Below are 57247 nucleotides of genomic sequence, written 5' to 3'. Positions count from 1 at the left end.
AGACATCCTTGTAGCGGCTGCGCAAGGCCATGATCTCGCTCATGTCGACCTCGTTGAAGGTCGTCAGCATGGCAGCTGTATTCTGCGCATCCTTCAGCCGCCGCGCGATGGTCTGGCGCAGTTTCGTCATCGTAACGCGCTCTTCGCGCGGCGTGTCATCGGCTGAGGACGGCACGCGGGCTTGCACTGGCGGCGCTGCCGGTGCGGCGGCGGGCGCTTGCGCCAAGAAGTTCAAGACATCGCCCTTCAGCACCTGGCCACGTTTGCCAGATCCGTCGATCGCGCTCAAGGCCACGCCTTGGTCGGCAGCGATTTTCGCCGCGGCGGGTGAGGCCGGCATGGCGGGCGTTTCGCCATTGCTTTTCGCAGCAGGTGCGGGGGTGGGAGCGGCAGGTGCCGGAGCCGCGGCGAGCGCTGGCTTTGCCGCACCGGCCCCATCGGCGATCTCACCCAGAAGCGCACCGACGCCGACGGTCTCGCCGTCCTTCGCGATGATCTGCGACAGGGTGCCGGAGGCGGGCGCATTGACCTCCAATGTGACCTTGTCCGTCTCAAGTTCGCAGAGCGGCTCGTCGGCGTTGACGGGATCGCCTTGCTTCTTGAACCAGCGCCCGATCGTCGCCTCGGTAACGGATTCGCCTAAAGTCGGAACACGGATCTCTGTCATTTTCATCACGCCCGCCGCAGATCTTTAAAGTAAAGAGCGCGGTCTTCTTGAAGAAATCATAAGACGCCTATCCGGTCAGGCCGAGAAAGCGTCGTCCACGAAAGCTTTGAGTTGCGCCAGATGTTTCGACATGAGTCCCGACGCGGTCGCGGCCGATGCCGGGCGGCCGGCATAGCGGGCGCGTTTCACTTTGCTGCCGCATTGCCCGAGCACCCATTCGAGATAGGGTTCGACGAAGGACCAGGCGCCCATGTTCTTCGGCTCCTCCTGGCACCAGACGATATCGGCCTTTTTGAAGCGCGACAGCGCATTGACCAGCGCCTTCAGCGGGAACGGATAAAGCTGCTCGACGCGCATCAGATAGATGTCTTCGATGCCGCGCTTTTCGCGCTCTTCCAAAAGATCGTAATAGACCTTGCCGGTGCAGAGCACGACGCGGCGGATCTTATCGTCCTTGACGAGCTTCACCGTTTCGGTGCGATGCGTTTCCGCCTGATCCCATAAGATGCGGTGGAAAGTGGCATCCGCGCTCATCGCCTGCAGCGAGGATACGGCGCGCTTGTGGCGCAGCAGCGACTTCGGCGTCATCAGGATCAAAGGCTTGCGGAATTCGCGCTTCAATTGCCGCCGCAAAATGTGAAAATAGTTGGCGGGCGTCGTGCAATTGGCGACCTGCATATTGTCCTCGGCGCACATCTGCAGATAGCGCTCGAGCCTGGCCGAGGAATGCTCCGGCCCCTGGCCTTCGTAGCCATGCGGCAGCAGGCAGACGAGGCCCGACATGCGCAGCCATTTGCGTTCGCCTGACGAGATGAACTGATCGAACACGACCTGCGCGCCATTGGCGAAATCGCCGAATTGCGCTTCCCACATGACGAGCGCATTGGGCTCGGCGAGCGAATAGCCATATTCGAACCCGAGCACGGCTTCTTCCGACAGCATCGAATTGATGACTTCATAGCGCGCCTGTCCGTCGCGCACATTGTTGAGCGGCACGTAACGCGCTTCGGTCTCCTGATCGATCAGCACGCTATGGCGCTGCGAGAAGGTGCCGCGCTCGCTGTCCTGCCCGGAAAGGCGCACAGGATGGCCTTCGTCGACGAGGCTTGCGATCGCCAGGGCTTCGCCCATGGCCCAATCCACGCCTTCGCCGGTCTCGATCATGGCGCGGCGATTTTCGACGAGCCTTTGAATCGTCTTGTGCAGATGGAAGCCCGCGGGCACTTCGGTGATCCGGCGGCCAAGGTCCTTGAGCTTTTCGAGGTCGAGGCCGGTGCGGCCCCGGCGGTCGTCGTCGCTGTCGAGCGCAGGCTTCAGACCAGCCCAGCGGCCGTCGAGCCAGTCGGCCTTGTTCGGCTTATAGGCTTGGCCAGCCTCATATTCGGCTTCCAGCCTCTGGCGCCAATCGGCCCTACGCTTTTCGACTTCGCCTTCGGTCACGACGCCTTCGGCGACGAGCCTTTCGGTGTAGATTTCGAGCGTCGTCTTATGCGCGCGGATGATTTTATACATCAGCGGTTGGGTGAAGCCCGGCTCGTCGCCTTCGTTATGACCGAAGCGGCGATAGCAAAACATGTCGATGACGACCGGCTTATGGAATTTCTGCCGGAACTCGACCGCGATCTTCGCGGCATAGACAACCGCCTCGGGATCGTCGCCGTTGACGTGGATGATCGGCGCTTCGATCATTTTCGCCGTGTCGGACGGGTAAGGCGAGGAGCGCGAGAAGCGTGGGTTGGTGGTGAAGCCGATCTGATTATTGATGATGAAATGGATCGAGCCGCCGGTGTTGTGGCCCTTGAGGCCGGAGAGGCCAAAACATTCCGCGATGACACCTTGGCCGGCGAAGGCCGCGTCGCCATGGATCAAGAGCGGCATCACCTTGTCGCGCTCGACGAGATCGTTCAATTGATCCTGCTTGGCGCGGGCCTTGCCGAGCACGACGGGATCGACGATTTCGAGATGCGACGGGTTTGCCGTCAGCGACAGATGCACGTGATTATTGTCGAACTCGCGATCCGACGACGCGCCCAGATGATATTTGACGTCGCCCGAGCCTTCGACATCTTCGGGCGTCAGCGAGCCGCCTTTGAATTCATGGAAGATGCCGCGATGCGGCTTGGCCATCACCTGGCTCAGGACATTCAGCCGGCCGCGATGCGCCATGCCCAAGATGATTTCGCGCACGCCGAGCGCGCCGCCGCGCTTGATGATCTGTTCGAGCGCCGGAACCATGGCTTCGCCGCCGTCGAGGCCGAAGCGTTTGGTGCCGGTGAATTTGACGTCGAGATATTTCTCGAAGCCTTCCGCCTCGACAAGCTTGTTCAAGATCGCGCGCTTGCCTTCGCGCGTGAAGCTGATCTCCTTGCCGTGGCCTTCGATGCGCTCCTGCATCCAGGCTTTTTCGGAGGGATCGGACATATGCATGAATTCATAGCCGATCGTGCCGCAATAGGTGCGCTGCAGGAGAGGCAGAATTTCGCGGATCGTCGCATATTCGAGGCCGAGTACATTATCGAGGAAGATCCGGCGATCGTAATCGGCTTCGGTGAAACCGTAATTCGACGGATGCAGTTCCTCGTGATCTTTTGAGGCGGCGAGCCCGAGCGGATCGAGATTGGCATGCAGATGACCGCGTATCCGATAGGCGCGGATCATCATCAGCGCCCGCACAGAATCGCGCGTGGCGCGTTCGATATCGGAGGGCGATGTGGGCTTCGCCTCGGTGGCGGCCTTCGCCTTCAATTTGTCGGTGAGGATCTTTTCCGTGACGGTCCAATTGCCGTCGAGGGCGGACACGAGTTCGCCATTCGCAGCCACCGGCCAGTTGGGAATTTTCCAGGCGGGCGCATGGGCGCTTTTTTCGACGGCGGCGCGGTCGTCGTTCAGCCCGTCGAAGAAACTCCGCCATTCCGCATCGACGGAGAGAGGATCGCGGCGATAGGATTCGTGCAGCTGCTCGACATAGGCCGCATTGCCGCCATAGAGAAAAGAGGTGAGGGCAAATGTGTCGTTTTGCGGCGAGCGGGCAAGCCCGGCTCCGCCGGACGCACCATTCGTTCCATTCGTATCTTGCCGTGCCATTCGATCCTCCGGCCAAACTTCGGCGTGCCGACGCCTATAAGATCCCCGTCATAGTTTGCCCCCGATACGCTTAACTCACCCTTGCAGACCGGCCGGATCGTGGAGCTTTTGAGAAGCTCCACGATCTTCACTGATCTATCTTTTCAAAACATCGACCAAGGTTTTGCCCAGCCGCGCGGGCGAGGGCGAAACCCTGATGCCGGCGCGTTCCATGGCGGCAATCTTGTCTTCGGCTCCGCCTTTGCCGCCGGCGATGATCGCACCCGCATGACCCATGCGCCGTCCGGGCGGCGCGGTGCGTCCTGCGATGAAGCCGACCATCGGTTTCTTGCGTCCGCGCTTCGCCTCATCGGCCAGGAATTGCGCGGCGTCTTCCTCGGCCGCGCCGCCGATCTCGCCGATCATGACGATCGATTGCGTCTTATCATCGGCCAAAAAGAGTTCGAGCATGTCGATGAATTCTGTACCCTTGACGGGGTCGCCGCCGATGCCGACCGCCGTCGTCTGGCCCAGTCCCTCGCGTGTCGTCTGGAAGACGGCTTCATAGGTAAGCGTTCCGGAGCGCGAGACAATGCCGACCGTGCCCTGCGAAAAGATGTTCCCGGGCATGATGCCGATCTTGCATTCGCCGGATGTCATCACGCCGGGGCAATTGGGTCCGATCAGACGCGATTTCGAGCCCGAAAGCGCCCGCTTCACCTTGATCATGTCGGCGACGGGAATGCCTTCCGTGATGCAGACGATGAGCGGGATCTCCGCATCGATCGCCTCGCAGATGGCATCCGCCGCGCCCGGCGGCGGCACATAGACGACGGAAGCGTCGGCGCCGGTCTTTTCGCGGGCTTCCGCGACCGTGTCGAAGATCGGCAAGCCCAGATGCGTCGCACCGCCTTTGCCCGGCGTCACGCCGCCGACCATCTTGGTGCCGTAGGCGATCGCCTGTTCGGAATGAAAGGTCCCGTTCTTGCCGGTGAAGCCCTGGCAGATGACCTTGGTCTCTTTGGTGATGAGGATCGACATCGTCTCAGCCCTTCTTTCCAACGGCGGCGACGATTTTCTGTGCGGCATCATCGAGGTCGTCGGCGGGGATCACGTCCAAGCCGGAATTATTGATGATCGCCTTGCCGAGTTCGACATTGGTGCCTTCGAGGCGCACGACAAGCGGCACTTTGAGGCCGACCTCCTTCACCGCGGCGATGACGCCTTCGGCGATCACGTCGCATTTCATGATGCCGCCGAAAATATTGACGAGAATGCCTTTGACGTTCGGATCGGCGGTGATGATCTTGAAAGCCGCCGTCACTTTCTCTTTCGTGGCGCCGCCGCCGACATCGAGAAAATTCGCAGGCTCGGCACCATAGAGCTTGATGATGTCCATGGTCGCCATGGCGAGGCCTGCACCATTGACCATGCAGCCGATCGTGCCTTCGAGCGCGACATAGCTGAGGTCATATTTCGAGGCTTCGATTTCCTTCTCGTCTTCTTCCGTCAAATCGCGCAAGGCGAGGATTTCGGGATGCCGGTAAAGCGCGTTGGTATCGAAGGACACCTTTGCGTCGAGGCAGCGGATCTGCCCGTCCTGCGACAGGATCAGGGGATTGATCTCGAGCATGGACATGTCGGTCGCGACGAAGGCCTGATAGAGTTGCGCGGTAAGCTTTTCGGCCTGTTTCGCCTGGTCGCCGGTCAGCGCCAGGGCCTTGGCGACGGCGCGGCCATGATGCGGCATGATGCCGGTCGCGGGATCGACCGAGAAGGTCACGATCTTCTCGGGTGCCGTATGCGCGACTTCCTCGATCTCGACGCCGCCTTCGGTCGAGACGACAAAAGCGACGCGGCTCGTCGCGCGGTCGACGAGGAGCGACAGATAGAATTCCTTCGCGATGGCCGAGCCATCTTCGATATAGATCCGATTGACCTGCTTGCCGGCGGCGCCGGTTTGAATCGTGACAAGCGTACGGCCGAGCATCTCGGCGACGAAGGTCTTGGCTTCGTCGATGGATTTGGCGAGGCGCACGCCGCCCTTATCGCCGGCTTCCGGCTCCTTGAACTTGCCCTTGCCGCGGCCGCCGGCATGAATTTGCGATTTGACCACCCAGATCGGGCCGCCGAGTTCCTTTGCCGCCGTTTCCGCGTCGGCCGCGCTCAGCACGGCCACACCGCGCGACACGGCGACACCGAAATCCTTCAAAATAGCCTTTGCCTGATACTCGTGAATATTCATCGCAAATTATCTTCCTTCGACCGGAGCCTTACCTTTTTTCGTCAACTCAGCTTGAGCTGGGATGCCGAATACCATGGTATACCAGGGGTCCAGTCCGGGGTCATTATTTGGCAAAAACAGGGTTGATGGTTTTGCAGGCGTCGACGAGCGTGCGGACGGCCGCGACGGATTTGTCGAACATAGGCCGCTCCGCCGCGTCGAGCTCGATCTCGACGACACGCTCGACCCCGTTGCAGCCGATCACGACAGGGACGCCGACATAGAGCTTGTCGACGCCATATTCGCCGTTGAGTTCGGCCGCGCAGGGCAGCACGCGGCGCTTATCCTTGAGATAGCTCTCGGCCATCATCACGGCCGAGGCGGCGGGCGCATAAAAGGCCGAGCCGGTCTTGAGCAGATTGACGATTTCACCGCCGCCCTTGCGGGTGCGGTCGACGATCGCGTCGAGCTTTGCCTGCGTCGTCCAGCCCATTTTCACGAGGTCCGGCAAAGGGATGCCCGCAACGGTCGAATAACGCAGCGACGGCACCATGTCGTCGCCATGGCCGCCCAGCACGAAGGCCGTGACATCTTCGATGGAGACCTTCAGCTCCTCGGCGAGAAAAAACCGAAACCGCGCCGAATCAAGCACGCCCGCCATGCCGACGATTTTCTTCGACGGCAGACCGGAGGCCTTTTGCAGAGCCCAAACCATGGCATCGAGCGGATTGGTGATGCAGATGACGAAGGCATCCGCCGCATGGCGCTTGATCCCGTCGGCGACGGCCTCGATGACCTTCAAATTAATGCCGAGAAGATCGTCCCGGCTCATGCCGGGCTTGCGCGGGACGCCTGCCGTGACGATCACGACATCGGCGCCGGCGATCGCGCTATAATCATTGGCGCCGGCGATATGCGCGTCGAAGCCCGCGATCGGCGCCGCTTCGGAGAGATCGAGGGCTTTGCCCTGCGGCGTGCCTTCGGCGATATCGAAGAGGACGACATCGCCGAGTTCCTTAAGGCCGATGAGATGGGCGAGCGTCCCGCCGATCTGACCGGCGCCGATCAACGCGATCTTTTTTCGCCCCATCGTGACGCCTCCACCCATTTCTTATGTTGCACCGCAGTAAAGCGTTCGATGCTTCCGTGCGCGCTTGCTTCGCTTTGTATGCCAGCTTCGGATGCGTTTCGAGAGCGACATAAGTATGAATTTCGGCGAAATCAGGCGTGGATCAGCATCAAATCTTTGAAAAGATGCGTAATACGAGTTTTAGGCTTCTGGTTACCAATTACAGTTTATGAAATTTGTAACAACAATTATTCAAATCCTGCCAGTGCTCAGAGCCCGGAAAACCGTCTTCGTCACGCGCCCCATGCGCTGTTCGAGAACCGCTCTTTGGACCTCCAAATCCAGTTTCATCGCAATGGGATCGATAAAGCGGTAGGCGGCGTCGAGAATCAGTGCCAAGGCGCGTTTTGGATCGATCGGATCGAAGCCTGGACCGCTCGCGCCTTCGTCGAGGATCCGGCGCATTTCCGAATCGCGCCGCCCATAATGGCGCCGGGCGATCGCGGCGCCCTGTGCCGAAGCCGCCGAAAAAAGTGCGAATATGGCGGGATCGGTCTCGATCTTGTCGCGATAGGCGCGGTGCAGGGCGAAGACGAGCCGTTCGAGCTTGTCGAAGGCGGGATCGGGCGCGTCACCTATCACATGCAAGGCCGCTTCGAGGGGTTTCAGCCATTGCGCGCTGATTTCCTCGATGAGCGCCGTCTTCGACGGGTAATAGCGATAGATGTTGGCGTGCGACATGCCGGCTTCGGCGGCGATGCTCAAGATCGTGGTGCGCTCGATGCCGTGGCGGCGGATATGGTCTGCGGCAATGTCGAGAATACGGACGTCAGTCGGAGTTTCTGCCGGTTGCGGATCGCGAAGGCGCAGAGGCTTTTTCAAGGTCCGGCTTTTTCAAGTTTCGACGAGGCCGCTCGTATCGCCCGATCCGATCGATGCGGCCATGCCGTGCGGCAAAGCAAGATAATCCTTTGAGCGCATTTCCATCAGGCGCGACGCGGTGCGCTTGAATTCGAACGCCTCACGCCCCTCGGTGCCGCGGAAAAGCCGGTCCGGCTCGGCAGCGGCAGAGGCGATCAATTTCACATGCTGATCGTAAAGCGCATCGATCAGGATCGTAAAGCGTGCGGCTTCATTGCGCTCGGAGGCTTCGATCACCGGAATCTCGTCCAGGACCAAAGTGTGGAAGGCGCGCGCGATCGCGAGATAATCCTGCGGACCCAAAGCCGCCTTGCACAAATCGGCGAAATTGAAACGCGCGACATTGGCGCGGGCCTCGGGCACGTGAAGCTGGCGCCCGAGCAGCGACAAATGACAGGGCTCGCCATGTTCGGCACCCGTCAAGGCTTTGAAAGCCTTGGTCAAAGCCTCGTGCGCCTTGGCATCGGCCGGAACGTAATAGACCGCCGCGTCCTGCAGTTTTTCGAGCCTGAAGTCGGTGCGCGCCGCGAGTTCGACGATATCCATCTTCTGCTGCAGAAGCTGGATGAAGGGCAAAAACAGGGTGCGGTTCAAACCGTCTTTGTAGAGCTCCGACGGCTCGACATTGGATGTCGCGACGACGACCGTGCCGCGCTGCAACAAGGCGTTGAAAAGCCGCCCGAGAATCATTGCGTCGGTAATGTCGGTGACGGCGAATTCGTCGAAACAAAGAAGCCAGGCTTCGTTAGACAGGGATTCGGCGACAGGTGCGATCGGATCGTCGCCCTTGACCTCGCCGCTCTTCTCCATCTGCCGCCAAGCGTGAATGCGGGCATGCACTTCGGCCATGAAGGCGTGAAAATGAACCCGTCTTTTGTGCGGGATTTCGACGGTCTCGAAAAAGAGATCCATCAGCATCGTCTTGCCGCGTCCGACCGAGCCCCAGATGTAAAGCCCATGCGGCGCGGCGCTTTGCTGTTTCGCTCCGAAAACCCGGCTGAGGGCACCGGCCTTGCGCGCAGGCTGATAGGCAGCAAGCGCCTCGGCGAGCTCACCCAACCGGTCCAAGACGGTGATCTGCGCGACGTCGCGTTCAAGATGGCCGCGAAACACTTCGGCTTCGTAGCGGTCTTGAAGGCTGGAAACGGGCATTTTGGTCGCGTGCGAAGCTGGCAAACCGGAGATCCGTTCCTGATTTGGGTCTCGAATCCAAAGCATCAGTGTAACCTGTGAATAATTCGACACGCCGCGACGGGGTCCGGGCCAAAGGCCTGAAAATGACGGCTATACGTTCTCAACTGCCGCCAAAGCCGCGGGTTTCGGCCAAAATCTGCCGCAAAATTCTGTGAAACAGTTTCTATCGACGAACCTGTGGCGCAAGCTGGTCTTTCGGCTGCCTGCGACATGCCCGCACAGCAAGAGGTCCGCGGCCTGAGGCGATCCGTTCATTTTCCGCCCTTCGAACAAGACGGAATTGAATTAAATTGCGCCGGCTCAGCTTGATTTGGCCTTTTTCTCGAAATTAAATCATTGGCTTGTCGCGCCGAATCGAGAAATATCGGGATGATGAAACCAGGACGTTTGCTGACTGCCCTCGGCATTTTGCCATTTGCTCTTGCTTCCTCCGAGTTCGCGGCTTCTGCGCCGGTGATGCAGGAACTGCCCGCCGCTTCACCGCCTCAAAACGTCTTTCCGGTTCTCGTCTTCGGCAAGAACAGCCGCAAAACCGTCGACGATTTCGCCGTCGAGAATAAGCTCGACCCCAAAGCGTTGCGCCGAACCTATGCCGCCTCGGGCCTCATCGAATGTGGGAATCTGCACGGCGCCGGGCAATTGACCCTGACCGATCAGGTCGTGACGACGGCCGCGCATGTATTTTTCGACGAGAAGGGCGCGCCGACTGCCAAATCCTGCATCTTCGTGCTGGAGACGGACGGCAAGCAGATCGGCGTCCCGATCGATCTCAGCTCGGTCATTGCCGGCAGCACCAATCCCTATGCCGTCGCAGAGGTTCATGACTGGGCCGTCGCGCGCCTCGCGAAGCCCGTCGAAGGCGTGCAGCCCTATGGAATAGCCGAAGCCTCGGCCGTCAATGCGCCGGTCGAATTCGTGGCAAGAGGCCATGTCGATTGGGGTGAAGGCCGCCGCCTGTCGATGGAAAAATGCCATCTCCACGATCAACTCGCGTCCGGCAAGGAAGGCACGCGCGAATTTTCCTTCGATTGCGAGACGGGAGACGGCGCCTCTGGCGGCGCCGTTCTGGCGCAAACCGACAAGCCCGAGATCAGCGCCATCCTCGTTGGCTGGACGAGCAATAAGCCGTTTCATGCCGCGCCTTTTTCGCCGACCCATTATAATTTCGTCGTCACCATGGAAGGCGCGTTCCGGCAGGCCGTGCAGACGATGGCCAATAAGGTCTACGTGGCCAAATAACTTCCGCGCCGCGAGCTTCCAAAAGAACGTTGCGCAGCTTCGCGCGGGGCAGCGCGATTAAGGTTAAGAAAAGCTTTCCAGGTTTTTTTAAGAATTGAAATAGTATTCCGCTCGCCAAAAGCGTGCGATTCAGTCATGAATCGTGTTCAATAAATGCCGCTTCAGATTCCATGCGCAATATGCGAAGCGCGGCGGAGAGACTGAATGCGCATTGCCATCGTTCATTATTGGCTCGTCGGCCTGAGAGGCGGCGAAAAAGTTCTGGAAGCCATCTGCGAAACATATCCGGACGCAGATATCTTCACTCATGTCTATGATGCGGAAGCCGCCGGACCGATCATCGGCGCGCATAAGGTCACTACGACCTTCATCGCGAAATTGCCCTTCGCGCGCCGCTTCTACAAATTCTATCTGCCGCTCATGCCCTTCGCCCTGGAGGCATTGGACCTCTCGTCCTATGACCTCGTGATCTCGTCGGAGTCGGGTCCGGCCAAAGGGGTTCTGACGCGGCCCGACGCGATTCATGTCTGCTATTGCCACAGTCCCATGCGCTATATCTGGGACCAATATCAGCTCTACCGCTCGTCCGCGGGCTTCCTGGCTCGAATGATGATGCCGGTGCTGGCGCCTTTTCTGCGCCTCTGGGACGTGGTCTCGTCCAATCGCGTGGATCATTTCATCGCCAATTCGCGGTTTGTCGCCAAGCGAATCAAAAAGACCTACAGGCGCGACGCCGAGGTCATTTTTCCTCCGGTGAGACTCGAGGACTATGACATCGAGGCCCATCCGAGCGGGGATTATTATTTCTTCATCAGCCAGCTCGAAACCTATAAGCGCGCCGAGATCGTCATCGAGGCAGCCAATCGCCTGGGCCGGAAACTGATCGTCGTCGGCGCCGGAGCGGAAGAGGAGCGGCTAGCCTCGCTCGCCGGTCCGACCGTCACGCTTCTCGGGCGGCAGACGACGGAAGAGATCGCGAAACTCTACAGAAACTGCCGCGCGCTGCTGTTTGCCGGGATCGAGGATTTCGGCATCGTGTTTTTGGAGGCCATGGCCTCGGGGCGTCCCGTCATCGCCTATGCAAAGGGAGGCGCGCTCGATGCCGTGATCGACGGCAAGACGGGTCTGCTTTATAAGGAACAGACGGTCGAAGCCTTGGTGCAGGCGATTCTGGCTTTCGAGGCCAATCCGGATGGTTTCGACCCGCGGGCGATCCGCGCCCACGCCGAGACCTTCAACACCGATGCGTTCAAGGCCAAGTTCAAAGCCGCGATCGAGCGTTTTTGCGCCAAAGCAGATTGAAGCCCGGTCTCAAGATCCACATCTATCGAAAATCGCGATTTGTGCGGTTCTGGACTGAAATCACGCCGATTTCAGTCGAAAGACGCGAGCTCTGCCATTCTGGCAATGGTCTTGCTTGTTCTCAGACGCGCGAAAACGTCATAAAAGAGGGCGGGGAGGGTGCTAACCCTCTGCCCTTGCGAGGACCATGAGTCGACATCGAAATCATCCTGCCACAGATCACGATGACTTTGGATCGGACCGATCCAAAGTCATGAACGTGATCGCCTCTGATCGTTTAGAGCGGGATGCGGGCGGAAAACCGCTGCACACTTTTCCTCATCCCGCTCTGGATCCCGATGACTTTGGATTGCAGCAATCCGAAGTCATGAACGTGGTCGACTCTGATGAGTTAGAGCTGGCAGGCTCATCCGCGAGCGAAGCCTCGCATGTGCAGGATCATCCGCGCCGCAAGCTCCATATCAAGTCTTATGGTTGTCAGATGAATGTGTACGATGCGCAGAAGATCGCAGATCTTCTGGCAGCGGATGGCTATGACGAGACGCTGCAGGAAGAAGATGCGGATCTCGTGATCTTGAACACCTGCCATATTCGGGAGCGCGCGGCGGAAAAGGTGTTTTCTGAACTGGGCAAGGTGGCGCTCCGCAAGAAGGAACGCGCTTCTCTTGGTCGTGAGACGCGAATCGTCGTGGCGGGTTGCGTAGCGCAAGCCGAGGGCGGTGAGATTTTGCGGCGTCAAAAAGCGGTGGATCTCGTGGTCGGGCCGCAGAGCTACCATCATCTGCCCGAACTTTTGCGCCAATCGAACGGACGTGCCGGCATCGTCGATACCGAATTTCCGATCATCGATAAGTTCGCCTTTCTGCCGGCACCGCTGCGCGAGAAGACTTTGGCGCGCGGCGTCTCGGCCTTTGTGACGGTGCAGGAAGGCTGCGATAAATTCTGCAGCTTCTGCGTCGTGCCCTATACGCGCGGCGCGGAAATGTCGCGTCCGGTCGCAGCAGTCATTGCCGAGGTCGAAGCTCTGGCGGCCGACGGCGTCCGCGAGATCACGCTGCTCGGGCAAAACGTCAATGCCTATCACGGACTGGACGAGGCGGGCGGCATCGTCTCGTTCGGCCGGCTCTGCGCGCGGCTCGCGGAGGTCGAGGGCATTGCCCGGATCCGCTATACGACGAGCCACCCAAACGATATGGACGCGGATCTGATCGCAGCGCATCGCGACCTGCCGCAGCTCATGCCGTTTTTGCATCTGCCGGTGCAGTCGGGCTCCGATCGCATTCTGGCGGCGATGAACCGCAAACATGACCGCGCCGAATATCTGAAGCTCATCGATGCGATCAGGGCGGCGCGGCCGGATATTGCGCTATCGTCCGATTTCATCGTCGGGTTTCCGGGCGAGAGCGATGCGGATTTCGAGGCAACCCTCGACTTGATCGCCGAGGTTCGATTCGCCTCGGGCTTTTTCTTCAAATATTCGCCGCGTCCCGGCACGCCTGGCGCCGATCTTCCCGATCAGATCGAGGAGACGGTGAAGAGCGAGCGGCTGGCGCGGCTGCAAGCGCTTGTCGAAGCACAGCATGATGATTTCAACCGGGACATGATCGGCCGCCGGATGGACGTTCTGTTCGAAAAGCCCGGCCGCCACGCCGGTCAGATCGGCGGAAAGTCACCCTTCCTCCAGGCGGTTCATGTCGATGGGCCGCGTGAGCTGATCGGCGGAATCCATCCGGTTGAAATTATCGCAACAGGTCCAAACTCTTTGTTTGGACGCCTCATTTCAAACCCGGGCATGAGCGAGGTAATGGCTTGAGACCAGACCGTTCGCAACCTTCGTTGCGTGCCGAGGTGCTGCCTTCCGTGGCGGACACGAAGCCGACCGAAATCAGCGTGTCCTTCGACGATAATCGCCTCGCCTCCCTGGTCTTCGGCCAATATGACGAAAACCTGGCCAAGGTCGAGCGCAGGCTTGGCGTCGTCGCCCATGCCAATGGCAATCACGTTACGATCAAAGGCCCCATCGAGGCCTGCGAACATGCGCGGCTCGTTCTTGCGAATCTCGCGGCGCGGGCCCGCCAGGGACATGTCGTGACGCCCGGAGACGTCGACGGCGCGATCGAAGAGGGAGCCCTGCAAGGCAGCCTGTTTCCGCGCGAGGCGGATGTTACCGGCATCGTATTCGAGCAGATCCGGACACGTAAAAAGAGCCTGGTGCGCGCCCGCAACGTTGCGCAGGATCTCTACATGCGGACCTTGAAGCGCGAAGAGCTGGTCTTCGCGGAAGGCCCTGCCGGCACGGGCAAGACATGGCTCGCCGTCGGCTTCGCGGTGTCGCTGCTTGAACAGGGCGTCGTCGAGCGATTGATCCTGTCGCGGCCGGCGGTCGAAGCCGGCGAGCGGCTCGGCTTTTTGCCGGGCGATATGCGCGACAAGGTCGATCCCTATCTGCGGCCGATCTTCGATGCCTTGAACGATTTTATGGACCCACGGGTGGTCGAGCGCGGCATGCAGTCCGGCATGATCGAGGTGGCGCCGCTTGCCTTCATGCGCGGTCGCACCTTGACCAATGCCTGCGTGCTCCTCGACGAAGCGCAGAACGCGACGACGATGCAGATGAAAATGTTCCTGACGCGTCTCGGCGAGGGATCGCGGATGATCATCACCGGCGATCCGACGCAGACCGATCTTCCGCCCGGACAAAAATCCGGGCTCGCCGAGGCCATCGATCTTCTGTCGGGTCTCGAAGGCATAGGCCATGTGATCTTCCGCGAGGGCGATGTCGTGCGTCACGATCTCGTGCGGCGCATCGTCGGCGCCTATGAAGCCGCGGCGCGCAACCGCGCGGCGGCGGTGACGCGTGAGGGACCGCAGCGATGAAGCTCTCGCTCGATATCGCGATCGAAAGCGATGACTGGCAAGCATTCGAAGAGCCGGAAGGGCTCGCCGAAAGCGCCATCGATGCGGCGGTCCGGTTAAGCGGCGTCGAACTGCCGCCAGGCGCCGAGGTCAGCATTCTTCTTTGCGATGATGATTTCATCCGCGATTTGAACCAAAAATGGCGCGGCATCGACAAGCCGACCAATGTCCTCTCCTTTCCGGCCGGCGATACGGCGGCCCCAGGGCCCATCCTGGGCGATATCGTCGTCGCCTATGGCACCGCTGCGCGGGAAGCGCGCGAGGAAGAAAAGTCCTTGCGCGATCACGTTGCGCATCTCTTTGTCCATGGATTCTTGCATCTGATCGGATACGATCATCTCGTCGCCGCCGAGGCGGACGAAATGGAAGCGCTGGAGCGCGCCGTTTTGGCCGAGCTCGGCATTGCCGATCCTTACCGGGGAGCCTTCGTCCAGATCGCTGAGTCATGATGAGCGAACACGACCCGCGTGCCGCCGGCGAGGCGCAAGGCGAGAGACCGCAGCCCGCCAAGCCGACCTTATTCGATCGTCTCCGGACCTTGTTTGGAATGGGCGGGGTGTCCGTCCGCGACGATATCGAAGATGCTCTGGCCACCACCTCGACGGAGGCCGACCTCTCGGCGCAGGAACGCGCCATGCTCAAGAACGTCCTCGATCTTCATGAGGTGAAGGTCGAGGATTTGATGGTGCCGCGCGCCGATATCATCGCCGTCGCCATCGATGCGAGCCTGCACGATGTCCTCTCGCTGTTTCGGACCGCCGGTCACTCGCGGTTTCCGGTGCATGGCGAGACGCTCGACGATCCGCGGGGCATGGTCCATATCCGCGACTTTCTCGATTATCTCGCGACTGGACCGCAGGCTGCGGGCGCGGAAAAGCCGATGGAGACTCCGTCCAAACTGCCGACCATCGATCTCTCTCTGCCTTTGTCGGAAGCGAAAATCTTGCGCCCCGTTCTTTTCGTGCCGCCGTCCATGCCGGCGCTCGATCTCCTGGTGAAGATGCAGGCGACGCGGACCCATATGGCGCTCATCATCGACGAATATGGTGGAACCGACGGACTCGCGTCGATCGAAGACATTGTCGAGATGATCGTCGGCGACATTGAAGACGAGCATGATTTCGACGAAGGGCCGGACGTCGAGGCGGCGGCGGACGGCACCTTCGTCGCCAATGCGCGCGCGGCGCTCGACGATGTGTGGCAGACGATCGGCGTCGATCTCGATCTTTTTACCGATGCCGAAGATGTCGACACGCTCGGCGGGCTGGTGACGGCTTTGGCCGGTCACGTCCCGGTGCGGGGCGAAATCATTGCCGAAGGTCCATTCGAGTTCGAGATTCTCGATGCCGACCCGCGCCGGGTCAAAAAGATCAAGATCCGCCGGCGCGTGGACCCTGTCACTCCGCCGGCCTCCGCCGCGCCGGCGGCGGGTGATACGTCGCGGTGAGATTTTGACGCGGGACACCGAATCTGCTTCGCCTCCTCCAGCCAGGACAACGGCGGGCGGAGAAAAATGACGACAGCGGCGCCTCTTCGATCACAGCTCCCCGGTGCGTTTTCCGTCCTGCTTCGGATCGCCGAGACGGTCATGCTCGCCGATGGCTGGCGCCGCCGGTTGATTGCCTGCGGCGCGGGCGCGGGCGGCGCGCTCGCCATGGCGCCCGTCGATGTCTTCCCGGCCATGATCGTGCCTATGACCATCGCGGTCTGGCTTCTCGATGGCTCGGCGGATGCCGGCCTGCGCCGGGCAGCGTCTCTCTTCAGCGCCTTCGGGATCGGCTGGTGGTGGGGCTTTGGCTATTTTCTGGCAAGCCTCTGGTGGCTCGGCGCGGCCTTTCTCGTCGAGGCGGATAAGTTTGCGTGGCTGCTGCCGCTTGGTGTCATCGGCCTGCCGGCCTTTCTCGCCTTTTTCCCGGCTTTGGGATTCGCCCTGGCGCGGCTCATCTGGTCGCCGGGTCCCGGCCGGATTTTGGCGCTTGCCGCTGGCCTCAGTCTTTCCGAATGGCTGCGGGGCCATGCCTTCAGCGGCTTTCCCTGGAACGCGTTCGGCATGGCGCTCGGCGGCAATCTCGTCACGGCGCAATTTGCCTCCGTGGTCGGCCTCTATGGATTGACCGTTCTTACGATCGCGATTTGCGCGGCGCCCGCCACTTTGATCGACCGGCACATTCGGGCAGCCTTTTCGACGCGATGGTTCGTTCGCACGCCCGTCGGCCTCGCGCTTCTTGTTTTTATGGGCCTCGCGATTTTCGGCGCGATCAGGCTTGCGCCTGGAACGACGCCGCTGGTCAAGGGCATTTCCTTGCGGATCATGCAGCCCAATCTGGCGCAGGATGCCAAATTCCGGCCTGAGAACGGGCCGGCGATCCTGGCGCATTATCTGTCCCTCTCCGATCGCTCAACCGGACCGGCACATACCGGGCTCGCCGATGTCTCGGTCCTGATCTGGCCGGAGTCGGCCTTTCCATTCATCTTGTCGCGTACGCCGCAGGCCTTGGCGCAAATCGCCGCCGTGCTGTCGCCAAATAGCGTCCTCGTGACGGGCGCGGCCCGCGAAGAGGATCTGCCGGCCGACAAGGACAATCCGAAGCCGCACACCGTCTTCTTCAACGCTGTGCAGGTCGTCGACAAGAGCGGCGTGATTTTAGAAAGCTACGACAAGGTTCATCTTGTCCCCTTCGGCGAATATCTGCCGTTTTCGACCTTCCTGAACAAGCTGGGATTGCGCCAGTTCGTGCATATGCCGGGCGGCTTCGAAGCGGGCAGTAAACACGTGATTTTGAATGTCCCCGGCCTGCCGCCGGTTGTGCCGCTGATTTGCTATGAAGCCATTTTCCCCGGCGATGTGATGCCGTCTGTGCCTGGCGAACGGCCGGGCCTGCTTCTCAATCTCACCAATGACGGGTGGTTCGGCAATACGGCCGGCCCTTATCAGCATTTCGCCCAGGCGCGATTGCGGACGATCGAAGAAGGTCTGCCGTTGGTGCGCGCGGCGAATTCAGGGATATCTGCGATCGTCGACCCCTACGGACGCGTATTGTCTGAACTCTCTCTCGGTAGAGAAGGACTATTGGACGGTGGCCTTCCGCAGAGACTTGGGCCACCAATATTCGCTCATCTTCCATTCATCTCACCGTTTTTAGTATGGTTAATAGCAATTAGTTGCTCCTTTATCTTTCGCAGACAGGTTTGATACCAGCGCTTTCTCGCGTCTACGTTGCATTATTATAAAATACACGCTAGGTGTCATTTCACATGCGAAATCAGGGTATTGCTAAGTTTGATGAGACAGAGCCGGTTTCTGGCGAGGTGGAGGGGAGACCAGCTTTTGTGAAAAAGGCACCGAATCCGATTGATCGGCATGTCGGAAGCCGTGTCCGCATGCGCCGCATTTTGCTGGGAATGAGCCAGGAAAAGCTGGGGGAGGCGCTGGAACTGACGTTTCAGCAAGTACAAAAATACGAGAAAGGCACCAACCGCATTGGCGCGAGCCGGTTGCAGCAGATCTCGCAGATTTTGAACGTACCTCCGGCCTTTTTCTTCGATGGCGCGCCGGCGTCCGAAGGAACGGCTGCGTCCGAAGCGACGCAGGCCCAATTCGCGGAAGAAGATGAAGGCTCGACCTATATTGTCGATTTCCTTTCGACGACGGAAGGCGTGCGCCTGAACAAGGCCTTTGCCCGGATTCACAATCCGAAAGTCCGCAAAAGGATCATCGATCTCGTCACGAGTCTCGCCGACGAGGACGATGCCGAGGAGCCGGAAACCGGCAAGACGCCAGCGAAGTAAGCTTGCTCTTCACATTCATAACCAACATGTGCCTCAACCCCAGGCGCGATCCGCAGCCTACGTTACTCAGGTAGCGTTCGTTATAGCGAACGTATCCGCCAGAAAAGCTTGACGAAACGAACGAATTGTCCGAAGTTTAGCGGGTTCGAGGCGTTGGGTGTCTCCAGCCTCGGCCTCCGCTGGCGTGGTTCCGCCGCTTGGCGGATCGACCTCAATCACCTGCCTGTTGGAGCTCTCCGTGCCGCGCGAGACCTTTTTATTTACAAGTGAGTCGGTTTCTGAAGGCCATCCGGACAAGGTCTGCGACCGCATTTCCGACGAAGTGGTCGATCTCTTCTTTCGCGAAGGCGAAAAGGCCGGTGTCGATCCCTATCAGACGCGCGTTGCCTGCGAGACCTTGGCGACCACCAATTTCGTCGTGATCGCCGGCGAGGTGCGCGGCGCACCGATAAAGCCCGAGCAGATCGAAGAGACCGCGCGCCAAGCCGTCAAGGACATAGGCTACGAGCAGGAAGGCTTCCATTGGAAGCATGCCGACGTCAACATCAGGCTGCACGCCCAATCGGCCGATATTGCGCAAGGCGTCGATGCCGCCGGCAATAAGGACGAGGGCGCGGGCGACCAGGGCATCATGTTCGGCTATGCCTGCCGCGAGACGCCAGAGCTGATGCCGGCGCCGATCTATTACGCGCATAAGATTCTCGAGCTGCTCGCCACCGAACGCAAGAGCGGCAAAGGCGAGGCCGCCAAACTCGGTCCCGATGCGAAGAGCCAGGTCACGATCAAATATGAGCATGGCAAGCCGGTCGGCGCGACGCAGATCGTGCTCTCGACCCAGCACCTCGACGAGAACCTGAGCTCTCTCGACGTGCGCTCGATCGTCGAACCCTATATCCGCAAGACCTTGCCGGAAGGTTGGATCAGCGATGCAACCGTCTGGCATGTGAACCCGACCGGCAAATTCGTCATCGGCGGTCCGGACGGCGATTGCGGTCTCACCGGCCGCAAGATCATCGTCGATACCTATGGCGGTGCCGCGCCGCATGGCGGCGGCGCCTTTTCAGGCAAGGACCCGACGAAGGTCGATCGGTCCGCCGCCTATGCCGCGCGCTATCTCGCTAAAAATGTCGTCGCGGCCGGTCTCGCCGATCGCTGCACGATCCAACTCTCCTATGCGATCGGCGTCGCCGAACCGCTGTCGATCTACGTCAATCTTCACGAGACCGGCAATGTCGCCGAGGACAAGCTGGAGACGGTCTTGGGCCGGATCATGCGCCTGTCGCCGCGCGGCATCAGAGAACACCTTCAACTGAACCGGCCGATCTATGCGCGGACCTCGGCCTATGGCCATTTCGGCCGGATCCCCGATGCCGAAGGCGGCTTCTCCTGGGAGAAGACCGATCTCGTCAAGGAGCTGACGTCGGCGCTCGCCTGATTGGGTCAGGCGCTGCCGATTTGCCGCCCGCCGCGGCAAAACATAAATAGGCGCGCATGAACTCCAGTCTTCCGCCACATACGGAATTTATTCCGTCGCCGCTTCATGGGCGCCGCAAAGCCAAAAAGCTGCGGACCCATCACACCGCGCTCGTCGAAAATCTGCTGCCGCATCTGGCGCTCGATCTTTCGAAGCCCTTGGGCGATCCGGCGGCGCTTTTCCCGAACCAGCCCAAAACCTTCTGGATGGAAGTCGGCTTCGGCGGCGGCGAACATATGGCAGATGAAGCACTGCGCCATCAAGACGTGGGCTTCTTCGGCTGCGAGCCTTTCGTCAATGGCGTCGCCAAAGCCCTGGCTCTCATCGCCGAGGCGGACCTCTGCAACATCCGTCTGCATAATGGCGATGCGGGCGATGTGATCGACGCCTTGCCGGAGGCGGTGCTCTCCTGCGTCTATCTGCTTTATCCCGATCCCTGGCCGAAGCGGCGTCAGCACAAGAGACGCTTTCTATCGGATGATATGCTCACCAGATTGGCTCGCGTGATGAGCAGTGGCGCCGAATTGCGCTTTGCGACCGATATCGATCACAACGCCGGCTGGGTGCTCGCCCGGATTCTGCGGTCGCCCGATTTCGTCTGGCCTGCGCAAAGTGCTTCGGATTGGCATGCGCCTTGGGCGGATTGGGAGAGCACCCGCTACGAGACAAAGGCGCTGAGCGAAGGGCGTCGCCCCGCCTATTTCACATTCGTGAGAAGATAGGCGCCAAATGCCTTCGGAAGGCAATTAAGCGCTTAGAGATTCCTTCCACGATTCTGCAATCCAGAGTTATAGTCTTTCAGAGATCGGAGCGCCGCCGGTGCGTTTCCGCCGGCTATTTCCCTTGTGGCGGCCGGACTGTGCGGATGGGGACCAAAATGGCGGAGCTGGAAGGTGTAAGGGCGAGCGGCAATCGCTGGCTGCAATTGGTGCTCGGTGTCATCACCATGATGGCCATCTCCAGCCCGCAATATGTCTGGACCCTTTTCACCAAGCCGTTGCTGGAGGTGACCGGCGTCAGTCTGGCGACCTTGCAGATCACCATCTCTATCCTGATCGTGCTGCAGACTTGGCTGTCGCCGTTGCAGGGCGCGCTCATCGAGCGCTTCGGGCCGAAGCCGCTCGTGATGGCCGGTTGCGCTTTGTCGGGTCTGTCTTGGATTCTTTCCGCCTATGCGACGGATGTGACGATGCTCTATCTCACCTATGGTGTGCTTGGCGGCATCGGTACAGGCATCGTCTATGTCGGCGTCATCGGCCATATGGTGCGCTGGTTTCCGGACAAGCGCGGCTTTGCGACGGGCATGGCGGCGGCGGGCTATGGGTTCGGCGCGATGCTCACGACCTTCCCGATCGCGGACATGTTGAAGGCCTCCGGCTATCAGCACACGCTCATCGTTTTCGGTGCGATTCTCGGAGCTGTCGGCGTGCTCGCCGCGGCCTTTTTGCGCGAGCCTTTGGTTGGCTATACCGTTTCAACCATTGCATCGCCGCATGTGACAGACACGGATTATACGCCGACATCCATGCTGAAGACGCCGATCTTCTGGCTGCTCTTCGTCATGATGACGATGATGTCGACCGGCGGCCTCATGGTGATTTTGAACTTCGCGACGTTCAGCCGCGAGTTCGGCATTACCGACAATGTGATGGTCCTGGGCTTCGCGGCTCTGCCGCTGGCGCTGACGCTCGATCGCATCACCAACGGGGCGACGCGGCCCTTCTTCGGCTGGCTCTCGGACAGGATCGGGCGCGAAAATACCATGGCCATCGCCTTCGCGGGCGAGGCTTTGGCGATTTTTCTCATGCTCAATCTACGGCACGATCCTCTGGCCTATGTGCTCTTGTCCGGCGTCGTCTTCTTCGGCTGGGGCGAGATTTTTTCGCTCTTCCCCTCGACTTTGACCGACACGTTCGGCACGCAGCACGCGACGACCAATTATGGCTTTCTCTATATGGCGCAAGGCGTGGGCTCGGTGCTCGGCGGTCCGCTCGCAGCCTCGTTGCACGAACATACGGGCAGTTGGGTTCCGGTCTTCGGATTGGTCATCACGATGGACGTGTTGACGGCTCTGCTCGCCTTATTCGTGCTGAAGCCCTGGCGCAAGACATGGCTCGCCGGCAGCCGGCCCGCGCTGGCGACAGCCACGAAGCAGGCCTGACGTCCGATCTCAGATCGAGGCTGCGGCCTCGCGGGCTTTGTCGAGGAACTCGTCGCTCGCATAGACTTTGTCGCCATCCGGATCGTGCACGATCGCGCCGAAATTATTGACGAGCGCGGCGCAGACGGCCATGGCGGCAATATATTCGCGCACGTCGCCGCTCCATTTGACGGCGATTTCGACATCGCGCTCGGCGAGCGCGGATTTGAGATTCGCGGGCGCAGCATCTGCTGCGACATCCTGGAATTTGATATTGAACCCGGCATCCTCGCCGTCGAGCGTGCAGGGCAGATAGCCCTGGCTCTTGAAGGGCGCATAGCCGTCGTCCAGGGTCACTTTGAACTTGAGGCCGTCGATCGCCTTTTGCAGATCCTTTCGCGCCGGGACATCCTTGCGATTGAGAAAGGCGGACTGCGCGCGCGGCATGGCTTGCTCCTGATTTCGGCCGATCGGACGCGCCTCTTTATCACAAGCCTCATTCGCCTGAACAGGCGGGGCTTCGCCAAAAGCTGGATTTATTAATAAAGCCAACGGATTGGCTGGCCGGGACCGGGCTCTTGCGGGGTGATTTCATTCACCTTGTGCCGGAAAACCCGTCGCTTCGCCGCGCGGCCTTTGCTACGAAGGTTTTCATTTCGAAAAGGATGGAATGGCGGCCGCCATGTCTCTAACTGACGATCGCCTGCTTCAGGACGCCTTGGCGGCCCATCTGGCCGCGCAAGGCTATCCGCGCTGCGAGCCGCCGATCCTTCTGCCGGCCTCGGATTTTTTCGATTCCGGTGAGGAGATTCGCGGGCGGCTTTACCTCACAAGCGACGTCTCGGGCACGGATTATTGCCTGCGTCCGGAATATACGATTCCGGTCTGCCGTCATTATCTCGCCTCGCCGGAAGCCGGCCAGCCCGCGGCCTTTTCCTATTGCGGCCCCGTCTTTCGCTATCGCGCCGATGGGCCGGGCGAATTCATCCAGGCGGGACTTGAGAATTTCGGCCGCGCCGATCGCGAGGCGGCGGACGCCGAGATTCTGGCGCTCTCCTTGGAAACCATCGCCGCCGTTGCAGGCAAGGTGCTCAGCGTGCGGATCGGCGATGCGGGGCTCTTTGCGCGTCTGCTGGAAGCGCTTGATCTCTCGCCGCAATGGCGCCGCCGTATCAGCCGCGGTCATCTGCAAGGCAAGGCGCTTGAAGCCATTCTGTCCGCGCCCATGAATGGCGCGAGCACGGATCATTCCGGCGTGCTCGCGGCTTTGGAGGGGTCCGACAAGCAAGGCGCCCGCGCGCTGGTTGAAGATCTGCTATCGATCGCAGGCATAGCGACGGTCGGCGGACGCACGGCGGCTGAAATCGCCGACCGCTTTCTCGAACAGGCGGCGCTGAAATCGGGTTCGGGCTTTCCGGCCGAGAAGCGCGCGATCATCGAGCGCTTTCTCGGCATCGAGAGCGATCCCGATCATGCTTCGGCGGAACTCCGCCAATTGGCGCGCGACGCCAAGCTCGATCTGTCTGCCATCCTCGATCGGTTCGATGCGCGGCTCGGCTTCATGGCCGCGCGCGGCCTCGATATCGAGGCTCTGTCCTTCGGCACCGGCTTCGCGCGCAATCTCGATTATTATACGGGCTTCGTCTTCGAGGCGCATGACAAGGATCAGCCGAATAGCAAGCCGCTCGCGGGCGGCGGACGCTACGATTCCTTGGCCAAGACGCTCGGCGCGAAGGAGCCTATTCCTGCCGTCGGCGCCGCGATCTGGGTCGACCGCCTCAATCACGGCAAGATGGACGCTGCATCATGAGTGGGGCTCAGCCTTTCGTCCTTGCCGTACCCTCGAAGGGGCGGTTGCAGGAAAATGCCGCGGCCTTCTTCGGCCGCGCCGGGCTGACGCTCGTGCAAGGCCGCGGCGCGCGCGATTATCGCGGCACGCTCGCAGGCATCGAGGGCGTTGAAGTGGCCTTCGTCTCGGCATCCGAGATCGTGTCGCAGCTCGCGGCCGGCACCGCGCATATGGGCGTGACGGGCGAAGATCTCGTGCGCGAAACATTGCCTGATGCCGATGCGAAGCTTGTGCTTCTGACGCCGCTCGGTTTTGGCTATGCGAATGTCGTCGTCGCCGTGCCGCAGGCCTGGATCGACGTGAAGACCATGGCCGATCTCGAAGATGTCGCGGCGGCCTTTCGCGCGCGCCGTGGCGAGCGCATGCGGGTCGCGACCAAATATCTCAATCTCACGCGGCGGTTTTTCGCCGAGCGCCATGTCACCGATTACCGGATCGTCGAAAGCTTGGGAGCGACCGAAGGCGCACCTGCGGCGGGGCAGGCCGAACTCATTGTCGATATCACGACGACAGGCGCGACGCTCGCCGCCAATGCGCTGAAGATTTTGGACGATGGCGTCATGCTGCGGTCCGAAGCCAATCTCGTGGCGTCGCTGACGGCGCCATGGGACGACAAGACCAAAGAGACAGCGCGCATTCTTCTCTCGCGGATCGTCGCCGAAGAGGAAGCCCGCACGACCCGCGAAGTCTCGACGGTGCTCGCAAAGTTCGAGGCCGAGCAACAGATCGACGCGCAGGCGATATTTGCCGCCCGGATGCGCCTGCACGCGCCGGATGGGCGCCTTGTTTTGAATTGCCCCAAAGAAAAGGTGGCGGCGCTCGCCGATTGGCTCATCGGCCAAGGCGCGGACCATGTCGCTGTGACGGCGCAGGATTACGTGTTTTCCGCCGTCAATCCGCTTTACGAGAAGCTCGTCGCAAAGCTATATAAATAATTGCGACAAGTTTGCGAAATCCGCTATAAATGCCACCATGAGCATGGCCGTCTCTCTCGATGAAGGGCGGCAAAGGATTATGAGACTAGCAGTTTAGGGAAGCCGTCGATGTCATACTTCGTTTCCTGGATGAAGGACGGGCATGTTCGCAAATTCGCCTATCCGCATGTCAGCCTCGAAACGGCATTGGCACTGGCGCATGAGGTTTTGCAAACGGACGGCGGCGACGTCTGGGTGAGCGACGAAAAAGGCCAAAAAGTCGCCGACCGGGAAGCCGTTTTGGATCACGCCGAAGGCGATTATGCCGAGAGCGACGACGAAAATTAGAGGCGAGTAGCCTCTGCTTGGGCATCGGGCGGGGGACGAAAGGCTCGAAATCCGCTATAGGTTCGCCATGAGCGAAAGAGATGAGATCATCGCGACTTTACGCGCTGCCCTGCCGGACCTCCGGAAGCGTTGGCCGATCCACTCGCTCGCGCTTTTCGGCTCGATGGCGCGCGGGGACGCGACCGAGAAGAGTGATGTCGATCTTCTCGTCGAGTTCGATAAGCCGATCCCGTTTTCCATCATTTCTCGCTTGAGCAGGAACTTGAGAGATTGACGGAACGGCATGTCGATCTTGTCACGCGCCGGGCACTGAAGCCACATATGGGCAAGCGCATCCTCGAAGAAGCTTTGCCGCTTTGAGCAGCCGCAGCTATATCGACTTTCTGGACGATATTGTTGGCGCATGCCGTTCGATCATCCGATTCGTCGAAGGTATGACGATGGATGACTATTTCTCCGATGAGAAGACACGTTTCGCTGTGATGCATATGAGATCATGGGGGAAGCGGTGAAACATCTGCCAGACGATCTAAAATCCGATCATCCAGAAATTCCGTGGGCGCGAATGACCGCGGTGCGAAATTACATAGCTCACGGCTATTTCAGCGTGGACGATGTCATCCTGTTCGAGACGATCAGGCAAGAGTTACAACCTTTGCTTCCACAACTTGAAGCGATCTTGCATAAGCATAATCAAGAATGGAAAGAGTGATTTCTTTGCGCTTGGTGGGGTTCCGCGTTCAAATCATTCCCACAGCTTCCGCCGGATAGAGGATAGCGCCCGCACCGAGCGCGATGAGCTGGCGCTTCTTGATCTCGCGGTGAAAAATCTCGCTGCTTGTCACGAAGATATCGCGGCCGGCTTCGATATGGGCCAGCATCATCTGCACGTCGCATTTCGCCGCGCGCCAAGGGCTTTCCCTTGAAGGCGCCGTCTCTTCCAATTGATGCGCCTTGCGATAGTCGCGCCATGCATATTGGATGCTCGGATAGAGGATCGAATGAATTTCGTGCTCGATGTCTTCCATTTCTTCAGTCGGAAGCAGACACCATTTCGGAAAGGCTATGTCGAAATAGGCCATGGGTGGCAGGAGATCGACGCGCAGCAGGCCATGCCGTTCCAAGGTTTGGCCAAACTCGGTGAGGTCCTTGATCAAAGGCGCCGCCGGCAAGCGTGATGCCGCGATCGACAGAGCAACCAGCGCGACATCGGCTTTGTCCGCCTCATGCGCCGCCGCCAGCGCGCGGATGGCTTCGGCCTCTTTGGCCGCTCCATCCGGCAAGGCAAGATAATGCGTGTCGAGCGTAAAACTCGTCACTCCGCTGCCGCTTTTGCGTGACGCGCTGGATCGTAATTGAGGATCGGTGCGAGCCAGCGTTCCATCTCCGCGAAATCCATGCCTTTGCGCAAAGCATAATCTTCGACCTGATCGCGTTCGATCTTGGCGACGCCGAAATAGCGCGCATCCGGATGCGAGAGATAAAGCCCCGAGACCGACGAGCCCGGCCACATCGCGAAACTTTCGGTCAGCGTGACGCCGATGCGGCGTTCCGGCTCGAGCAGGCGGAACAAGGTCGCCTTTTCGGTATGGTCGGGCTGTGCCGGATAGCCTGGCGCCGGCCTGATGCCGCGATAGGGCTCGGTGATCAATTCATCGGGCGCGAGCGCCTCGTCCGGCGCATAGGCCCAGAATTCCTTGCGCACGCGCTCGTGCATGCGCTCAGCAAAAGCCTCGGCGATGCGGTCGGCGAGCGCCTTCACCATGATCGACCCATAATCGTCATTCGCCTTGGCGAAACGATCCGCGATCTTCTCTTCACGCGCACCGGCGGTGACGACGAAGCCGCCGAGATAATCCGGCTTCAGGCTTTCGACCGGCGCGATATAATCGGACATGGCAATATTCGGCCGCCCGTCGCGTTTTGATAATTGCTGACGCAAGGTATGGAAGGTCGCGAGCACCTCGCTGCGCGACTCACCCGTATAAAGCTTGATGTCGTCGCCAATTGCATTGGCAGGCCAGAAGCCGATGACGGCTTTCGGATCGAACCAATGTTCCTCGACGATCCGCGCCAGCATCGCTTGCGCATCGTCGAACAATTGCTGCGCGGCAGCGCCCTTTTCAGGATCGCTTAGGATATCGGGATAGCGTCCGCGCATTTCCCAGGTCTGGAAGAAGGGTGTCCAATCGATATAGGGAACGAGCTCGGCGACGTCATAAGTACGGAATATCCGCGTGCCCAGAAATGTTGGGTGCGGCGGCTCATAGGCGGCCCAATCGAGCTTCAACGCATTGGCCCGGGCGCGCGGCAAGGGCTGGCGGTTCTTTTCCGCCTCGTTGCGCATATGCGCCTCGGCGACATTTTCATATTCGGTCTTGATAGCCTCGATATAAGGGCCCCGCGCGGCCGGCGAGAACAGGTTCTGCACGACGCCGACGGCACGGCTCGCATCGGTCACATAGACCGTCTGGCCCTTGGTGTAATTCGGATTGATCTTGACGGCCGTATGGACGCGGCTCGTCGTCGCGCCTCCGATGAGCAGCGGCATGCTGAAGCCTTCGCGCTCCATCTCGGAGGCGACGAAACACATTTCATCGAGCGAGGGCGTGATGAGGCCGGAGAGCCCAATGGCATCGACTTTTTCCGTACGCGCCACATCGAGAATCTTCGCGCAAGGCACCATCACGCCAAGATCAATGATCTCGTAATTGTTGCAGGCCAGCACGACGCCGACGATATTCTTGCCGATGTCATGCACGTCGCCCTTGACGGTCGCCATCAGGATCTTGCCGGCATTTTTGCGCTCGGCACCGCCATTCTTGCGTTTTTCCTCTTCCATATAAGGCATCAGATAGGCAACGGCCTGTTTCATCACGCGGGCGGACTTCACCACTTGCGGCAGAAACATTTTGCCGGAGCCGAAAAGATCGCCGACGACATTCATGCCGGCCATCAGCGGGCCTTCGATCACATCGAGCGGACGCGTGGATTTGGCCCGTGCCTCTTCCGTGTCGGCGTCGATGAATTCGGTGATGCCATTGACGAGCGCATGTTCAAGCCGCTTCTCGACCGGCTCACTGCGCCAGACGAGATCCTTCTCAGCCCTCTCCGTCCCTTGGCCTTTGAAGCGCTCGGCGAGCGCCAGCAGGCGTTCCGTGCCGTCGGGGCGGCGGTTGAGGACAACATCCTCGCAGGCGTCGCGTAGCTCTGGATCTATATCTTCATAGACCGAAAGCTGGCCGGCATTGACGATGCCCATATCCATGCCGGCTGAGATGGCGTGGTAGAGAAAGACCGAATGCATGGCCTGACGGACCATCTCGTTGCCGCGAAACGAGAAGGAGAGATTGGAGACGCCGCCGGAGATGTGGACCAGGGGGAATCTTTTTCGGACTTCCCGCGTGGCTTCGATGAAATCGACGCCATAATTATTATGCTCTTCGATGCCGGTCGCGACTGCGAAAATATTCGGATCGAAGATAATGTCTTCAGGCGGAAAGCCGACTGTCTCGGTCAGAATTTTATAGGCGCGTGAGCAAATCTCGATTTTCCGCGCGCACGTATCGGCTTGGCCTTGCTCGTCGAAGGCCATCACGACGACGGCGGCGCCATAGCGGCGCACGAGCTTCGCGACTTCGACGAATTTCTCTTCGCCTTCCTTCATCGAGATCGAATTGACGATGGGCTTGCCCTGGATGCATTTAAGGCCGGATTCGATCACTTGGAATTTGGACGAATCGACCATCACCGGCACGCGCGCAATGTCCGGTTCGGCGGCGACGAGATTGAGGAAGTCGACCATGGCCTTTTCGGAATCGAGCAGGCCTTCGTCCATGTTGATGTCGATGACTTGCGCGCCGGCCACGACCTGATCGCGCGCGACATCAAGCGCCGCCGAAAAATCGCCTTCCTTGATGAGCTTGCGGAATTTGGCCGAGCCCGTGACATTCGTGCGCTCGCCGACATTGACGAAGCGGATTTCCTTCGTCAGCGCAAAAGGCTCAAGGCCCGAGAGACGCAGGAGCGGCACGATCTCCGGGATCTTGCGCGGCGCAATGCCTACGACACGCTTGGCGATCGCATGAATATGCGGCGGCGTCGTGCCGCAACAGCCGCCGACAATATTGACGAGGCCACTCTCCGCGAATTCGCCGATGAGCGAGGCCATGTACTCAGGGCTTTCATCATAGAGGCCGAATTCATTCGGCAGGCCGGCGTTCGGATAGGCGCAGACATAGGTATCGGCGATGCGCGAAATTTCGGCGAGATGCGCCCGCATCTCTCTTGCGCCGAGCGCGCAATTCAAGCCGATGGTGAAGGGCTTGGCGTGGCGCAGCGAGTTCCAGAAGGCCGTCGGCGTCTGGCCCGACAAGGTCCGGCCGGACAAATCGGTGATCGTGCCGGAGATCATGACGGGCAGTTTCTTGCCCATATCATCGAAAACCTGATCGATGCCGACCAACGCCGCTTTGGCGTTCAGCGTGTCGAAGATGGTTTCGACGATCAGAATATCGACGCCGCCTTCGATCAGCGCGCGTGCCGCTTCGGCATAGGCATCGCGCAATTCGTCGAAACTGACGGCGCGAAAGCCCGGATTATTGACGTCGGGCGAGATCGACGCGGTGCGGTTCGTCGGGCCAAGTGCACCTGCCACGAAATGACGGCGGCCGTGTCTTTCTTCCGACTCATGCGCGGCCTCGCAGGCGAGCCGTGCCGCCTCGAAATTCAATTCGGGCACAAGCCTTTCCATGCCGTAATCGGCCTGCGCGATCCGCGTCGACGAAAACGTGTTCGTCGCGATAATGTCGGCGCCCGCGTCGCAATAGGCGAGATGGATGGCGCGGATCGCATGCGGCTGGGTCAGCACCAGAAGATCGTTATTGCCGCGCAGATCGCGCGGCCAATCGGCGAAACGCTCAGCGCGGAAATCGGCCTCGGTGAATTTGTGCTGCTGGATCATCGTGCCCATGGCGCCGTCGAGCACCAGGATTTTTTCGCGCGCTGCCGCGCGCAGGGCAGCGAATGTATCGGATTCTTTCATGTCAGGCGGCTTTCTGTTCGGATTTTGGCCTGAGCCCCAAGAGATGGCAGATGGCATAGACGAGATCGGCGCGGTTCATCGTGTAGAAATGAAAATCGCGGATGCCGTGATCGACGAGATCGAGCACTTGCTCGGCGGTGACGGTCGCGGCGATGAGGCGGCGCGTCGTCACATCCTCTTCAAGGCCTTCGAAGCGATCGGCCAGCCATTGTGGAATCGAGGCTCCGGCCTTCTTCGCGAAACCGGCGGTGAGATTGAAATTCTGCACCGGCACGATGCCGGGCACGATCGGAATATGGATGCCATGCGCGCGGACCTTGTCGAGATAGCGCAAATAGACATCGTTTTCGAAAAAGAACTGGGTGATGGCGCGCGTCGCGCCCGCATCGATCTTGGCCTTCAACACATCTATATCGGCGTCGACCGATTTGCTTTCGGGATGGCGCTCCGGATAGGCGGAGACCGAAATCTCGAAATCGCCGATGCGGCGGATGCCCGCGACAAGCTCGGTCGAGGTCTTATAGCCTTGCGGATGCGGAACCCATCCGTTTCCGTCCTGGCAGTCGCCCCGCAATGCGACGATATGGCGGACGCCTATGTCCCAATAATCGCGCACAACTCTATCGACTTCGTCGCGGCTGGCTGCGACGCAGGTCAGGTGCGCGGCGGGCTTGATCGACGTTTCTTTAAGAATCCGCGCGACGGTCGCATGCGTGCGCTCGCGCGTCGAACCGCCTGCGCCATAAGTCACGGAGACGAAGCTTGGGCCAAGCGGTGCCAGGCGCTTGATCGACTCCCATAGCGTCTTCTCCATCTCATCTGTCTTCGGGGGGAAGAATTCGAAGGAGACGCAAATATCGGGGCAATGCGTGCGGCTCGCGCGCGGCGGCACGGCTGGCAGAGGTTCAAGCATGGTCAGGCAACCTCCTGCGCCATCAAGGGCGGCGCATCCGAGATGAAGCGGCGGTCATGGCCGAGCCACAAGGACACGGTGAGCTTATGGCCTTCGTGCGTATCCGGCACGAGATCGCGTTCGACGAGCACATCGAGGCCGGCGTCGCTCATCATGCCGGTGATCTCCTCATGCGCGAAGCCAAGGCGGCGATGCGCATGGGCCTCGCGCAAAGTCTCTTCATTGTGAGGCGCGAAATCGACGATGACGAGCCGGCCTCCTGGCCGTAAGGCTCGCGTGGCCTCGCGGATCGCGCGCGACGGATCGTCGAGATAATGCAAGACTTGATGCAGGATCACGAGATCGTAGGAATTGCGTTCGACCGGCAGGGCATAGAGATCGCCCTGGCGCAATTGCGTATTGCGCAGCCCGCTGCGCTCGATTCTGGCTCGCGCGAGTGAAAGCATTTGCGGCGATTGATCTATGCCGACCGCGCGGGTTGCGAGCGGCGCGAGCAGTTCCAGCATGCGGCCGGTGCCGGTCCCGAGATCGAGCAGCGAATCGACGGGCGCTGCGCCAATGGTTTCGCGAATGGCGGCCTCGACATGCTCCTCGGCGACATGCATGGCGCGAAGCCGATCCCAATTGCCCGCCTGCGCCGCGAAATAACGCGCCGCCTGTTCGGCCCGCGCATGACGCACCTCCTGCAGGCGCGCGCGGTCAGCCGTCAAAACCGGATCGTCGCCTTTGAAACGGGCGAGGATGTCGCGAACGAGCGAGGCACCCGCACCGCCATGCGGAACGTGAAAAAAGGCCCAGGCACCTTCGCGATGACGCTCGACGAGCCCCGCTTCGACCAGAAGCTTCAAATGGCGGGAGACACGCGGCTGCGACTGACCCAGAATGGTGACGAGTTCGGACACCGTCAGTTCGACTTCGGAGAGAAGCGCGACAAGCCGCAGGCGCGTCGCCTCGCCCGCGGCGGCGAGCGCGGCGAGCACAATGTCGAAAGGGGCGCCTTCACTTTGGGGCATCGAGTTTGTCCGCATCTCCACTAGTGGCTAAACATATAAAGATATCTTTATATGTAAAGTCTATTCGGGAAAAAATTACGGAAAGCGCTTTTTATATTCACGCTCAAGTTGGGCGGCCCGCCGGGTACCGGGGTATGGCGTGCCGGAAGACGGAATTTGACTTGTCATAGGGCCACGCTAGACAGGTTGCCCCGTCCCCGGCCTCGAGAGGTTCGATATGAAAATTGCTCATGTGTTGACCTGCACCCTCCTTCTTTCCTTTGCCGCGACGCCTTTCGCTTTGGCCGAGACTGCGACGACAGCCGCGACGACGACCACCGACGATGCGAAGAAGGCGAAATCCAAGGAATGTTCAACTGAGGCGGACGCTAAGGGCCTGCACGGCAAAGAGCGCAAGAAGTTCCGCGAGCAGTGCAAGCACGCAAAGTAAGTAAGCCCTGAGTGAGCGCTCGCTGACAGATCGAGATCGATGCAAAGACGAATTTTCATCGATCTCTCCGATCTCATCGTATATGCGGCGAATTTCGATAATATCTCCGGCATTCAACGCATCGAGATCGAGCTCATCAAACTCATTCTCGATCAATATGAATCGATCGGGATCATCAATGCCTTCGAGCCCAATTCGGCGCGATTGAAAGCGATCATCGAGCAGTCCCTCGGCGACGAGAGACTGCTTCTTTCAAGATTGAACGACGCTTTTTCCTATTGCAACGCTGGGCCGAAACATCAGGGCCGCAAATCGCCCCGCATGTTTTTCAAAATGCTCGCGCGGGATATATCGCGGCTCTTCGGCTCAAGACTGCCGAACCTCGAGAGCGGCGACATCGTCCTCGTGCCCGGCGGTTTCAGCTTCGACCGTTTCCTTGTGGGCTTTTACGAGCGGCTTGCCGCGAAAGGCGTGCGCCTCGTTTTTTTCGTTCAGGACGTCTTGCCCATCACGCGCGCCGAGTTCTTGTCCGGCAAGGGCGATGTCTTTGCCTTGAACTTTCCTATTCCGGCGAAAATCATCACGACCACGCATTACACGGTGGAGGATTTCGGCCGCGCCTATCAGATCGTGATGAAGGCGCCATGCCGCGCGGCGCTGGAGGTCATCGGCCTCGTCCATCAATTCCCCGGCGTGCCGCGCAATGCGAAGCCGGATGAGCCGTCGCAACGCCTGACCGACATGTTGCAGGGCCGGCCTTTCGTGCTTTGCGTGGGCACGGTCGAAATCCGCAAGAACCATCTCAGGCTTTTGGAAGCTTGGCGGGCTTTGAAATCGGAATTCGGCGCGGCGCTGCCCGTGCTCGTCGTCGCCGGACGGCGCGGGTGGAAGGCCGAAGCGGCTCTCGCTTTTCTCGACCATGCGGCTGAAAACAACGATCCCGTTTGCCTGGTCGAGAAGCCTTCGGATGACGAGCTCAAATGGCTCTATGCGTCCTGCACATTTTCGGTTCTGCCGAGCCTCTTTGAAGGCTGGGGCCTTCCGGTCGGCGAAAGCCTTTGGTTCGGCAAAGTGTGTGCGGCCTCGCGCGCGACGTCGGTTCCGGAAGTCGGCCGCGATCTCTGTGTCTATTTCGATCCCGATTCCGTCGAAGAGATGAAAGCGGCGATCCGGCAATTGCTCGATTCCGCCGTCCGCAAGACTTACGAGGATAAGATCCGCGCTGCGACCTTGCGGACCTGGGCCGATGTCGCAAGCGATCTGATCGCGGTGCTTTTGAAAATGGCGGAGACGCCAGTCTAGGCTGAATCAATAAGCCGTCATTGCGAGGAGTGGAGCGACGAAGCAATCCATGCGGCCGCAGGACGATTGCCCCTGGATTGCTTCGCTTCGCTCGCAATGACGGACTCCGATGACTGCCCCTGATCTTAGTCCTTGGTCTTCGCCTCATGCGCCAAGGCCTGCTTCACGAAATCGCCGCCTCTTGCCTTATAAAAATCGATGCCTGAGGCCGTAAAGCGATAGCGGCCTTGCTCTTCCCGTAGAAAGCCTTGCCGTTTAAGCTCGTCGCAGAGCGCTTTCACGGCGGGCCAGAGCGGCAGGACCGATCCGGATAGTGCGACTTCGTCGAACAGCAAGCGCCATTGCTTGGGCATTAGAGGCGGCCTCGATCTTCATGGCAATCACAGCAAAGACAATAGGCAAGAAAGCGCTAGGTGCCAAAGCGCAAGGTGCCAAAGGGCAAGCCGCGCAGGGGCAAGTTGCGGCGGCTCTTGTCGAAGAGCCTGCGACTCTGCCCGATCTCGTGCGGAACAATCTCGACGTGATCTTCGTCGGGATCAATCCCTCGACCTATTCGGTCGTGCAAGGCCATTATTTCGCGCGCAAGACCAATCGCTTCTGGCCGGCCTTTTCGCAATCGGTGTTGAGCCTTAGCGTGCGAACGGCGCGCGGTATCGACAGGCTTGAACCACACCACGATACGCTCTTGCAGGATCATGGCTTTGGCTTCACCGATGCGGTGAAACGGGCTAGCCCGAGAGCGACCGATATTTCGCCCAAAGAATTTGCCGATGGCGTCGCGGATCTCTTGGAAAAATTCAAAGAGCTGCAGCCCAGGATCGCCTGCTTTCACGGCATCATGGCTTATCGAGCAGTGCATCGCCTATTGACGGGATCGAAAGACGATCCGCTGCTGGGCGTGCAGCCGGACCTTTTGAATATTGGCCGCACCAGGCTTTTTCTGGCGCCCAATCCAAGCCCCGCCAATGCGCATTTCACGCCGGCCGATCAGGTCGCGTGGTATGATCGGCTCGCGGAGATTTTGGCAAGAGATTGATGCTCCCTCGTCCTTCGAGACGCCGCACCGATTTCGGACGAGCCCGAAATCGGTGCGGCTCCTCAGGATGAGGGATTGAAGACGATGCCCTCAGCCCTCATCCTGAGGAGCCGAGCGAAGTGCTGCGTCTCGAAGGACGAGGGCGGTCTTGGCCGCTGCGGAAAAGATCGGCTTAGCGCGAAAATTTCTTATATTTCATCCGGTGTGGAGTGAGGCTTTCAACACCGAGGCGGCGTTTCTTGTCTTCCTCGTAATCGGCGAAATTGCCTTCGAACCATTCGACATGGCTGTCGCCTTCATAGGCCAGAATATGCGTGGCGATGCGATCCAGAAAGAACCGGTCATGCGAGATGATCACGGCGCAACCGGCATAATCGGTCAGCGCGTCTTCGAGCGCGCGCAGCGTTTCGACGTCGAGATCGTTGGTCGGTTCGTCGAGCAGGAGGAGGTTCGCACCCGACTTCAGCATTTTGGCAAGATGCACGCGATTGCGTTCACCGCCCGATAATTGCCCGACCTTCTTTTGCTGATCCGAGCCCTTGAAGTTGAAGGCGCTCGTATAGGCGCGCGAATTGATCTCGCGCTTGCCGAGATAGATGATCTCATTGCCGCCGGAAATCTCTTCCCAGACGTTCTTCTTGCCGTCGAGCGCATCGCGCGATTGATCGACATAACCAAGCTTGACGCTTTCGCCGACCGCGATCGTGCCTTTGTCGGGCTTCTCCTGCCCGGTGATCATGCGAAACAACGTCGTCTTGCCGGCGCCGTTGGGGCCGATCACGCCGACAATGCCGCCTGGCGGCAGTTTGAACGACAGGTCGTCGATCAAAAGCTTATCGGCGAAGCCTTTCGACAGATTGGTGAAATCGACGACATTATTGCCGAGCCGCTCGGCCACCGGAATGACGATCTGCGTCGCAGATGGAATGCGGTCCGTCTGTTTCTCGACGAGGTCCTGGTAGCGCTGGATACGCGCCTTGGACTTGGCCTGTCGCGCCTTGGGCGAGGCGCCCATCCACTCGGCTTCCTGCTCGATCTGGCGTTGGCGCGACGCGTCCTCGCTCTTCTCGAGCGCGAGGCGCTTGGCCTTCTGCTTCAGGTAGCTCGTGTAATTGCCTTCGTGCGGGATGCCGCGGCCGCGATCCAATTCGAGAATCCAGCCCGTCACATTGTCGAGAAAATAGCGGTCATGGGTGACGATCAGGATGGCGCCCGGATAAGCGCGCAGATGTCCCTCAAGCCAATTCACCGTCTCCGCGTCGAGATGGTTGGTCGGTTCGTCGAGCAGCAGCAGTTCCGGCTGTTCGAGCAGAAGCTTGCAGAGCGCGACGCGGCGGCGCTCGCCGCCCGAAAGCTTATCCACCGCCCAATCGTCGGGCGGACAGCCGAGCGCGTCCATCGCCTGATCGACCTGCGAATCGAGATCCCATAGGCCCTGCGCTTCGATCTCGTCCTGAAGCTTGGTCATCTCGTCGGCGGTCTCGTCCGAATAATTCATGGCGAGATCATTGTAGCGGTCGAGGATCGCCTTCTTGGCGGCGACACCCAGCATGACATTGCCGCGCACGTCGAGAGTTGGGTCGAGCGGCGGCTCCTGCGGCAGATAGCCGACCTTGGCGCCCTCGGCAACAAAGCCTTCGCCGGTGAATTCCTTGTCGATTCCGGCCATGATGCGCAAAAGCGTCGATTTACCGGCACCGTTGACGCCGAGAACGCCGATCTTGGCATCCGGATAGAAGGACAGGTTGACGTTATCAAGGACTTTCTTGCCGCCCGGATAGGTCTTCGTCAGGCCTTGCATATGATAGATGAACTGCCGCGCCATCGGGGCCTATATCTCTCTCTGTCTGTTTAGGAAATTTGCGCTGTTCTAGAACATGTCCCGGAAAAGTTGAACGGTTTTTCCGGTAAAGGGCGCGTTCCGGGCGATTTTATCGCGCCGGACAACGGCCGCCGCACCTGCTGGTCTTTGCAAAGTCACAATGCTTTGCACAAGTGGAAATGAGGTTTCAGCCGCTTTCCGGCAAGAGGGCTTGCGACTCGCCGCCGATCGGAAAAGACTTTAAGCCCCGCCATTCAGAAAACTTCTCAAAAGGAGACGGCGTTTGAGCGATCCCCAATTGCGTGATTTTGGCACCGTCTCTCCTGGTTTTGGGCGGACCGAGCCGATTGCGCCCGCTCTTCCGGTAAGGCTGCCGGTCAGCGTTCCGGAACCGGTTCAAATATCAGCCCATACGCCCGCCAATGGGAATATTTTCGCAGCCGACGGTCTCAATGGGCCGGATGCCCTCGGCGTCGAGACGCTTTTATCTCTGCTCGCCGAGCTGAGCCTCCATAAGAATGTGGAATTGCCGCTTTGCATAGGCATTTTGGGCGGCGCCGGGTCCGGCAAAAGCTTCACCCTAGCGCGGCTTGGGGCCGCGGTTGAGGCTTTGGCGGCGCGGGCGGCGGCTCAAAATGAGACGCCTTATCTTGGCCGCGTGCAGGTCGTGCAGGCCGATGCCGCGCATTTCGACGGCGAGCCGATGGTGGCGATCGCCGGCGCGCTTTGCGCCGGTCTTGGCCGCGCCGCGCCGGACCTCGTCGCGGAAGCCTTGCGTGCCGCGCGCGATCCGCATGCCGCCGTGACGGAGGCGGCCGAACGGCTCGATCAGGCGCAGCGGCGTCTGCATCTGGAGCGGGACAATCTGACCGAGGTCGAAACCCGCCGCGCCCGCTTGTTCGAGGCCTTGCTTTACGAGACGCCCGGTTCGCAGATCGACGCCTATGTCCGAACCTACCGGCCGCGCATTGCGAGCAGGCTCCAGGCTTTTGGCTTTTCCGGCGATCCGATCCTCAATTACAAGGACCTCGTTTCGAGCCTTACAACCGCGCAAGGTCCGGGCGGCCGGATCGCCATGGCGCTTCGCTCGGTTTGGGCTTTCAAGGGCCAGACGCGGCTTCTCGTCATTGCTTTGATCTTGGCCTTGGTCGGCGTCGGATTTGAATGGGCCGTCGCACATCAGGCCGCTTGGCTTTCGCCGATGCGCGCCAATACGACAGGCGCGCCGGTCGCAGCCTGGTTCGAAGCGAACATGGGCACGATCGCAGGCGTCGGGAAGCTCGCCTTTGCCGGCGCGGGCCTGGCGGTTTTGACCAATCTCTGGCGCGCCTTTCGTTTCCTTCAGCCGATCCTGCGGGGCATCACGCTTCTGAAGACGGAACTGAACAATCGGCGGCATGAGTTGGACAGTTCTCTTGCGCATCAAACCCGCCGCGTCGACGGTCTCAACGCCGAAGTCGAACGGGCGGCGCGTTTGCATGCCGAGGCCGATCAGCATGCGGGCAAGGCCGCCGTGCAGGCCGATGCATCGCCTTTCCATGGCAGCAGTGAAAAATCCCAGGCATCGCAATTTGTCGGGACGCTCGCGTCCCTGATCGCGCAAAAGCCGTCAAGCGCACAGGCTTCCCGCAATGCACCGCGGCGCATTTTCTTCGCGCTCGACAATCTTGACGCCGTGCCGCCGATGCGGGCCTGCGAGATCCTCGATGCGGCGCACCGGCTTTTGGCCAATCCGGCCTTCGTCACGGCAATCACCATAGATCCGCAGCGGCTGGCTGATGCGGGAATCGGGACGCAGGCGCATCTCGAAAAATGGGTTCAGGTGCCGCTGCGCATCGATGCGACGGCTAAGGATCATGAAGCCTTCATCCTGCATCTCATCGGCAAAAGCAGCCGCGACGAATTGACGGTCAAATCGAACCTGCCGGCATTTTCCGGGGACGTGCGGAAGTCCATGCTCGATCAGCCTTTGTCCGAAGAAGAAGGCCGGCTTTTGGGAGCGCTCGCCCCGCTGGCAGGCCGCTCGGCACGCGCCTTGAAGCGCTTCGTCAATCTCTATCGTTTGACGCGACCGCTCTTGGCCGACCATTGGGCCTCGCTCGCTTTCATGCTGGCGCTGGAAGGCGGTGGTACGCAGGCAGAGGCCGAGGCCGTGACCTATGCGCTGGCCGTCGCAAAGCCCGGCGCCGATCTCGATCTGTCGCAAGGCCATCCGCGGCTCAATGATTTGCTCGGCGCGGTGCGGAATCTGGAGAAGGGGCCGACGGCGGAAGCCTTGAGGCAGGCAGCGCCGATCGCGGCGACCTTCTCTTTCCGGGCCTGAAAAAGAATAGAAAGGGGGCGTGAGGTCAGGAAAACCTCACGCCCCATTTTCTTGCGTTTCACTCGAGCCGGAACTTCACCCGAAAAGTCTGCAGCTTTTCGGATTCACGCTCTATTGGAAGATCTTTACCGCGCTATCGAGCGCCTTCCAGACGCCCCAGGCGATCGGGATGGACACAGCCAGCCAAGCAATCGCCGAGGGTCCGGTCAAGCCACCGAAGCCTATGCCGAAGGAACCTGTCGTTATCGGCTTCGCCGGGGCGGGCAGGCCTGCTGCAGCTTCCGCTTCAGCCTCTTCCATGAGCCATTTCTTTGAAACCGGCTTCACCAATGCATTGCAGATCAAGCCGGCGATCAGGAAGCTCGCCAAAATATACATCGTGCGATCATAGACGAGCGCACGTTGGACGCCCGCTGAGATCTGCGCGTCGCGGATATAGCCGACGACGAGTGGCCCCACGACGCCCGCCGTCGACCATGCCGTCAGCAAGCGCCCGTGGATAGCGCCGACGAACTTCGTTCCGAACACGTCGGCAAGATAGGCAGGCACTGTCGCGAAGCCGCCGCCATACATCGAGAGGATGATGCAGAAGGCGCCGACGAAGAGGGCACGAGATCCCCAATGCGCGAAAGTGGGAGCCGAGGCATAAAGGATGATGCCGAGACCGAAGAAGCAGAAATAGGTCATCTTGCGCCCGATCTTGTCGGAGAGCGATGCCCAGAAGAACCGCCCGCCGATGTTGAACAGGGACAGGAGGCCGACGAAGCCCGCCGCGATCGTGGCGATGGCCGTTTTCTGCCCCGCGTCGAGGGCGGAGAAGCCGATGTCCGGCGCGCCTATGAGCTTGCCGCCGAATATCTCCTGGAGCATGGGCGAGGCCATGCTGATAACGCCGATCCCAGCCGAGACGTTGAGGCAAAGAACCGCCCAGATCAGCCAGAACTGCGGCGTCCTATGCGCATGCACCAGATGCACGTTGCCCTCGGTGACGAGTTGTTTGCGTCCGGTGACCGAGGTGAGGCCTTCCGGCACCCAGCCGTCCGGCGGCACGCGATAACCGAAGGCACCGATGAGCATGCAGACGATATAGAGCGCGCCTATGATGAAAAGCGTCTGCCAGACACCGACTCCGGTGCTGGATTTGAAATGGATCATAAGAAGATTTGCGAGAGGGGAGCCGATCAAGGCACCGCCGCCAAATCCCATGATCGCCATGCCCGTCGCCATGCCGCGCCGGTCCGGAAACCATTTGATGAGCGTCGAGACGGGCGAAATATAGCCGAGGCCGAGACCGACGCCGCCGAGCACGCCCATGCCGAGCCAGATGATCCAGAGCTGGTGCAGATAGACACCGAGGGCCCCGACGATAAACCCGCCACCCCAGCAGAAGGCTGCGACAACGCCCGCTTTCCGCGGTCCGGCGCGTTCCAGCCAGCCTCCGAAGACGGCAGCCGACAGGCCGAGGAAAACGATGCCGATGGTGAATGTGACCAAGAGATCGGTCACGCGCCAGTCGCATGTCGTCGTGAACAGGGCATTGAAAGTCGTCATGTCGGGACAGGCGACGGCTTTGTCTATGCCGAGCGCACGCGACAAAGGCAGCCAAAAGACGCTCAGCCCGTAAGACATGCCGATACAGAGATGGATGGCGAGTGCGGCTGGTGGCACGAGCCAGCGGTTGAACCCGGGTTTTGCGATGATCCGCTCGCGGGTTAGAAACCCGGGCTCGGATCCCCCCGGCGCATAATGTCCTTCTGCGATGCTCATGGTGTTCCTTCCCCTTTATTGTTGCCGGCCCTGGGCGAACCCCGATGCCGTGATCTCGCGATGTATTCATCGTCGATGATCGGAGGGTGGCGACGCTCCTGCCGCCACCGGCCTGATATCCTTCACCGGGATACCGTCCTAGCCATAACAGCGCGAAAACCGCGTTCCGGCAATATCATAACGCGCATGACGCAAGAATTTCAGCTTCTGGGCGGGAATCCCGGCTGGCCGCCGCGGACGGCCGGCTTTTTGCGAGGCGAAATGCGTCACATTGAATGTCCATGGCGGCTCCTTTAGAAAGCCGCTCAAGCCATGGCCGAAGGGCGCCCCGCTTGGCGGCGCTGTCGCACAGGATCGCACGCATGAAATTCTATATGACGCCCGGCTCCTGCACGACCGGCATTCACATCATCCTCGAAGAGCTCGAAGAGGTTTTCGAGGTCTATGTGGTGAACCTGCCGAACGGCGACCATTTTAAGCCCGAATATATCGCGATCAATCCGAAATCGACGATCCCGACGCTGGTGCGCAATGACGGAACGCCTTTGACCGAGGTCCAGGCGATCGCCTATTGGCTCGCCCGCACGCATCCGCGCCGTAAGCTTTTGCCAGAAGACGTGAATGACGAGACGCGCGTCATCGAGACCCTGGCCTATGTCGTCGGCACAGTTCACGGTCAGGGCTTTGCACGGATCTTTGCGACATCGACCTTCGCGCGGACGCAAGCCGATCACGAATCGATCCAGCAGCTCGGACGCGACATCGTCGTCAAGGCATTCGCGATCTTAAACGACGTGCTGGCCGGACGCGATTATGTCGGCGGTACGTTCTCGATCGCCGATCCTATTCTCTTTTATGTCGAATTCTGGGCGGACAAGTTGAAGATCGCGTTGCCGCCGAATTTGCTCGCGCATTACCGGCGTATGCTGGCGCGCCCGGCCGTGCAGCGCGTGATGGCCGAGGAAGGCTATAATGTCAAAACGCTCGGCGTTACGGACGCGGCGTGATTTTGCTGGCTGTCAGCTTGATTTTTTCATTTTTGTTTCATCGCATCATCTTATCCGAAAAGTCGTGCCAACTTTTCGGGGTGATGCTCACGTCCCGCACCTTGAAAGCACGGCATCTTTCACGCGCGCGGTCGCCTCATCGGCATAGTGGCCCGTCTTCTCGCGATAGGCGAGATCGGCTTGCGTGAGCGTGTCGGCCGAGGCCTGCCCGTAGCATTCGCAATAATTGCTTGCGCGCACCGGCAATTGGGTGCCGGTTCCGAGGCTTCTGCCAACGTCTTCCTTACAGGCCTTGGCCAGTCCCTCGGGCATGACATTGCGCCGGTAGGCGTCGAATTCCATGATCGTCATCGTGGCGAAACTTCCGGCCGGCTTCGCGGCATGTGTGGCGTCCTGCCAATCGAACCCTGAGCCGGCGAGATAAATTCCGCCGAAGACGGCGAAGACGATCGCTGCGAGCCAGCCGAGAATCGGAATAAAAATAAGGAGGATTGCGGCAGGCAGAGCAAGCCACCAATGCCATTCGAAGAGCCGCATCAGCGCGGCGACATTCAAGACAATGACTAAAAGGATGATGACAAGCGCGAAGATGCCGGCTGCGGATCGCGTCAGGCTCGCGACAATCGCAGCCAGGGCCGAAAAATAGCCTTTGATCGCTGTCATGAAATGGCGCTCTGACGGGCTGCTGGAATACAAGTTCTAATCCTCAAAAGCCGGATCGGTCTCGAAAGACTGCTCCGCAGCATGAGGGCTTCAATATGACAAATCCGAGATTTCACCCCACCGCGACAAAAGCGAATCGACTTCGCACATGACTCTATTTTACCGCAGGACCTTGCCCGAAACGCCCGCAACTTTTGCGATCTCGTTCCGGACGCTCACTTTCTAAATATATTCACACATGTTGCGGCAGTGCAAAGGCGCTCAGCGGATGAGCGCATAATCGATAAACCCGATTTTGTCGCCGGGAGCGACTTTCGTGACATTTTCCGGCAATTCGACGAGGCCATCGGTCCGGGTGAGCGATGTCAGCACGCCCGCCCCCTCGACGGGATATTTCTCCGCGATCATGTCGCCTTCGGCATTTTGTGTGAGCGAGACGCGGACATATTCGCGCCTGCCTTCCTTTTTCTTGTAGGCGAAGCCGGATGTGACGGAAATCGGCTTCGCCGGCTCCGGCGGCGCGCCGTTCAAGGCCGCGATCAAGGGCCGCACCACATAGATGAAGGTGATGAAGACGGCGACCGGATTGCCGGGCAGCCCGACGAAAGGCGTGCCGTCGATCACGCCCATGGCGACGGGGCGTCCCGGCTTGATGGCGAGCTTCCAGAAGACCAGCGAGCCTGCCGTGGAGATGGCGCCTTTCACATGATCTTCTTCACCCATCGAAACACCGCCGGAAGTGATGACGAGATCGTGATTCTTGGCGGCCTGTGTCAGCGCCTCTTTGATGCGGGCGGGATCGTCTTCAAGAATGCCGAGATCCGTCACCTCCAGCCCCAGGCGTTTCAAAAGGCTCTGCAACACGAAGCGGTTGGCGTCATAGACGGCGGCCGGGCGCAGCGCTTGACCAGGCGACATGATTTCATCGCCGGTCGAAAAGACGGCGGCCTTCAGCTTGCGGCGCACGGTCAGCCGGTCGAGCCCCAGCGCGGCGGCAAGGCCGATGTCTTCCGGCCGCAAACGCCGGCCTTGTGGTAAAGCCGCTTCGCCTATTTTCACATCTTCGCCGCGCAAGCGCAGATTGGCGCCGCGCGAAAGGCCGGAAGGCAGGCTCACACCCGCGTCCGTTTCCTTGCAGTCCTCCTGCATGAAGATCGTGTCGAGCCCGGCAGGCATTGGCGCGCCGGTGAAGATGCGCACGGCGCGGCCTTGAAGCGCTTCCGCATCGAGACAATGGCCGGCGGCGACGCGGCCTTCGACCGGCAGGATGGTCTCGCCTTCCGGCTTGAGATCGTCAAAGCGCACCGCATAGCCGTCAACAGCTGAATTATCGAAGGTGGGCAGATCGATCGGCGCGGTGAGCGCTTCCGCCAGAAACCGGCCTTCGGCTTCGACCAGGGAAACCGGCTCCGTCTCGGCGATCGCCGGAATGCGCCCGAAAAGAAGCCGTACGGCGTCTTCGACCGGCATGGGTCCATTTCCGGTTGAAAATATATCCTTGCTGAGTTGGGCCATTCATGCGGTTCCGGCAGATAGTTTTTCGGGATCATGCGCGCTAAGCCGCGCGAGCGTTTCGTCGAGCGGCAAAGCCAGGGTCCACATCAGATCTGCGATTGCTGCCGTATCGTCGAGATGCGCCGATGGCAAGGGCAGCTTTGCGTCTTGCGCATCGGTCGCGAGCGCGAGGATGTTCGGATCTTCGGGATAAAGAAAGGATTTGCCATTTGCTGCGCGATGGACTTCGATCTTTGGATGCGGATCGCGCTTGAATCCCTCGATCAGGATGAGATCGACGGGGGAGAAATGACGCAAGAGCTCTTCCAGGCTTGGCTCTGGCGCGCCGCGCAATTCATGCATCAAGGCCCAGCGGTTTGATGACGCGACCAAGACCTCGGTCGCGCCCGCCTCGCGATGGACATAGGAATCCTTGCCGGGTCTATCGATGTCGAAGGCATGATGCGCATGTTTCAGCGTGGAAACCGTCAGACCCCGCGCGTTCAGCACGGGAATGAGCTTTGCGATCAGCACCGTCTTTCCGGCGCCGCTCCATCCTGCCAATCCGATGACGCGGGTCATGTCCGGTCTCCCGGGCGCGCGGGCGTGAAGCCGATCGCGGCAAGGGCGGCTTGGACGTCGTCACGATGAAGCGCCTCGATAAAGGCTCTTACCGCGGGCCGTTCGATGCGGCTCAGGGCAATCGCAAAATCATAATGCTCTTCGGCCAGCGGAATGAAGCTAAGATGATAGGCATCGGCGACGGGCTTGATCGCAATGCCCCAATCGGCGCGCGCCTGCGCCACGGCGGCTGCCACCGCATTATGCGATTTCGGCTGGTTCCAATAGCCGTCGGGGCGCGCCGCGCCGAGCAGGCGGTCGATCAGAATGCGAGTGCCCGCGCCTTGATTGCGATTGACCATATGGCACGCCGGATCTGCGAGAGCGGCGGCTATGGCGTCAGCAATGCTCCTGCCCTCGAAACGCTGATCCCCACGCCGGAAGACGAGACCTTGCATACGGCGCCAGCCTTCGACGAGCATGAGATCGTCGTTGAGATAAGGCTTGTTATAGATCCCAGTCTGCGGGTCCATGAGATGCATGGGCGCGAGATCGCATTCGCCGCGCTTCACCGCCGCGAGACCGCCCATGCTGCCGATGGCAACCGTGCGCACGCGAAACCCCTGATCGGCCAGCCGGTCGATGATGGGCTCCAACCCGATGCAATGGCTGCCCATGATGGTGAGATCGGGCACGCGCACATGCGCATCGAAGAGCGTGACTTGCATGCGCGTGCCTTCCGGCACATGCTCCGACAAAGCGTCCACTGTCAAAAATCCATCGGCCTGCGAGAAGGCGGACACGGAGCCGGAGCCTTTCGACAAGGGAAAAGCGTTCAAGCCTTCATTGCCCTCGGTCAACGCGACCATCATGAATTCCGCTCGGCCGAGATCGGAGATGATGCGCACCGGCGTGACTGCCTCAAGCGTTGAATCCATACGCGCGGCGAGCCCGCTCATGGCGCGCAGCACGGGCACCACGAAATCGTGAAAGGTGAACATGGCCGAGGTCGGAAAGCCTGGCAGAATGACCACGGGCTTTCCATCGGCGACGGCGAGGCACAAAGGTTTGCCCGGCTTCAAAGCGACGCCATGCGCGATGATGCCGGGTTGGCCGAGCTTTGCCACGATGCGATAGGTGAGATCGCCGGCGCTTTTCGACGTGCCGCCCGACAGGATCACCATGTCGCTTTCGGCAAGCGCCTTTTGCAAGGCCGCCTCGAGCGCATTGGGGTCGTCGCGAATGGCACCGATGAAGATGGGCTTGCCGCCATTCTCGGCGACGGCAGCCGCGACGATCGGGCCGTTCGAATCGTAAATCGCGGCGGGTTTCAGAGCTTCGCCTGGCTGAACCAATTCGTCGCCGGTCGAGAGCACGGCCACGCGGGGTTTGCGATAGACGGGCACTTGCGCTAGGCCGCAGGCGGCGAGCATGCCGATCTCGCGCGAGCCGATGAGATCGCCATGGCGCAGCAGCGTTTCGCCGAGAGCGATGTCGCTGCCGGCAAAGCCGATGTTCTGGCCCGGCGCGACCGCGCGGCGCACGATGATCTTGCCGCCATCGGGATCGGTGTGTTCGACCATGACGATCGCATCGGCGCCGCGCGGGATCGGACCGCCGGTTGCGATTGGTGTTGCCGTAGCCCGCGCGACTTCAAGCAAAGGCGGGGTACCGCAGGCGATCGTCTCGGCATTGAGCGCGAGCGCGATGGGCGCGGCATCGCTCGCGGCTTTGATATCGTCGGCGCGAACCGCAAACCCATCGACGCTGGAGCGATCGAAAGGCGGCACATCGATAGGGGCGCGCAATGTCTCGGCGAGAATGCACCCCAGACTGTCTGCGAGTGAAACCTGTTCGATGCCGAGCGGCTTCATCGCGAGATGGCTTTGAAAGCGGCGTGCAGCCTCCTCGCGCGAGAGGACAGAAAGAAACTGTTCCTGCACAGGCGTCGCGGGGCTTTGGCTTTTGCGGTCGCTCATCGCTTTAGATCTCTTCACCACACAGCAAAGCGCCGGCCGGATAGCCTTCGCTTTCGGGCGGTACGATGTGCCAAGCCTCGGCGCGCACTAGCGCGTGCCATGGCAGATCGCCGGAAGCCAAAGGCTCCCAGTGGGTTTTACCGTCGATCGATGCGCGGCGCAGCAAAACAATGTCGCTGACGCCTGGGTTCGAGGTGATCTTGCGCGCAAGCGGCAAGGTTTCGCCGCGTGCTTTAGGCGTCGTGGCTGCCATCTCGCAAAGACAGGGTTTTGCCAGCGCAAGCCAGACGGCAAAAGCGGCTTCCAGCCGTCCCGGCGCCATGATGACCGGAATGGAGCCCGAGGATTTGGAGACGAAGCCAAATCCCGCTGTCTCGCCCGGATGCATCGCTATGCCATGGACCAGGACGGACCCGACTTGGGCCAATGCCGAAGCGGTGCAATCGCTCTCGCCGAAGCCCGTCCCGCCTATGGCGATGATGAGATCGGTATCAATCGCAGCCAGCGTTTGCGCGAGGATTTTGAGATCGCTCATGTCGATGGCAAGGATCTCGACCGAGGCACCCAATGTCTTCGCCATGGTGCGAAAAGCCGGGCCGATGAAGTCGCCTTGCGGTAGATCGTTGCGTATAATTATCGCGGCATGTGGAATGCGGACATGAATCGTTGCGATGCCCGTTGCGCGGAACAAGGCAAGATGAAGCGGTTTGATTGTCTCGCCCTCTGCGATCATCACAATGCGCGTGCCAAGGTCGCCGCCTGAAAAGCGGACGCCGTCGCCGGGTGTTGCTTGCGCCAATATCTCGATAGGCTGGCTTGTTTCGCGCACGGCATGGGCCGGCAAAATCGCATCGGTCGATTGAGGAAGCTGATTGCCGCATGACACCCATTGCGGCGGTGTCAGCGCAAAGGCGGGCGCGTAGGCAGAAGCGCCGACGGTATCAAGTGCCGCCACGGCGAAACCGTCGCGCAGCGCGATCGCCTCGGCCGGCACAGGGCCTGGCGAGATCACGGTCTCGGCAGTGACATAGCCCATCGCCTCATCGACGGGCATGGGCGTGCTCTTTGTCAGCCGGCAATAGGAGAGCAGCACTTGACGCGCATCGCCAAGCGCGCTCAGCTGGTCGAAGCTGCGCCGGGCCACACTTGGCCCGGCCATGCTCGGCTTGGCATCTCGAAATTCGCTCAAGGGCTGCTATCTTTCTGGATATAGCTCGCACGATCCGCTAAATTTGTAATCCATCATATATAGCAATGCAGGAATATCTTTGGCAGACACGTCTATTTGCCTTGATCTGATCGGCTTGAAATGCCCTTTGCCCGTCTTGCGGACCCGCAAGGCTTTGCGCAAGCTTGCCGACGGAGATCGCTTGGATGTCGCCTGCACCGATCCTCTCGCCGTGATCGACATTCCGCATATGCTGCGTGAGACCGGCGATCGTTTGGAAGGCGTGGAAGAGAAAGATGATGTGGTGACTTTCCGCATCCGGCGCGTCAAGAAGGCCTGAGAGATGAGCACGGAGCCCGCGAAATTGCTGGCCGCATTGATCTTCGAAAACGGCGATGACGCCAATCGCATCGTGGCCGATTTCGCGGCGGCGCTCGCAGCCTCTGGCACGCGTCTTGGCGGTTTCGTTCAGATCAGCGAAGACCTCGAGAATTGCGGCTGCAAGGACACTTATGTGCTCGATCTTGAAAATGGCGCGCGCACCAAGATCCTGCAGGATTTGGGGTCGGGCTCGCAAGGCTGCCGGGTCGATCCTTCGGCGCTTGTCGCCATCGGGCAACTTGTCTCTCAGGCTTTGACGCGGTCGCCGGAGCTTTTGATCATCAACCGGTTCGGGCGGCTCGAATCCGAAGGTATGGGGCTTCGCGACGAGATTGCCTCGGCTGCCTTGTCGGGCATTCCGACGGTGGTTTGTGTCTCGACGCGTTATGTCGAGGCCTGGCGGGAATTCGTTGCGGATATGAGCCAGGAAATTTCATGCACGCCGGAAGCGCTGTTGGCTTGGTGGCAGGCGGTTACGAAAGCGATGTGCTCCGAAAGGGCTTTGGTGTCTTAAAACCCTCGTGCTTCGAGACGGCGGCTTCGCCACCTCCTCAGCATGAGGGTTTTGGAAAGAGCCGGGCCCCAGTGCCCTCACCCTGAGGAGCTTGCGTAGCAAGCGTCTCGAAGGGCGAGGGCGACAGCTAAAGCCGCTCCGCCAAAATCTTTTCCGCCTGAGCGATGTCTTCCGGCTCATTGGCGTTGAAGAACGGATCATAGGGCTCTACTGGCCAATCGGCGTGAGCCACTTTATGCCGGTCGATGAAGAAACCCATCTTGTGAATATGCTCGTCGACGAGCGCTTTGCGCAGATCCTGGCGGATCGCGACGGGCCAGAGCGCGACGACGGGATGCGTCGAACCGCCTGAGGTCGCGATGGCGATATCTGCTTTCGCCTCGCTGCGGGCCTCTAGCAGCCGCACAACGAGATCGGCCGGCAGAAACGGCGTATCGGTCGGGACACTGACCGCGCATGTGCATTCGGGATGATGCTCTGCGATCCAATCGAGTCCCGCCAGAATGCCGGCGAGCGGACCTGCGAAATCCGGCACATCGTCGGGCACGATGGGAAAGCCGAGATCAGCCAGCCTTGCCACATCGCCATTGGCGTTGAGTACGAGCCCTGCGCATTGCGGCGCGACCGCCCTGATGATCCGCGACAGGATCGTTTCACCGCCGAGCACCTTGAGGCCCTTGTCGCCGCCGCCCATGCGGCGGGCTAGGCCGCCAGCGAGCAGAATGCCGAAGACCGGTTCACTCATCTTCGGTGGCCTTTAGCGGTTGATATCTGATTAAAGAAGCCTCTCTTGAGCCCTCACCCTGAGGAGTGTGCGAAGCACACGTCTCGAAGGGCGAGGGCGGCGCGGCACCACTTCCTTGAAGCCCAAACCCTCGATCCTTCGAGACGGCCTTCGGCCTCCTCAGGATGAGGGTTTGATCTGCGGCTATTCCGCGGCTTCGGTCAGCACTTCGGCCTTCGACACCCGCGCGGCGCAGAACTTGAATTCCGGAATCTTGCCGAACGGATCGAGCGCCGGATTGGTCAGGATATTGGCGGCCGCTTCCGCATAACAGAAGGGCATGAAGACCATGTTCTCCGGCACGTCGCGATCGGAGCGCACTTTCAACTGGATCGCGCCGCGCCGCGTCTCGAGCCTGATGAAATCTCCGGCCCAGAGATCGAGGCGGCGCAGATCCTTCGGCGAGAGGAAGGCGACAGCCTCGGGCTCGAGATTGTCGAGCACATTGGCGCGCCGCGTCATCGAGCCCGTGTGCCAATGCTCCAATACGCGGCCGGTGGAAAGCACCATCGGATAGTTTTCGTCGGGCACTTCCGCCGGCGGCAGAACATTTGCCGGAACGATCTTGCCGCGCCCGCTTTCGGTCGGAAAGCCGGTCGTGAAGATGATCTCATTGCCGGGTTTGTCGGTCGCATCGGCCGGATAGGTGACGGCGCCTTCGCGCTCGAGCCTCTCCCAGCTGATGTTCTTCAACGACGGCATGGTTTTGGCCATCTCGGTATAGACTTCGCCGACGCTCTGATAGTTCCAGTCGTGTCCCAAGCGCTTGGCGATTTGCTCGATGATCCAGATATCCTGGCGCGCGTCGCCGGGCGGCGTCACGACCTGACGCGCCATTTGCACGCGGCGATCCGTATTCGTAAACGTGCCGACCTTCTCGGCGAAGGCGGAGGCCGGCAGGATCACGTCCGCGTGGAAGGCCGTCTCGGTGACGAAAAGATCCTGCACGACGAGATGATCGAGCATGGCGAGCGCGCCGCGCGCATGTTGCAGGTCCGGGTCGGACATCGCTGGATTCTCACCCTCGACATAGAGCCCGCGAATCTCGCCCGCATGGATCGCATTCATGATCTCGACGACGGTGAGGCCGCGTACCGGATCGAGCTTTTGATGCCAAAGCGCTTCGATCGGCTCGCGCAGGTCGGTGCGGCCGACCGGCTGATAATCCGGCAAGAACATCGGGATCAAGCCGGCGTCCGAGGCGCCTTGCACATTGTTCTGGCCGCGCAACGGATGCAGCCCCGTGCCCGGCCGGCCGATCTGGCCTGTGATGAGGGCGAGCGCGATCAGGCAGCGGGCATTGTCGGTGCCGTGAACATGCTGGCTGATGCCCATGCCCCAGAAGATGATCGAGCTGCGTGCCGTCGCATAAAGCCGCGCAACCTCGCGCAAGGTTTCGGCGTCAATGCCGCAGACGGGAGCCATTTTTTCCGGCGTGAACTCCTGGATGCGGGCCTTGAGCTCTTCGAAGCCCTCGGTATAGCCGGCGATATATTGATCGTCGGTCAGGCCTTCGTTGATGATCGTATTGATCATCGCGTTCAGCATGGCGACATCGCTGCCGGGCTTGAAGGCAAGGTGTTTATAGGCGTGCCGCGACAAGGTCTGCCGGCGCGGATCGATGACGATGAGCTTCGCGCCCTTCTTCGTCGCGTTCTTGATGAAGGTGGCCGCGACCGGATGATTGATCGTCGGATTGGCGCCGATGACGATGATCACTTCGGCGTCGGCCGCGGCCGAGAAGGGCGCCGAGACCGCGCCGGACGCTATGCCTTCGAAAAGCGCGGCAACGGAAGAAGCATGGCAAAGGCGCGTGCAATGATCGACATTGTTCGAGCCGAAGCCCGTGCGCACCAGTTTCTGGAAGAGATAGGCCTCTTCGTTCGAACCTTTGGCGGAGCCAAAGCCAGCCAGAGCCTTCGGGCCTTTCTCGTCGCGGATTTTCTTCAACCCATTGGCGGCGGCATCGAGCGCCTCTTCCCAGGAAGCTTCGCGGAAATGCGTCCAGGGATTGGCCGGATCGACCTGATCGTTCGGATCTTTCTTGGCGTTCGCCAGACGGATCAGCGGCTTCGTCAACCGATGCGGATGATGGATATAGTCGAAGCCGAAGCGGCCTTTCACGCAAAGCCGATTGTGGTTCGCCGGGCCGTCATGACCGTCGGCATAGACGATCTTGCCGTCATGAACATGGTAGTCGACCTGACAGCCGACGCCACAGAAGGGGCAGAGCGACTGCACGGTTTTTTCTGGATAGACCACGCGCGTTTGATGCTCGTCGAGATAGGCGGACGGCATCAAGGCGCCGGTCGGACAGGCTTGGACGCATTCGCCGCAAGCGACGCAGGTCGATTCGCCCATCGGGTCGTCGAAATCGAACACGATCTTCGAATTGGAACCGCGATGCGCCATGCCGATGACATCATTGACCTGGACCTCGCGGCAGCCGCGCATGCAGAGGCCGCATTGGATGCAAGCATCGAGGTTGACGCGCATGGCGGTGTGGCTCGCATCGCCGATCCAGCGCTTGGCGGCGGGGAAGCGGCTCTCGAGTACGCCTTCGGCCTCAGCCCAATGCCAGAACTTCGAATCGGGATCATGCGAAGTCTCGCGCGCGGGCTGATCGGCGACGAGCAATTCCATCACCATCTTGCGGGCCTTGACGGCGCGTTCGGTCGCCGTTTTCACCTTCATGCCGATGGAGGGCATGCGCTTGCAGGAAGCGGCAAGCACGCGCTCGCCTTCGACTTCCACCATGCAGGCGCGGCAATTGCCGTCGGCGCGATAGCCGGGCTCAGGCGAATAGCAAAGATGCGGGATCGTATTCCCCAGTCTTTGCGCGACTTGCCAGATCGATTCGCCGGGCGACGCTTCGACCAGCTGGCCGTCGAGTTCGAAGGTGATCTTATCGGTCATTCGGCTGCCTCTTTAGGTGCGAATTCTTCCGGGAAATATTTGATGACGGTCGTCAGCGGGTTCGAGGCCGCCTGGCCGAGACCGCAGATCGAGGCATCGCGCATGGCCTGACTCAATTCTTCGAGAAGCTCCTGATCCCAGACGGGCTCTTCCATGAGCAGTGCTGCCTTTTGCGTGCCGACGCGGCAGGGCGTGCATTGACCGCAGCTTTCGTCCTCGAAGAAGCGCATCAGGTTCAAGGCGGCGCCTTTGACGTCGTCTTGCTGCGACAGCACGATGACCGCGGCGGAGCCGATGAAGCAGCCGTATTTCTCGAGCGTACCGAAATCGAGCGGAATATCGTTCATCGTGGCAGGCAGAATGCCGCCCGATGCGCCGCCCGGCAGATAGGCGCGGAACGTGTGGCCTTCGGCCATGCCGCCGCAATATTCGTCGATCAATTGCTGGATCGTGAGACCGGCAGGCGCAAGCTTCACGCCCGGATTTTTGACGCGGCCCGAAACCGAATAGCTGCGCAAGCCGTGCCGATCGTTGCGGCCGTTCGAAGCCCACCAGTCGGCGCCTTTCTCGACAATGTCGCGGACCCAGAAGACGGTCTCGACATTATTGATGAGCGTCGCCTGGCCGAAGAGCCCGACCTGGAACGGGAAGGGCGGCTTGTGACGCGGCAGCCCGCGCTTGCCCTCAAGGCTTTCGAGCATCGAGGATTCCTCGCCGCAAATATAAGCGCCTGCGCCGCGGCGGAGGTAAATCACCGGTCCACCCGGCGGCAGCTTGGCGATCTCGCGGGTGAGGATTTCGCGCGCGGCCGGATATTCGTCGCGCAGATAAATATAGATCGCGGGCGACTCGACGACATGCGCGCCGATCAAGGCGCCTTCGAGAAAGCGATGCGGATCGCTTTCGAGATAGAAACGATCCTTGAAGGTGCCGGGTTCGCCCTCGTCGCCATTGATCGCCATCAAGCGGGGCGCGGGCTCGCTGAGCACGGACCGCCATTTGCGCGCCGTCGGAAAACCGGCGCCGCCGAGGCCGCGCAAATTGGCGCCTTCGAGCGCCTTCAGAAGATCTTCGGTTTGAAGCGCGCCGCTGCGCAGGCGCTCAAGCAGTTGATAGCCGCCCTTCGCCTTATAGTCCTCATAGCCGATGTAATTCGGAATCTCAGGATGCGTATGCCCAGCCTCCGCCGCGGCGAGCACGGCCGCGGGGGTCGCATGATCGACGTAGAAATGTCCAACTTCGGCGATGGGCGCGGTGTCACAACGCCCGACGCAGGGCGCGCGGACGACGCGCACATGCGGACCGGAGGCCGCCTTCAATTCGTGCAGAAGCTTATCGGCGCCGAGCAAGGCGCAGGTGAGCGAATCGCAGACCCGGATCGTCAGCGGCGGGACGGAAGGCTCGCCCTCCTTGATGACATCGAAATGCGCATAGAAGGTCGCCGTCTCGAAGACCTCGGCGAAGGAGAGTTTCATCATCTCGGCAAGGGCTGCGAGATGGGCTGCGGAAATCTGCTTATAAGTGTCCTGGATCAGATGCAGATGCTCGATCAGAAGATCGCGCTGGAGTGAACGGCCGGCGAGAAGATGCTCGATCTCTTCCAGCGCCTTCAGGTCGATCTGCCGGCCTTTGGGTGTCGCCTTGGCGCGCTTCGACCCTTCACCGGGATGCTCGAAGTGGCGGACGGTTTGATCTGCTGTATGATCCATATGATAGCGTTTCCGCGCTGGCCGCGACCGCATGGCGCATCGGGCGATATTTTTAAATATGTTCCGGCGGCGAAAGATGCTGTCTTTGTCGCGTCGAAGATCGCGTTCTAGAACCGTTCCATCTTTTTCCTTTCGGCGAGATGAAACAAGATAATTTTCATAAGAGTTGATAGATGTTTTCTATCGGCTGATAGAAAAAGCAACTTATAGGCTAAAATCTATACCAGAGCGCCGCGAGCGGCCCGAGTTCGCGGCCCGCATTTCTGCCGGCGACGGTCAGAAAGCCGCCGATCTGGCCCGACCAACGCGGGCTAAACGCATAAACGCCGCTCACCTGTTCTTTGTCCCAATAATAACTCGGATTTAATGGCGTTCGCCCGTCGGAGATCGCGGTGAAGTTCTGAACAAGAACCATGAAGACCGGCGTCACATGGACGCCTAGCGTGAGATCGGCGCGCCATTCATTTGGCGTGACCGTATCGTTCCAGCGATAGCCGGCCTCGAAATCGGCGAAACTGTCGTAGCCCCAAACCGCTGTGCTGATGCCGACGAGGCCGCGGATTTCGCCGGTCAAGCTATGGCTCTGGTCCAAGGACTTGGTGGCCGGATCGGTCTGCAAACCGAGCGGCGGACGCAAAAGGCCCTGAACCGAAAAGATCAAAATCTCCGTCTGATAGATTTTCAGACGCGCACCGATGGCCGTGTCGCCTATGCCAGTCGTATCTTGCGTGCGGCCTGGGATGGGAGCGGTTTGAATATGGTCGATCGACGGCGAGGCGACCAGCGTCAGCCATTCCGTCGCGCCATATTCGATGTAAGTGCCGAGTTCGAATTTTTGATAGGACGATACTGGGATCAATCTGTGACGATTGTCGAAAGCCCGCGTCGAGCCCGAGAAAGTCGCTGTGGTGATGATTTCGCCTTCGCCGGCAGGTGCGAGAAAAGCCCCGGCATGCGCGCCAGCCTGGGCGAAGACCATTGCCGCGGCAATAGACGCGACGGCCCGGACCAACACCTGAAAGATACGCAGAAGAGACACGAAAGCGACGCCGGAAATCGAAAACTAAAAGCAACGAGCAAAATCTTCCGCAACGTTATCTCAGTTGGCCGCTTTGCCAAGTCTTCCATCTGTCAAGGGGTCAGGTCCGATGAAAGCGGTGAATCATGGGGATGAATTGCCGGAAAAACGGGGAAAAGCCGTCACCTGGCCGGGCGTAACCTTCAGCATCTGCGCGTCGCCCGGCACGTCGGCGAAAGCCAGCGGGTCGGCGCCCGTCATCCAGACCTGTGCGCGCAAACTCGCGAGCGCCTCATAAAGCGCGATCCGTCGCGCCGGGTCGAGATGCGCCGCGATCTCGTCGAGCAGGATGATCGGCGCGATTCCGCTCATATCCGCGACGAGCCGCGCATGCGCGAGCACGATCGTGATCAGCAAGGCCTTTTGCTCGCCCGTCGAGGCCTGAGCTGCATCAAGCGCCTTGGCGGCGAATCGCACGTTGAGATCGCTCGCATGCGGTCCAATCAAGGTGCGGCCGGCGGCTGCGTCGCGGCCGCGCTGCTCGCGCAAAATCATCCGGTAATGATCTTCGACCTCCAGCGCGGGCCTTCCGCCGATCATAGGCTCGATCTCGCCTTCGAGCGAAAGCTCCGGCAACGGAAAAGCCGTGGCCTCGGCTGGCATTGTGGCGATGAGCGCCGAAAGGCGCGTGACCGTTTCATGCCGGGCCGCAGCGACGGCCACGGCCAATTCGGCGATTTCGCGTTCGACCGCATCGAGCCATTTGGCATCCGGCCGATGGTTGAAATCCTCGAGCAGGCGATTGCGGTTGCGCAGGGCGCGTTCGAGCGAGGCGACGCGGGTGCCATGTTCTGAATCGACCGCGAGCACGAGCCTGTCGAGAAAACGCCGCCGCTCGCCGGCGGAGCCGGAAAAGAGCCGGTCCATGGCGGGCGTCAGCCAGACCACGCGGACATGGTCGGCAAAGCTCTTGATCGATGCGACTGGCTCGCGGTCGATCCGGTAGCGGCGCAGCAAGCCATTGCCGTTCGGCGGATCTATGCCTGTGCCGAGCCGTACCGCGCCTTGGTCCGTATCGATATCGACCGACACCGCCCAGCCGCCGGAGCCTTGCGACGCGGCGCATTCGGCAAGTTCAGGCCGGCGCAGCCCGCGCCCGGCGGTGAGGAAAGACAAGGCTTCGAGAAGATTGGTCTTGCCGGCGCCATTGTCGCCGGTGAGCACGATCATCGGCGCATCGACGGCGAGGTCGAGGCTTCTGTAGGAGCGGAAATCCGTGAGTTGGAGGCGCCGAACCGCCGGACGGACGGAGCTCGAAGCCGGAAGCATTTGAGACGCCATGTGCTATCGTTTTCTTCGGCGCAATCGTTCTTTTGGAACGATCCTATAGCATGAGCGAGCTGCGGTCGGCATTGGACGACGCATTTCGGAGCAGAGACAATCCAACATGAACGACTTGCTCGATCAAATGCGTCAAAACCCTAGAGGCGACTGGCGCATCGACGACGTTAAGGCTGTTTGTGCCCAAAACGGCATAGCATGCCGAGCACCGAAAGGCGGCGGCTCCCATTACAAAGTGTTCTTTGACCGCATGCCTGAGATTTTGACCATCCCTTCCAAAAGGCCTATCAAACCAGTCTATATTCGCAAACTGGTGGCGTTCATTGACGCGGCAAGGGCCAGCACATGAGCGATCTTCGATATCCCATCCTGGTTGAGCCTCTTTCCCCGGAAGATGGCGGTGGCTTTGTCGCGCTTGTTCCAGACCTGCCGGGATGCATGAGCGATGGCGCCAGCCCCGAAGAAGCTGTCGTCAATGTCAAGGACGCCATTGAAGCGTGGCTTGAAGCGGCCGCTGAAGCCGGAAAAATCATTCCGGAACCATCCAAGCATTTGACGCGAGTCTAACGGCCGTATCCGGCGCGATGGCCCGCCATCTCAAAACTCCGGAGTCTTCCTGCCGCCCCCGTGCTGAAAGCGAGCTCTCCGCTCTTGTCGACCTATGGGTGGCGAGCTGGCAGAAAGCCATGCCGCAGATCGATTTCGAAGCGCGGCGAGACTGGTTTCGAGACCATCTGAGCGGCCTCGAAGCAGGCGGATTTCAAACAATCTGCGCTTTCGATATGCAAGGCATCATCGTCGGCTTCGTGACCGTCAACCCCAAGACGCACAATCTCGCTCAGCTTGCCGTGACACCTGATGCCTGGGGCTCTGGCTTGGCCTCGCAGCTTCTCGCCGAGGCGCGGCGCCTGTCACCCGAAGCGCTCGTCCTCGATGTGAATGAAGACAATCCG

The 57247-nt window shown here is 60.3% G+C and carries 51 protein-coding genes (2 of these 51 only partly in view); 26 read left to right on the top strand and 25 right to left on the bottom strand.

The features are described from left to right. From odhB to zapE, 7 genes are all read right to left on the bottom strand, one after another. Nucleotides 1-667, bottom strand: the 5' portion of a protein-coding gene (gene odhB / locus A3OQ_RS0119955) for a 2-oxoglutarate dehydrogenase complex dihydrolipoyllysine-residue succinyltransferase (RefSeq protein ID WP_026596052.1). Its footprint begins 548 nt before the window's first position; only the first 667 of its 1215 coding nucleotides appear in the window; the start codon lies at nucleotides 665-667; its stop codon lies beyond the left edge, outside the window. 75 nt (nucleotides 668-742) lie between these two features. After that, nucleotides 743-3751, bottom strand: coding sequence for a 2-oxoglutarate dehydrogenase E1 component (locus tag A3OQ_RS0119950; RefSeq protein ID WP_020177216.1), 3009 nt, complete (start codon nucleotides 3749-3751; stop codon nucleotides 743-745). 135 nt (nucleotides 3752-3886) lie between these two features. Beyond that, entirely contained in the window at nucleotides 3887-4771 is an 885-nt protein-coding gene (gene sucD, locus A3OQ_RS0119945; protein ID WP_020177215.1) for a succinate--CoA ligase subunit alpha, read from the bottom strand. A gap of 4 nt (nucleotides 4772-4775) precedes the next feature. Further along, nucleotides 4776-5975, bottom strand: coding sequence for an ADP-forming succinate--CoA ligase subunit beta (gene sucC / locus A3OQ_RS0119940; protein ID WP_020177214.1), 1200 nt, complete (start codon nucleotides 5973-5975; stop codon nucleotides 4776-4778). A gap of 103 nt (nucleotides 5976-6078) precedes the next feature. Continuing rightward, nucleotides 6079-7044, bottom strand: coding sequence for a malate dehydrogenase (mdh, locus tag A3OQ_RS0119935; protein WP_026596051.1), 966 nt, complete (start codon nucleotides 7042-7044; stop codon nucleotides 6079-6081). Nucleotides 7045-7275: 231 nt separating this feature from the next. Next, nucleotides 7276-7905, bottom strand: a complete 630-nt coding sequence (locus A3OQ_RS0119930; RefSeq protein WP_020177212.1) for a TetR/AcrR family transcriptional regulator — start codon at nucleotides 7903-7905, stop codon at nucleotides 7276-7278. Between the two features lie 12 nt (nucleotides 7906-7917). After that, the gene (gene zapE, locus A3OQ_RS0119925) at nucleotides 7918-9096 is read right to left on the bottom strand and encodes a cell division protein ZapE (RefSeq protein WP_020177211.1); all 1179 of its coding nucleotides are present in this window, start codon (nucleotides 9094-9096) and stop codon (nucleotides 7918-7920) included. Between the two features lie 498 nt (nucleotides 9097-9594). Between zapE and A3OQ_RS0119920 the strand changes: the two genes are divergently transcribed. From A3OQ_RS0119920 to oxlT, 11 genes are all read left to right on the top strand, one after another. Further along, complete coding sequence (locus A3OQ_RS0119920; protein ID WP_244427203.1) at nucleotides 9595-10377, top strand: trypsin-like peptidase domain-containing protein; 783 nt, start codon at nucleotides 9595-9597, stop codon at nucleotides 10375-10377. Nucleotides 10378-10581: 204 nt separating this feature from the next. Then, a complete protein-coding gene (locus A3OQ_RS0119915; protein ID WP_020177209.1) occupies nucleotides 10582-11679 on the top strand; it encodes a glycosyltransferase in 1098 nt (365 codons plus the stop codon). Nucleotides 11680-12046: 367 nt separating this feature from the next. Further along, the gene (miaB, locus tag A3OQ_RS0119910; protein ID WP_152428689.1) at nucleotides 12047-13492 is read left to right on the top strand and encodes a tRNA (N6-isopentenyl adenosine(37)-C2)-methylthiotransferase MiaB; all 1446 of its coding nucleotides are present in this window, start codon (nucleotides 12047-12049) and stop codon (nucleotides 13490-13492) included. Nucleotides 13493-13515: 23 nt separating this feature from the next. After that, nucleotides 13516-14556, top strand: a complete 1041-nt coding sequence (locus A3OQ_RS0119905; RefSeq protein WP_020177207.1) for a PhoH family protein — start codon at nucleotides 13516-13518, stop codon at nucleotides 14554-14556. Continuing rightward, entirely contained in the window at nucleotides 14553-15044 is a 492-nt protein-coding gene (gene ybeY / locus A3OQ_RS0119900; RefSeq protein WP_020177206.1) for an rRNA maturation RNase YbeY, read from the top strand. The genes A3OQ_RS0119905 and ybeY overlap by 4 nt, the downstream gene beginning before the upstream one ends. Beyond that, on the top strand, nucleotides 15041-16042 hold the full coding sequence (locus tag A3OQ_RS0119895) for a hemolysin family protein (RefSeq protein WP_020177205.1): 1002 nt from the start codon (nucleotides 15041-15043) through the stop codon (nucleotides 16040-16042). The genes ybeY and A3OQ_RS0119895 overlap by 4 nt, the downstream gene beginning before the upstream one ends. 66 nt (nucleotides 16043-16108) lie before the next feature. After that, nucleotides 16109-17788, top strand: a complete 1680-nt coding sequence (lnt, locus tag A3OQ_RS0119890; protein WP_020177204.1) for an apolipoprotein N-acyltransferase — start codon at nucleotides 16109-16111, stop codon at nucleotides 17786-17788. A gap of 137 nt (nucleotides 17789-17925) precedes the next feature. After that, the gene (locus A3OQ_RS0119885; protein WP_020177203.1) at nucleotides 17926-18384 is read left to right on the top strand and encodes a helix-turn-helix domain-containing protein; all 459 of its coding nucleotides are present in this window, start codon (nucleotides 17926-17928) and stop codon (nucleotides 18382-18384) included. A 184-nt stretch (nucleotides 18385-18568) separates the two neighbouring features. Then, nucleotides 18569-19819, top strand: coding sequence for a methionine adenosyltransferase (gene metK / locus A3OQ_RS0119880; protein WP_020177202.1), 1251 nt, complete (start codon nucleotides 18569-18571; stop codon nucleotides 19817-19819). A gap of 56 nt (nucleotides 19820-19875) precedes the next feature. Continuing rightward, on the top strand, nucleotides 19876-20580 hold the full coding sequence (gene trmB / locus A3OQ_RS0119875; protein WP_020177201.1) for a tRNA (guanine(46)-N(7))-methyltransferase TrmB: 705 nt from the start codon (nucleotides 19876-19878) through the stop codon (nucleotides 20578-20580). 155 nt (nucleotides 20581-20735) lie between these two features. Beyond that, nucleotides 20736-22019 carry an oxalate/formate MFS antiporter gene (oxlT, locus tag A3OQ_RS0119870; RefSeq protein ID WP_020177200.1) on the top strand — a complete coding sequence of 428 codons (1284 nt, stop codon included), beginning with the start codon at nucleotides 20736-20738 and terminating at the stop codon, nucleotides 22017-22019. Between the two features lie 9 nt (nucleotides 22020-22028). On the opposite strand, the gene A3OQ_RS0119865 is transcribed toward oxlT, so the two are convergent. Next, the gene (locus A3OQ_RS0119865; protein ID WP_026596045.1) at nucleotides 22029-22445 is read right to left on the bottom strand and encodes a hypothetical protein; all 417 of its coding nucleotides are present in this window, start codon (nucleotides 22443-22445) and stop codon (nucleotides 22029-22031) included. A gap of 235 nt (nucleotides 22446-22680) precedes the next feature. On the opposite strand from A3OQ_RS0119865, the gene A3OQ_RS0119855 reads away from it, so the two are divergent. The 5 genes from A3OQ_RS0119855 (at nucleotide 22681) to A3OQ_RS23125 (ending at nucleotide 25821) form a co-directional block, all read left to right on the top strand. Next, the gene (locus A3OQ_RS0119855; protein ID WP_040581558.1) at nucleotides 22681-23808 is read left to right on the top strand and encodes an ATP phosphoribosyltransferase regulatory subunit; all 1128 of its coding nucleotides are present in this window, start codon (nucleotides 22681-22683) and stop codon (nucleotides 23806-23808) included. Beyond that, entirely contained in the window at nucleotides 23805-24782 is a 978-nt protein-coding gene (gene hisG, locus A3OQ_RS0119850) for an ATP phosphoribosyltransferase (RefSeq protein WP_026596044.1), read from the top strand. The genes A3OQ_RS0119855 and hisG overlap by 4 nt, the downstream gene beginning before the upstream one ends. Before the next feature lie 108 nt (nucleotides 24783-24890). Then, nucleotides 24891-25109 carry a hypothetical protein gene (locus tag A3OQ_RS0119845; RefSeq protein WP_026596043.1) on the top strand — a complete coding sequence of 73 codons (219 nt, stop codon included), beginning with the start codon at nucleotides 24891-24893 and terminating at the stop codon, nucleotides 25107-25109. A 67-nt stretch (nucleotides 25110-25176) separates the two neighbouring features. Next, nucleotides 25177-25383 (top strand): nucleotidyltransferase family protein, encoded by a 207-nt coding sequence (locus A3OQ_RS25380; RefSeq protein ID WP_020177195.1) that lies wholly within the window; start codon nucleotides 25177-25179, stop codon nucleotides 25381-25383. Nucleotides 25384-25605: 222 nt separating this feature from the next. Next, on the top strand, nucleotides 25606-25821 hold the full coding sequence (locus A3OQ_RS23125) for a HepT-like ribonuclease domain-containing protein (protein WP_020177192.1): 216 nt from the start codon (nucleotides 25606-25608) through the stop codon (nucleotides 25819-25821). Nucleotides 25822-25849: 28 nt separating this feature from the next. Here the strand turns inward: A3OQ_RS23125 and A3OQ_RS0119830 are convergent, their stop codons facing one another. From A3OQ_RS0119830 to A3OQ_RS0119815, 4 genes are read right to left on the bottom strand one after another with little or no spacing between them, the layout of a single operon-like run. Continuing rightward, on the bottom strand, nucleotides 25850-26428 hold the full coding sequence (locus A3OQ_RS0119830) for a hypothetical protein (protein WP_020177191.1): 579 nt from the start codon (nucleotides 26426-26428) through the stop codon (nucleotides 25850-25852). Next, the gene (gene metH, locus A3OQ_RS0119825) at nucleotides 26425-30153 is read right to left on the bottom strand and encodes a methionine synthase (protein ID WP_020177190.1); all 3729 of its coding nucleotides are present in this window, start codon (nucleotides 30151-30153) and stop codon (nucleotides 26425-26427) included. The genes A3OQ_RS0119830 and metH overlap by 4 nt, the downstream gene beginning before the upstream one ends. Nucleotide 30154: 1 nt before the next feature. Continuing rightward, a complete protein-coding gene (metF, locus tag A3OQ_RS0119820) occupies nucleotides 30155-31066 on the bottom strand; it encodes a methylenetetrahydrofolate reductase [NAD(P)H] (RefSeq protein WP_020177189.1) in 912 nt (303 codons plus the stop codon). Nucleotides 31067-31068: 2 nt separating this feature from the next. Further along, a complete protein-coding gene (locus A3OQ_RS0119815; protein ID WP_020177188.1) occupies nucleotides 31069-32079 on the bottom strand; it encodes an ArsR/SmtB family transcription factor in 1011 nt (336 codons plus the stop codon). A gap of 217 nt (nucleotides 32080-32296) precedes the next feature. On the opposite strand from A3OQ_RS0119815, the gene A3OQ_RS0119810 reads away from it, so the two are divergent. Next, nucleotides 32297-32509 carry a PsiF family protein gene (locus tag A3OQ_RS0119810; protein ID WP_020177187.1) on the top strand — a complete coding sequence of 71 codons (213 nt, stop codon included), beginning with the start codon at nucleotides 32297-32299 and terminating at the stop codon, nucleotides 32507-32509. A gap of 39 nt (nucleotides 32510-32548) precedes the next feature. After that, nucleotides 32549-33811 carry a glycosyltransferase family 4 protein gene (locus A3OQ_RS23810; protein WP_020177186.1) on the top strand — a complete coding sequence of 421 codons (1263 nt, stop codon included), beginning with the start codon at nucleotides 32549-32551 and terminating at the stop codon, nucleotides 33809-33811. Between the two features lie 125 nt (nucleotides 33812-33936). Here the strand turns inward: A3OQ_RS23810 and A3OQ_RS0119800 are convergent, their stop codons facing one another. After that, nucleotides 33937-34164: a hypothetical protein gene (locus A3OQ_RS0119800; RefSeq protein WP_020177185.1), complete on the bottom strand. Its 228-nt coding sequence runs from the start codon at nucleotides 34162-34164 to the stop codon at nucleotides 33937-33939. Between the two features lie 20 nt (nucleotides 34165-34184). Here A3OQ_RS0119800 and A3OQ_RS0119795 point away from each other — a divergent pair, with 20 nt between their 5' ends. Then, nucleotides 34185-34847 carry a mismatch-specific DNA-glycosylase gene (locus A3OQ_RS0119795; protein ID WP_020177184.1) on the top strand — a complete coding sequence of 221 codons (663 nt, stop codon included), beginning with the start codon at nucleotides 34185-34187 and terminating at the stop codon, nucleotides 34845-34847. A gap of 172 nt (nucleotides 34848-35019) precedes the next feature. Here A3OQ_RS0119795 and ettA read toward each other — a convergent pair whose 3' ends face one another. Continuing rightward, nucleotides 35020-36672 (bottom strand): energy-dependent translational throttle protein EttA, encoded by a 1653-nt coding sequence (gene ettA / locus A3OQ_RS0119790; protein ID WP_020177183.1) that lies wholly within the window; start codon nucleotides 36670-36672, stop codon nucleotides 35020-35022. A gap of 280 nt (nucleotides 36673-36952) precedes the next feature. On the opposite strand from ettA, the gene A3OQ_RS0119785 reads away from it, so the two are divergent. Next, on the top strand, nucleotides 36953-38992 hold the full coding sequence (locus A3OQ_RS0119785; protein ID WP_020177182.1) for a P-loop NTPase fold protein: 2040 nt from the start codon (nucleotides 36953-36955) through the stop codon (nucleotides 38990-38992). Between the two features lie 111 nt (nucleotides 38993-39103). On the opposite strand, the gene A3OQ_RS0119780 is transcribed toward A3OQ_RS0119785, so the two are convergent. After that, nucleotides 39104-40759, bottom strand: coding sequence for an OFA family MFS transporter (locus A3OQ_RS0119780; protein WP_020177181.1), 1656 nt, complete (start codon nucleotides 40757-40759; stop codon nucleotides 39104-39106). Nucleotides 40760-41121: 362 nt separating this feature from the next. Between A3OQ_RS0119780 and A3OQ_RS0119770 the strand changes: the two genes are divergently transcribed. Beyond that, nucleotides 41122-41766: a glutathione S-transferase family protein gene (locus A3OQ_RS0119770; RefSeq protein ID WP_040581545.1), complete on the top strand. Its 645-nt coding sequence runs from the start codon at nucleotides 41122-41124 to the stop codon at nucleotides 41764-41766. A gap of 87 nt (nucleotides 41767-41853) precedes the next feature. On the opposite strand, the gene A3OQ_RS0119765 is transcribed toward A3OQ_RS0119770, so the two are convergent. The 5 genes from A3OQ_RS0119765 to A3OQ_RS23115 all read right to left on the bottom strand — a co-directional run bounded on the left by A3OQ_RS0119765 (nucleotide 41854) and on the right by A3OQ_RS23115 (nucleotide 47652). Then, entirely contained in the window at nucleotides 41854-42429 is a 576-nt protein-coding gene (locus tag A3OQ_RS0119765; protein ID WP_020177178.1) for a hypothetical protein, read from the bottom strand. Between the two features lie 261 nt (nucleotides 42430-42690). Beyond that, on the bottom strand, nucleotides 42691-43944 hold the full coding sequence (locus A3OQ_RS0119760; protein WP_020177177.1) for a molybdopterin molybdotransferase MoeA: 1254 nt from the start codon (nucleotides 43942-43944) through the stop codon (nucleotides 42691-42693). Beyond that, nucleotides 43945-44505 carry a molybdopterin-guanine dinucleotide biosynthesis protein B gene (gene mobB / locus A3OQ_RS0119755; protein WP_020177176.1) on the bottom strand — a complete coding sequence of 187 codons (561 nt, stop codon included), beginning with the start codon at nucleotides 44503-44505 and terminating at the stop codon, nucleotides 43945-43947. Then, a complete protein-coding gene (locus A3OQ_RS0119750; protein WP_020177175.1) occupies nucleotides 44502-46463 on the bottom strand; it encodes a molybdopterin biosynthesis protein in 1962 nt (653 codons plus the stop codon). Before A3OQ_RS0119750 ends, mobB begins: the two co-directional genes overlap by 4 nt. 4 nt (nucleotides 46464-46467) lie before the next feature. Then, a complete protein-coding gene (locus tag A3OQ_RS23115; RefSeq protein ID WP_020177174.1) occupies nucleotides 46468-47652 on the bottom strand; it encodes a molybdopterin-binding protein in 1185 nt (394 codons plus the stop codon). Between the two features lie 79 nt (nucleotides 47653-47731). On the opposite strand from A3OQ_RS23115, the gene A3OQ_RS0119740 reads away from it, so the two are divergent. Next, nucleotides 47732-47971 (top strand): sulfurtransferase TusA family protein, encoded by a 240-nt coding sequence (locus A3OQ_RS0119740; protein ID WP_020177173.1) that lies wholly within the window; start codon nucleotides 47732-47734, stop codon nucleotides 47969-47971. A gap of 3 nt (nucleotides 47972-47974) precedes the next feature. After that, on the top strand, nucleotides 47975-48526 hold the full coding sequence (locus A3OQ_RS0119735; RefSeq protein WP_020177172.1) for a DUF2478 domain-containing protein: 552 nt from the start codon (nucleotides 47975-47977) through the stop codon (nucleotides 48524-48526). A 127-nt stretch (nucleotides 48527-48653) separates the two neighbouring features. On the opposite strand, the gene mobA is transcribed toward A3OQ_RS0119735, so the two are convergent. From mobA to recF, 5 genes are all read right to left on the bottom strand, one after another. Continuing rightward, nucleotides 48654-49271: a molybdenum cofactor guanylyltransferase MobA gene (gene mobA / locus A3OQ_RS0119730; protein WP_020177171.1), complete on the bottom strand. Its 618-nt coding sequence runs from the start codon at nucleotides 49269-49271 to the stop codon at nucleotides 48654-48656. Nucleotides 49272-49454: 183 nt separating this feature from the next. Continuing rightward, nucleotides 49455-52226, bottom strand: coding sequence for a formate dehydrogenase subunit alpha (fdhF, locus tag A3OQ_RS0119725; RefSeq protein ID WP_020177170.1), 2772 nt, complete (start codon nucleotides 52224-52226; stop codon nucleotides 49455-49457). Next, nucleotides 52223-53935, bottom strand: a complete 1713-nt coding sequence (locus tag A3OQ_RS0119720; RefSeq protein ID WP_020177169.1) for an NADH-ubiquinone oxidoreductase-F iron-sulfur binding region domain-containing protein — start codon at nucleotides 53933-53935, stop codon at nucleotides 52223-52225. The genes fdhF and A3OQ_RS0119720 overlap by 4 nt, the downstream gene beginning before the upstream one ends. 211 nt (nucleotides 53936-54146) lie before the next feature. Further along, entirely contained in the window at nucleotides 54147-54974 is an 828-nt protein-coding gene (locus A3OQ_RS0119710) for a transporter (protein WP_152428540.1), read from the bottom strand. Nucleotides 54975-55097: 123 nt separating this feature from the next. Next, on the bottom strand, nucleotides 55098-56294 hold the full coding sequence (gene recF, locus A3OQ_RS0119705) for a DNA replication/repair protein RecF (protein WP_244427199.1): 1197 nt from the start codon (nucleotides 56292-56294) through the stop codon (nucleotides 55098-55100). Nucleotides 56295-56400: 106 nt separating this feature from the next. On the opposite strand from recF, the gene A3OQ_RS0119700 reads away from it, so the two are divergent. The 3 genes in view from A3OQ_RS0119700 to A3OQ_RS0119690 are tightly spaced (at most 17 nt apart) and all read left to right on the top strand, a layout consistent with a single transcriptional unit that may run on beyond the window. Continuing rightward, complete coding sequence (locus A3OQ_RS0119700) at nucleotides 56401-56643, top strand: hypothetical protein (protein WP_020177165.1); 243 nt, start codon at nucleotides 56401-56403, stop codon at nucleotides 56641-56643. Then, nucleotides 56640-56861 carry a type II toxin-antitoxin system HicB family antitoxin gene (locus tag A3OQ_RS0119695; protein WP_020177164.1) on the top strand — a complete coding sequence of 74 codons (222 nt, stop codon included), beginning with the start codon at nucleotides 56640-56642 and terminating at the stop codon, nucleotides 56859-56861. Before A3OQ_RS0119700 ends, A3OQ_RS0119695 begins: the two co-directional genes overlap by 4 nt. A 17-nt stretch (nucleotides 56862-56878) precedes the next feature. Further along, a protein-coding gene (locus A3OQ_RS0119690; protein ID WP_083931629.1) for a GNAT family N-acetyltransferase crosses the window boundary here: on the top strand, nucleotides 56879-57247 show its 5' portion. The gene runs 114 nt beyond the window's last position; 369 of the gene's 483 nt are visible here — the first part of the coding sequence; the start codon lies at nucleotides 56879-56881; the stop codon falls past the right edge of the window.

Origin of the sequence: Methyloferula stellata AR4 (assembly GCF_000385335.1) — a bacterium.
Taxonomy (GTDB): Bacteria; Pseudomonadota; Alphaproteobacteria; order Rhizobiales; family Beijerinckiaceae; genus Methyloferula; species Methyloferula stellata.
This window is presented reverse-complemented; position numbering and strand designations above follow the sequence as displayed.

Excerpts from the sequence above, each read along its gene's own strand:
- A3OQ_RS0119765 (WP_020177178.1), bottom strand. The coding sequence starts at position 42,429 with ATGACAGCGATCAAAGGCTATTTTTCGGCCCTGGCTGCGATTGTCGCG.
- A3OQ_RS0119800 (WP_020177185.1), bottom strand. The coding sequence starts at position 34,164 with ATGCCCAAGCAATGGCGCTTGCTGTTCGACGAAGTCGCACTATCCGGA.
- mdh (WP_026596051.1), bottom strand. The coding sequence starts at position 7,044 with ATGGGGCGAAAAAAGATCGCGTTGATCGGCGCCGGTCAGATCGGCGGG.
- mobB (WP_020177176.1), bottom strand. The coding sequence starts at position 44,505 with ATGACCCGCGTCATCGGATTGGCAGGATGGAGCGGCGCCGGAAAGACG.
- A3OQ_RS0119815 (WP_020177188.1), bottom strand. The coding sequence starts at position 32,079 with ATGCCCCAAAGTGAAGGCGCCCCTTTCGACATTGTGCTCGCCGCGCTC.
- lnt (WP_020177204.1), top strand. The coding sequence starts at position 16,109 with ATGACGACAGCGGCGCCTCTTCGATCACAGCTCCCCGGTGCGTTTTCC.
- A3OQ_RS23810 (WP_020177186.1), top strand. The coding sequence starts at position 32,549 with ATGCAAAGACGAATTTTCATCGATCTCTCCGATCTCATCGTATATGCG.
- sucC (WP_020177214.1), bottom strand. The coding sequence starts at position 5,975 with ATGAATATTCACGAGTATCAGGCAAAGGCTATTTTGAAGGATTTCGGT.
- zapE (WP_020177211.1), bottom strand. The coding sequence starts at position 9,096 with ATGCCCGTTTCCAGCCTTCAAGACCGCTACGAAGCCGAAGTGTTTCGC.
- A3OQ_RS0119915 (WP_020177209.1), top strand. The coding sequence starts at position 10,582 with ATGCGCATTGCCATCGTTCATTATTGGCTCGTCGGCCTGAGAGGCGGC.
- mobA (WP_020177171.1), bottom strand. The coding sequence starts at position 49,271 with ATGAGTGAACCGGTCTTCGGCATTCTGCTCGCTGGCGGCCTAGCCCGC.
- A3OQ_RS0119700 (WP_020177165.1), top strand. The coding sequence starts at position 56,401 with ATGAACGACTTGCTCGATCAAATGCGTCAAAACCCTAGAGGCGACTGG.
- recF (WP_244427199.1), bottom strand. The coding sequence starts at position 56,294 with ATGGCGTCTCAAATGCTTCCGGCTTCGAGCTCCGTCCGTCCGGCGGTT.
- oxlT (WP_020177200.1), top strand. The coding sequence starts at position 20,736 with ATGGCGGAGCTGGAAGGTGTAAGGGCGAGCGGCAATCGCTGGCTGCAA.
- A3OQ_RS0119770 (WP_040581545.1), top strand. The coding sequence starts at position 41,122 with ATGAAATTCTATATGACGCCCGGCTCCTGCACGACCGGCATTCACATC.
- ybeY (WP_020177206.1), top strand. The coding sequence starts at position 14,553 with ATGAAGCTCTCGCTCGATATCGCGATCGAAAGCGATGACTGGCAAGCA.
- hisG (WP_026596044.1), top strand. The coding sequence starts at position 23,805 with ATGAGTGGGGCTCAGCCTTTCGTCCTTGCCGTACCCTCGAAGGGGCGG.
- A3OQ_RS0119695 (WP_020177164.1), top strand. The coding sequence starts at position 56,640 with ATGAGCGATCTTCGATATCCCATCCTGGTTGAGCCTCTTTCCCCGGAA.
- A3OQ_RS0119810 (WP_020177187.1), top strand. The coding sequence starts at position 32,297 with ATGAAAATTGCTCATGTGTTGACCTGCACCCTCCTTCTTTCCTTTGCC.
- A3OQ_RS0119855 (WP_040581558.1), top strand. The coding sequence starts at position 22,681 with ATGTCTCTAACTGACGATCGCCTGCTTCAGGACGCCTTGGCGGCCCAT.
- A3OQ_RS0119720 (WP_020177169.1), bottom strand. The coding sequence starts at position 53,935 with ATGGATCATACAGCAGATCAAACCGTCCGCCACTTCGAGCATCCCGGT.
- A3OQ_RS0119950 (WP_020177216.1), bottom strand. The coding sequence starts at position 3,751 with ATGGCACGGCAAGATACGAATGGAACGAATGGTGCGTCCGGCGGAGCC.
- A3OQ_RS25380 (WP_020177195.1), top strand. The coding sequence starts at position 25,177 with ATGAGCGAAAGAGATGAGATCATCGCGACTTTACGCGCTGCCCTGCCG.
- A3OQ_RS0119920 (WP_244427203.1), top strand. The coding sequence starts at position 9,595 with ATGCAGGAACTGCCCGCCGCTTCACCGCCTCAAAACGTCTTTCCGGTT.
- ettA (WP_020177183.1), bottom strand. The coding sequence starts at position 36,672 with ATGGCGCGGCAGTTCATCTATCATATGCAAGGCCTGACGAAGACCTAT.
- A3OQ_RS23125 (WP_020177192.1), top strand. The coding sequence starts at position 25,606 with ATGGGGGAAGCGGTGAAACATCTGCCAGACGATCTAAAATCCGATCAT.
- A3OQ_RS0119795 (WP_020177184.1), top strand. The coding sequence starts at position 34,185 with ATGGCAATCACAGCAAAGACAATAGGCAAGAAAGCGCTAGGTGCCAAA.
- A3OQ_RS0119760 (WP_020177177.1), bottom strand. The coding sequence starts at position 43,944 with ATGGCCCAACTCAGCAAGGATATATTTTCAACCGGAAATGGACCCATG.
- metH (WP_020177190.1), bottom strand. The coding sequence starts at position 30,153 with ATGAAAGAATCCGATACATTCGCTGCCCTGCGCGCGGCAGCGCGCGAA.
- sucD (WP_020177215.1), bottom strand. The coding sequence starts at position 4,771 with ATGTCGATCCTCATCACCAAAGAGACCAAGGTCATCTGCCAGGGCTTC.
- trmB (WP_020177201.1), top strand. The coding sequence starts at position 19,876 with ATGAACTCCAGTCTTCCGCCACATACGGAATTTATTCCGTCGCCGCTT.
- miaB (WP_152428689.1), top strand. The coding sequence starts at position 12,047 with ATGAACGTGGTCGACTCTGATGAGTTAGAGCTGGCAGGCTCATCCGCG.
- A3OQ_RS0119895 (WP_020177205.1), top strand. The coding sequence starts at position 15,041 with ATGATGAGCGAACACGACCCGCGTGCCGCCGGCGAGGCGCAAGGCGAG.
- A3OQ_RS0119780 (WP_020177181.1), bottom strand. The coding sequence starts at position 40,759 with ATGAGCATCGCAGAAGGACATTATGCGCCGGGGGGATCCGAGCCCGGG.
- A3OQ_RS0119845 (WP_026596043.1), top strand. The coding sequence starts at position 24,891 with ATGTCATACTTCGTTTCCTGGATGAAGGACGGGCATGTTCGCAAATTC.
- metF (WP_020177189.1), bottom strand. The coding sequence starts at position 31,066 with ATGCTTGAACCTCTGCCAGCCGTGCCGCCGCGCGCGAGCCGCACGCAT.
- A3OQ_RS0119735 (WP_020177172.1), top strand. The coding sequence starts at position 47,975 with ATGAGCACGGAGCCCGCGAAATTGCTGGCCGCATTGATCTTCGAAAAC.
- A3OQ_RS0119750 (WP_020177175.1), bottom strand. The coding sequence starts at position 46,463 with ATGAGCGACCGCAAAAGCCAAAGCCCCGCGACGCCTGTGCAGGAACAG.
- fdhF (WP_020177170.1), bottom strand. The coding sequence starts at position 52,226 with ATGACCGATAAGATCACCTTCGAACTCGACGGCCAGCTGGTCGAAGCG.
- A3OQ_RS0119865 (WP_026596045.1), bottom strand. The coding sequence starts at position 22,445 with ATGCCGCGCGCGCAGTCCGCCTTTCTCAATCGCAAGGATGTCCCGGCG.